Below are 57671 nucleotides of genomic sequence, written 5' to 3' on the forward strand. Positions count from 1 at the left end.
CCTGCGCGGACGGACCCAACTCGACCTGCCGATGAGCGACGAGGTTGTCGAGGACCTGGTCCGATCGTCGGCGGGGCTGCCGCAGTATCTGGAACTGGCCCGGCAGGTCGCCATCTCGATCAAGGATGCCGGGGTCGGACGCCAGGTGAAGACCCAGGACGTCACGGGTTCCCTCGGTTCGCTGGTGATGCGCATCCTCGACGACGTTCCGGCCGACGAGCAACGGGCCATCCGGGCCGCGTGCCTGTTCCGGGTCTTCGACACGCATCTGATGGCGGCCGCGGCGGACGTCGACCACGGGTGCGCCGAGCGGGCCGTTCGGCGTCCGATGATCGACCACCACCACGGCGACCGCTTCCCGTACCGGATACACGACGCCGTCCGGGAGGCGATCCGCCGGTCCGACCACCAGATCTCCGGCGGCTGGGCCGAGCGCGACTGGGAGCTGGCTGCCGTCCGGGCCGCCGCGGCAGTCCGACGTCTGCATGACGATGCCAAGGATCGTGAGGACAATCGCGAGGTCCTGGACCTGATCGGTGTCGCCGTCGTGCTGGTGTGCGAGCAGAGCACGACGCTGGAGCCAGCTCCGAGCGAGAACTACGCGGACTGGTTGTCACGTGCGATCGTGTTCAGTCCTTCGGTGCAGGGCCTGCGGTCCCGGGTGCCGGCGGCGAGCCGCACCGAGTACGGTCGCCTGGTCCTGAACTTCATCGCGGCCAAGTCCATCGAGACGCCCGTGGACGAGCGGCTCGGTCTGCTCCGCGAGATCTTCGACTCTGATCACCCGCTCTGGACCGCCGCGGGCCGGCATCTGGGCTACACCCTGCGGCTGCGCCAGCGTTGGGACGAGGCGCTCGCCGTCTTCGACGAGCTGGTCGCACGTAAGCCCGCGCCACTGCACCTGGGGCAGCGTCCACAGGTCCTGAGCCTGGCGCGGCGTTTCACAGACGCCGACCAGGCCGCGCAGGGGCTCCCGGTGCAGAGCTTCATCACGAGGCTGGCGGAGTACGCCCATGGTCGGCCGGAGCGCTACTTCGCCGAGGTCCCCGACAAGATGGCAAAGCTTCGCGGCGCCGGCCGCCAGCGGGAGTATCTGGAAGAGGTCGGCACACTGCTGATGCGGCGGGCGTTCTTCCGCGGCGATGTGAGCGTCGACGAGTTGCGCGACTTCGCCGAGCAGGCCGACCTGTCCGGCCACCTGGTAGCGACCCGCTCGGCGCTGCTGACCACGGTCCTGCTGGGGCGCTCGGCCCCGACGGACATCGTGCTGGCCATCGACCGGCTACGAACCCTGGACGAGGCGTCGATGGGCGATATCGGGTACCGCTACGGACTTGCCGAATCCTGCACGGCACTGATCGTCGGCGACCGCGACCGCCTGGAGCGACTACGAGACGAGCTCAGCCGGCTGCCGTCGCGAACCCGTTCGATGATCCCGGTCGAGTGCTTCCTGGAGTCGGTTGGCTTACCACTGCCCGCCCAGCCAACCCAGTGGCTCGAGCCCGCCGAGGTTGTCACCCGCCGCTGGGCCGATCACTTCGCGGCGTACGCCGCACGTCACAGGTGATGCATACCCATCATCACTCGTCGCTACGGGAGGTTCGCCATGTCGGACGGTCAGGGAGCGAAGGCACCGTGGCTTCCGCCGCGTGGTTCATCCGGCTGGCCTGGTCGGTGCATCGGGGCCTGTACCGGGTCACCGGCAGCCGGGTCGGGCTGTGGCGACCCCGCGAGCACCGGTGGGGCACGCTGCTGCTGACCACGACCGGTCGCCGCACCGGTGAGCAGCGCAGCGTCATCATCGCGTACTTCGAGGATGGTCCAAACCTGGTTGGCGTGGCGATGAACGGCTGGGGTGAGGGCGCCCCCGCCTGGTGGCTCAACCTCCAGGCGCACCCGGACGCGTCGGTCGATCTGGCCGACGGGCGGCGGCTGGTCCGCGGCCGGGCCGCCACCGACGACGAGCGGTCGCGGCTGTGGCCCCGCTGGCGCGAGGCCGACAAGAACTTCGACGCCCACGCCGCGCGGCGATCGTCGGAGACCACAGTGGTGGTGCTGGAGCCCAGACCGGGTGGCGGCTCCCCGACGCCATGAGGCGCTGCCAGGTCGGAAGACAACTGCGGCGGTACGACGTCCCGCGCGCGTACATCCCGGGTGGTAGGCCCATCGGCAACTCCGGCATGACGACTCACCAGCGGTTTGCTTCCTAGGCTGCCACTCGTACCCGTCACGCGACCGAGGGGATCCACAATGTCTGTCCGTCACCTGCTCGCCGCCGCCGTAGCCGCCCCGCTCGCAGGGATCGAGCTAGCCGCACCGGCAGCCGCGCACGTCTCGGCCCAGCCGACCGCTGCCACTGCTCTCTCCATGAGTTCAGGGCGTTTCGGTGCCAGTGCGGCCGTCCTGCTGGGGCTGTTCGGCACCATCATCGGAGGACTGGCCCTGGCGCGCCCCGCCAGTCGGCTCGGTACCGGCTCGGGAAGCCTCGGAGCCGTCCTGGCCCTGGCGGCGGGGCTGATCGGCATGGCGCTGGGTGGGCTGGTGGTGGCCACCTCCGACAGTGGCATCGGCACGGGCAACGGGCGAGGCGGGGCCTACGTGGCGCTGATTGTCGGACTGGCCGGCGTGGTGCTCGGCGGGCTGGCCCTGCTTCGCGCGCGCCGCACCGGCCGCCTGGCGGGCTGACAGTGACCGGTTCCGGCGTGAAATCGCCTGGCCGATCTCGTACCGCCCATGATCGTTTCGGCCGACCAGCCGATGGTGGTGCTCAGGAGCGAGCGAGCCAACCAGGCACGGTCAGACCGGACTCGTAGGCGAGGATCACCAACTGGGCTCGGTCCCGGGCATGGGCCTTGGTCATGATCCGGCTGACATGTGTCTTGGCGGTCGCCGGGCTCAGCACCAACCGCGCCGCGATCTCGTCGTTGGAGAGGCCGGCGGCGACCAGCGTCAGCACTTCACGCTCCCGCTCAGTGAGCACGCTCAGTCGCGGCCCGGGGTCGGGATGCTTGGCCCGGGCCGCGAACTCGGCGATCAACCGCCGGGTGATCGACGGCGCGATCAGCGCGTCACCCCGGGCCACCACCCGCACTCCGTGGATCAACTCCGCTGGCTCGGTGTCCTTGACCAGGAAGCCGCTGGCACCGGCCCGCAGCGCGCCGTAGACGTAATCGTCCAGGTCGAACGTGGTCAGAATGATGACGCGAGCATCGGAGTTCGCGACGATCTCACCAGTGGCGGCCAGGCCGTCGAGCCCGGGCATCCGGATGTCCATGAGGACGACATCGGGTCGCAGTTGCCGGGCCAGTCGCACCGCCTCGAATCCATCGGCAGCCTCGCCGACCACCTCGAGACCGTCCTCACCGTCGAGAATGGACCGGAAGCCGGCGCGTACGAGGGTCTGGTCGTCGACGAGAAGCAGCCGGATCACATCTGCTCCCCCACCGGCGCCGGGTCGGGTCGCATCGGCAGACGGGCGCTGACCCGGAAGCCCCCGTCCGGCTGCGCGCCAGTGGTCAACGAACCGCCGAGTGCCCGTGCCCGCTCCCGCATTCCGAGGATTCCGCTGCCCGGCGAATCCGGCTGGCCGGTGCCGTCGTCCTCGACCTCCACGAGCACGTCGTCGTGATCGGGCCGGACCCGGACCACAGCGGTGGTGGCACGCGCGTGACGCGCCACGTTGGTGAGCGCCTCCTGGACGATCCGATACACCGCCAGATCGACCTCCGGCGGTAGCGACCGTGTCTCGGCCAGCTCGGTGCGGATCTTCAACTCCGGCCCGGCGGCCGTCCTGATCAGATCACCGAGGCGGTTCAGACCGGGTGCGGGCACGACCGTCGGGGCCTGCCGCAGTGCGCCCAGGGTCGCGCGCAACTCACTCAACGTCTCCTTGCTGGTCTGTTTGATCGCGGTGAGGGCCTGCTCGGACCGGACCGGGTCGGGTCGGTGCAACGCGGCGCTGGCCTGCACGTTGATCAACGACAGGTGGTGGCCGAGCACGTCGTGCAACTCCCGGGCAATGCGCAGCCGCTCCTCGGTGGCCCGTCGCCGGGCCTCCTCCTCCATCCGCTGCTCGGCGACGACCGCTCGGGCCTGCGCCTCGGCGAGGTAGGCGCGGCGGTTGCGGGTCACGCCGACGATCACCGCGACGAGCCAACCGGCGTGCAGCAGCGTCGCCCCGTTCATGGTGTTCGGGGACCGGTTGTAGCTGTCCGCCACGGCGAAGGCGATCACCGAGGCGAGGCCGAGCCCGATGGCGACCGCGAGATATCCCTCGTCGACGACGGTGTAGAGCGCCACGACGAACACCAACATGATCGGGCCGGGCCGGTGCAGCAACGCTCCGTACGCGCCGATGGCAACCAGCGCCACGACGCCCACCGGCACCGGGTGGCGGCGGCGGACGTACAGCGCGCCGGTGGAGAGCAGCACCGTCAGCAGCGCCGCCCATTCGGCGGCGGTGTCGATGCCACGCGACTGCACCACCAGGCCCGTGACGGCGACCAGACCCACGGCGGGCACCAGGGCCACGTCCGCCGTCCGGCCCCGCCACCCTGCCATGGGCCGAAGCCTAGCCTCCCGCGATCCAGCGGCAGAAGGTCCGACTGGACGGTTCAGGTGTGCCGGTGGCCCTCGGCCAGGTTCGCGTCGTAGCCGGCGGCCTGGAGGGCGAACAGTTCGGCGTACCGGCCGCCGGTGGCGACGAGGTCGGCGTGTGTGCCGGCCTCGACGAGCCGGCCGTGGTGCAGGACGAAGATCCGGTCGGCGTGCCGGACGTTGGCGAGCCGGTGCGTGATGAGGATCGTGGTGGCACGACCTTTCCGGTCCCGGATGGTCTGGAACAGGGCGTCCTCGGCGCGGGGGTCGAGCGCGGAGGACGGCTCATCCATGATCAGCAGTTCGGCGTCGCGCAGGAACCCGCGAGCCGCCGTGATGCGCTGCCACTGCCCACCGGAGAGGTCCTGGCCTCGCGCGAAGGTCCGGTCGAGCAGCGTCTCGTACCCGTGCGGAAGTTCGTTGATCATGTCGTGGGCGACGGCGCGGCCGGCGGCGGCCTCGATGCGATCCTGCCGGGCCTCGCTGTCGACGTCGCCGATGGCGATGTTCGTGGCCGCGGTGAACGGCCACTTGTGGTATTCCTGCGTCACCACCGCGATCCGGGCGCGCAGCCCGTCGACGTTCCAGTCCGACAACGGGCGGCCGTTCCACTCGATACTGCCCTCGCTGGGGGCGCGAAGACCGGCGATCATCGCGGCGAGGGTCGTCTTGCCCGAGCCGTTCTCCCCGACGAACGCGACAGTCTGCCCGGCGGTGATCGTCAACGTCACGCCGTCGACGGCGGAGTCGTCCCGATCGGGGTAGCGCAGGCTCACCTCGTTGACGGTCAACTCCCGCAACCGCTCAGGATCGGCCGCGGCAATGGGCCCGGTGCTGGTCGGTAGGTAGGCGTCGGCGCGGGTCATGAACCCGGTGTAGTCGCCGAAGTGCTGCCCCTCGGTGTAGACGTGGTCGACCTGAAAGGTGGCGATGGCCAGGGACCGCTGCGCGGACTGCACCGCGATGACGCAGGTCGCCGCGGCGGCGAGCGGGATCTGCCCGTCGAGGAGCAGCAAGCCGAGCAGGGCGTAGACGGTGCCGGTCGCGAGACCGCCGACGACGGCTCCGACAGTGGTGGTCGTGGTGACCCGCCGGGCGAGGGCGAGCTGGATGTCGGTCTCCACCTGCATCACCCGGTCGTACTGGTCGAGCAGGAACCGGCGCAGCCCGTAGGTGCGCAACTCCGGGGCCGAGGCACGTTCGGCCATCAACTTGTGCAGCAGCCACAGTCGACGTCGACGCACCGATCCGGCGGTGTACGTCTGGTAGCGCAGATGCCCGGCCCGCAGCGACGCCCACGCGTTGGGCACCGTCGCGACCAGCAGCGCCAGCAGCAGCAGCGGATGGATGACGATGACGGCGGCCGCCACGGCGAGCAGCCCGGCCAGCCCGGCGAGCAGGTTCATCGACGCCTGCACCAGCCCGATAGTCGACTCGGTGCCTCGCGAGGCGCGTTCCATGTCATCGGCGAACGCGTCGGCGTCGAACGCCTCCAACCGGACCGCTGTGGACACCTCGAACAGGCCCCGCTCCACCTCACGACTCACCCGAGGCGTCAACCCGTTCTGCGCGTACCCGGTGGCGATGCCCATCCCGGCGCGGAGCGCGACCGTTGCCGCCAGCACTGCCAGCGCGGGCAGCGCCGCCCGCACCTTGTCCGCGGTCGGTCCGCCGGCGAACAGTTCCACCAACACCCGCTGCGTGGCCAACAGGCCGAAGGCGGCCATCACCCCCGCGCCGACCGTGGCCGCGGTCACCACACCGGTACGGAGCCGATCCGCGCGCCAGCTGATGCCGACGGCTGTCCAGACGAGCCTGGGCAGCTCCGCGAAGACGGCCAGGACGCCGGCCTCCGCGCGCGCCCGGAACCCCGTCTCCCACCACATCTCCCGCAGCTCCGGCAGCACCGACTCCGTGCGCCCAGGGTGAGGCTTGCCGGGATTGAAGCGGTGGGCCTCTGCGGTGGCGGTCTCGCTCATGGACGTACCTCCGGACGGCGCAGCCGTCGCCATTCCCTGCCGGGCTGGCGGGGTGGCGGCTTTCTGGAGGATTGGAACACCCGAACATAGCTCTCGGCAATCACCCGAGCACTCGCCGTTATGGATGCGATATTGCCGGGACGGCGTCCCGGTGCGTCACTGCGTGCGCAGATCGTCGAGGCGCGCTTTCAGCGCCGTGGCGATCTCGCCCGCCGCGACGATCTGCTCCGGCGTGAGGGCGTCGACGAAGAGCTCCCGGATGGCGCGCAGGTGGGGAAAGGTGGCTCCCCTGAACGCCTCGGCGCCAGCCGTCGTGAGCAGCACCTCCGCCCCGCGGGGAACCGTGGCGCACTCCTGGCGGCGGATCAGGCCGCGCCGCTCCATCCGCCCGAGGTGGTGGGAGAGCCGGCTCCGCTCCCACCCGATGTGCGAGGCGAGTGCGGACGAGCGCATCGCCTGGCCCTCCGCCTCGCTGAGGGCGAGGAGCACTGAGTAGTCCCCGGTCGAGAGAGAGGAGTCGCCCTGGAGTCGGGACTCGAGCCGGGAGCCGAGCGCTGCCGTCGTCTCGATGAAGTCCCGCCAGATTCGCAGCTCGTCGGCGGTCGGGAGCTGGCGTCCGCCCCGCCGGCCGGGTGTGGCCTCCGTCATCTCACTCTCCCGGAATTGACGTGTCAATCGCCAAGTTAGCATCATTGACACGTCAACCGGTAGGTCCGCTCCCGCGGGTCGCCGGCGGATTGCACCGAGGAGGAGACGATGGCAGCTGCAGACTTCGAGCTGGGGCTCAACTCGTTCGGGGAGGTGGCCACCGACGGCGACCGGGTTCTGAGCGACGCCGAGACCGTACGGCTACTCGTGGACGAGGCACGGCTTGCCGAGTCGACCGGACTCGACGTGTTCAGCGTCGGTGAGCACTACCGCGAGGGCCACAACGACTCGGCCACACCCGTGCTGCTGGCCGCGGCCGCGACGGCAACCGAGCGAATTCGCCTCGGCACCTCGGTCACCGTGCTCAGCACCAACGACCCGGTACGGCTCTACCACGAGTTCTCCACCCTCGACGCCGTCTCCAACGGCCGTGCCCAGATTGTCCTCGGCCGCGCCTCCGCTACCGAGTCGTTTCCGCTGTTCGGTTACGACCTGGCCGACTACGAGCGGTTGTTCGAGGAAAAGCTCGACCTCTTCCTGCGGCTTCAGCAGGACGAACCGGTCACCTGGTCCGGCACGGTACGAACCGCACTGACAGCGCAGCGGCTGCACCCACGGATGCAGCCGGGCGGCATCCCGACCTGGATCGGTGTCGGAGGAAGCCCAAATTCGGTCATCCGCGCCGCCCGGCACGGACTTCCGCTCATGCTCGCGATCATCGGCGGGCGCCCCCAGCGCTTCGCCGGCCACGTCGACCTCTACACCAGGGCGCTCGAACAATTCGGGCATACCCTGCAGCCAATCGGGCAGCACTCACTCGGCCTTGTCGCAGACACCGACGAGGAGGCGGTGGAGACGTGGTGGCGATACTGGCAGCCGGTCGTGGCGGCCCTGGCCGCCGAACGCGGCTTCTACAAGCCGGACCGTGCGCGCTACGAGGCCGAGATCGACCACGGGGCGCTCTTCGTCGGTTCGCCCGAGACGGTGGCGCAGAAGATCGCCACTGTCGCTCGCGACCTGCGACTGAGCCGCTTCGACCTGAAGTACGACATCATGCACCTGCCCCGCGAGGCACGCGCGCGCACCATCCAACTGCTGGGCAGTGAGGTCGCGCCGCGGGTCCGGGAGCTGCTGGCTAAGGAGCCCAACCATGTCTGATCTGCTGTTCGGCCTGGACACCTTCGGCGACGTACCGCAGGACGACGCCGGCAAGCTCGTCTCCCACGCGGCGGCGATCCGGCAGGTCGTCGACGAGGCCGTGCTCGCCGACCAACTCGGGGTCGACGTCATCGCCCTGGGCGAGCACCACCGGCCGGAGTACTCGGTCTCCACGCCGGAGACGGTGCTGGCCGGAATCGCCACCCGCACCTCGCGGATCCGGTTGGCCTCCGGCGTGACCGTGCTGAGTTCGGACGACCCGGTACGGGTGTTCCAGCGCTTCGCCACAGTGGACGCGCTGTCGAACGGCCGCGCCGAGGTCATCCTCGGTCGTGGCTCGTTCACGGAGTCGTTCCCGCTCTTCGGCTACGACCTGCGCGACTACGACACGCTGTTCGAGGAGAAGATCGAACTGTTCGTCAAGTTGCTGGACGAGAAGCCGGTCACCTGGAGCGGCACCCTGCGCGCTCCGCTGGAGAACGCCGACGTGTTCCCGAAAACCGAATCGGGTCACCTGGACACCTGGGTCGGTGTGGGCGGCTCGCCGCAGTCGGTCGTCCGCACCGCCCAGTACGGGCTGCCACTCATGCTCGCCATCATCGGCGGCGCCCCCGAGCGCTTCGCGCCCTACATCGACCTGTACCGCCGGGCGGCCGATCAGCTCGGTACGACCGCGCACCCGGTCGGCATGCACTCGCCGGGCTTCATCGCCGACACCGACGAGCAGGCCAAGGAGATCTACTGGCCGCACTACCGGATCATGCGAGACCGGATCGGCAAACTGCGGGGTTGGCCCCCGATCCGCCGTCAGGAGTTCGACTCCGAGGTGGAGAACGGCTCCCTCTACATCGGTTCACCCGAAACGGTGGCCCGCCGGATGGCCCGTGCGATCCGCAGCCTAGGCGTCGGCCGGTTCGACCTCATCTACTCGGCCGGAGCGCAACCGGCCAGCGCCCGGATGCGCGCCGTGGAACTCTACGGCTCGAAGGTGATCCCCATGGTCCGCGAACTGCTGGCCTGATCAGCACTTCCAAGCGAGAGGACGACATGAACGACAACGACCGGAGCCGGCCGGCGACCCTCGGCATCCTCGGGGCCGGCAAGGTGGGCACGGTGCTCGCCCGTCTCGCCGTCGCCGCCGGCTACCGGGTACGGGTGGCCGGCTCCGGCGACCCGGCGAAGATCGCCCTCACCGTCGAGGTCCTCGCCCCCGGGGCCGAGGCCACCACGGCGGTCGACGCGGCGGCCGACGCCGACGTCGTCATCCTCGCCCTGCCCCTGGGCAAGTACCGCAGCGTTCCCGCCGAGGCGTTGCGCGGCAAACTGGTCGTCGATGCCATGAACTACTGGTGGGAGATCGACGGCATCCGCGACGACCTCACCAACCCGCGTACCTCGTCGAGCGAGACCGTCCAGGCGTTCCTGTCCGGCTCACGCGTCGTGAAGGCGTTCAACCACATGGGCTATCACGACCTGGAGGACGAGGCCCGGCCGGCGGGGGCGACCGGCCGCAAGGCCATCGCGATCGCCGGCGACAACAACGCCGACCTCACCGAGGTCGCGGCCCTGGTGGACGCGCTCGGCTTCGATCCGGTCGTCGCCGGGCCGTTGGCCGAGGGGGTACGACTCGAACCGGGCAGCGAGTTGTTCGGCGCCAACGTGAGCGCCGACGAGGTACGCGCCATGCTTGACCGCTTCCCAGAGTCGGAGCGGGGACGGATCATCACCGCTGCCCGAGCCGCGACCTCGCCCGACGCGGCCTAGGCGTCGAACGCCGTCCGCGGTTCGAGGTGCTGGCCCACGGCGTACTGCTCGTCGAAGTCGCTCGGGCCCAGCGCCTCGGTCGCGGCGGCGCGCATCCTGGCGAGGTCCGCCGCGTCGTCCGGGTCCGGCACCTGGCCGAGTGCCGCGAACGCGGCATCGGCGACACCGATCATCCTGGCCGCGCGGGAGTGGTCCCCCTCGGCGGTCGCGAGCGCGGCGCCGGCGACGCAGACGTACGGCACGAAGTCGGCCCAACCGTTGTGGAACACCCGCTCGCGGTTCTCGGCGAACAGCGTTCGGGCCACGTCCAGGTTGCCCAGCCCCAACTCGCAGAACGCGAGGTTGTGGAATTCGGAGTTGACAGTCTTGGGTTGGCCGAGCGCCTCGTTGAGCGCGATGCTCTCCCGGTACAGGTCCCGAGCACGGAGCAGGTCACCGGACATCCTCGCCACGCCGGCCAGCACGTGCCTCGGTCGTTCCTCCAGGGCCCGGTCGCCGGAGCGCAACGCCACCGCGAGAGCCTCCCGGGCTCGTGCCTCTCCCCCCGGCAGGTCACCGCCGCGAATGGCGACCCGGGCGAGGCTGTACCGGGCCTCCACCTCGCCAGCCAGGTCACCGGCCGCCTGGGCCCGCTCGATCTCGGCCTCGCTCATCCGCACCACGGCGTCGGTCTCGCCTCGGCGAAACGCCGAGCGCACGCTCTCACTGAAGGTCATGGCCTTCTCCCCCATCACTGACACCGCCCGGTCGAAATCGTCCGTCACCGCGCGTGGAACATGGTCCAGGTCTCCACGAGCGTGAAGCCCATCGACTCGTAGAGTGGCCGACCCATCACGCTGGTGTGCAGGTAGGCGGCGTCCGCGCCGGCCGCGATGCCGTCCCGCAGAACCGTCTCGGTGATCACCCGGCCCAGGCCACGACCCCGGGCGGACGGAACGACGGCGATGTTGAACACGCCGACCACCCCCGAGGTCCGCATCCCGAGCCCGGTGCCGACGGGCCGGCCGGACTCCTCGGCCAGGTAGCCGGTGATGGGGTCGGCGTCGAGCACCGCACCACCCATCAGCGATCCGAAGAGGCCCTCGGGAACCTCGAAGCTCCGGGTGAGGGCGTCGGTGTAGAGGTCGTTCTCGGCGGCGCCGACCTGACGCACCGAGGGGCGCTCCGCCGAGCCGGCGCGGAAGGTGAGGTCGTCCGCCGCGCAGGCCAGCAGGGGCAGCTCGGCGCGTTCGAGGAGGCCGTGCCGGGCCGCGAGGTCAGCGACCTGGTCGTCCGCCTCGCCCCTCACGATGATCGACCAGTGTGCGGCCTGCCGGCCGACTTGGATCGCCATCTCGTCGAGCGACCCGAGGTCGGGCTCGGTGGACCTGTCGTACGCCGCATTGAGCGTCGCGACACCAGCCTGCGTCACCCCCGCGCGGGCGGTGCCCCGCTCGGCGTACCCGCCCTTCGGAGTCACCCCGCACAGCGCCTCGAAGGCGTCGAAGTACGCCGCCGCCATCCGATCGGCGGTGATGTTCATGACGGGACTCCCTAGACCGGTCGTTCTGCTCCGGTCGACAACCTAGCCACCGATCACGCTGACCAGCAAATCACGGGCGCGAGGACCGCCACCTGCTGTCCGGCTTCGAACCGATCAGGAATCGAGAAGCCCGAGAGAGTCCGAGCGGCCTAGCCTTTCCCCAGGTGAACGGCAGCACGCCGACCTGGACGACAAGAGGGAGCCCGAGAATGTCCGCGAAGACCACTACCGTGTCCGACGGCTTCAGCCCCGAGGAGCGGGCCGCGATGAAGGAGCGCGCCAACGAGCTGCGCGCCGAGGGCAAGAAGGGCGCCAAGAAGGCGGACGGACTGCAGGCGGTCCTCGACCGGATCGCGCAGATGGAGCCGGAGGACCGCGCGCTCGCCGAGCGGGTGCACGTGACGGTGAGCGCCGCCGCCCCGGGCCTTACGCCGAAGACCTGGTACGGGATGCCCGCCTACGCGAACGAGGACGGCAAGATCATCGTCTTCTTCCAGGACTCCGGCAAGTTCAACTACCGGTACTCGACACTGGGCTTCCAGGACCCGGCCAACCTCGACGACGGGGACCTCTGGCCGGTGGCGTACGCGTTGCAGCAGTGGAGCCCGGCCGTGGAGAAGAAGATCACCGAGCTGGTGCAGACGGCGGTCTCCTGACCGACGCCCGCCCCCTCGTTGGCTCACTCCCGGTGCGATGATCGAGGGCCGGAGCCGACGGAGACAGGTGGTGCGGACGATGCGGTATGGGCCGCCGGCGGTACGACGGGTCCACCGATGACCGGCCGGGCCGGTGAGGTGTTCGACACCGGTCGGACGGTGTCCGACATCGAGTCGTTGCTCGCCGCGGACCTGCCCACGGGCGGCGTGCCGGTCAGCGAGGGGGACCCGGTCACCGGTGAGTGGACGGGCACCCGCGGCGAGGGCTTTCGGATCGTCCCGCTCTGGGAGAGCGAAGCCCTGACGGGTGTGTACGGTCCCGAATGGAACGAGGCCGAGGATGCCGCCGAGGCGAACCTTGCCCTGGTCGTAGCGGAGTTGGACCAGAGGTGGGGCGCGCACTGCAAGGTCTCCATGCGGGTGCCGCTGTTTCGGGATCAGGCCGGTGAACCCATGCCGGCGCTGTTCCAGTCGCTCTGCGACCTGGACTGTTACGGCGACCTGGCGGTCTGGGGGCCGACGGTGGCCGAGGGTCGGTGGATCGCGGTCTCGGTCAACCAGTGCGACGGCGACGCTCCCATGATCATGACAGCGGTTGTCAGTCAACCACCGATCATCGAACTGTCGGACTGACCCGCCCGGCGCCCACGCCCCGGTACGTGCCCTCATCGACGTCGCCCACAGCTCCTATGGTTCGTGCATGTCGATCACAGACCATGCGCTGGTTGTCGAGGCGGCGGAAGCTGGAGCCGCAGTTGTCCGCTCCCGGTACGGCTCCACACTGACGCGCGTCATGAAGACCGGCGGCGACTTCGCCACCGCCGCCGATGTCGAGGCCGAGCAGGCCATCCTCGACGTCCTACGCACGGCGCGTCCGGACGACGCCGTGGTGGCCGAGGAGAGCGGGCGCACGGGTACGGGCGACAACGGACGCACCTGGCTGGTCGACCCGCTGTGCGGCACGTTGAACTTTGCCGCGCGGACCATGCTGACCTCGGTCAACGTCGCCCTGCGCACCGGGTCGGACGTCACAGTGGCGGCCTCGGCGGACCCGTTCGCTGATGAGGTGTTCTGGACCGACGGCACCGCCGCGTACGTCCGGAGTGCGGGGACGGACGAGCGACTGTTCCCGTCGGCCGAGTCGACGCTGGTCGACCTCAACCTCGACCCGCCCTTCCCCAACCGGGACGTCTTCCTGGCCGCCCGCATGCTCGCCGACGAGGGCTTCCTCGAACAGTTCCGGCCCCGGGTGGTCTCCACCAGCCTCGCCGTGGCCTGGGTCGCCGCCGGTCGCCGCGCCGCCTATGTGACGGACCGCCACGACCTGCGCAACAGCGTCCACTTCGCGGCCGGAATCGCGCTCTGCCAGGCGGCCGGCTGCGTGGTCACCGGGCTCGACGGCCAGCCGCTGCACGCTGGTGGGGACGGTCTCGTCGCGGCAGCGGACGAGCGGACGCACGCCGCCCTGCTGACGCTCATCCGGAAACAGGGCTCGCGATCGATTCGGCCTTGACATGAAGTGCGGTTGAGGTTCTAGCGTCCCTAAATGATCACGTCGGGGCCGCCGCGCCCGGACGTACGTCAGCTGAACGACCACCGTCGAAGGGATTCCGATGTTCCTGTCCCGCCTTCTCCGCCCGCGTACCGTCGCGAGCGCGCACTGCGACCTCCCCTGCGGCGTCTACGACCCCGCGCAGGCCCGCATCGAGGCCGAGTCGATCAAGGCGATCTCCGAGAAGTACCAGGCCAGCGACGACCCGGAGTTTCGCACCCGCGCGCTGCTCATCAAGGAGCAGCGGGCCGAGCTGGTGAAGCACCACCTCTGGGTCCTGTGGACCGACTACTTCAAGCAGCCGCACTTCGAGAAGTACCCCCAGCTGCACGGCCTTTTCAACGAGGCGACCAAGCTGGCAGGTGCCGGCGGCGCGAAGGGCGCCGCGGACCCGGCGGTCGCCGAGCAGCTCCTCGGCAAGATCGAGGAGATCTCGAAGATCTTCTGGGAGACCAAGCAGGGCTGATCAGCCGGCACCGGGTGGCACCCGCCACCCGGCTCGGCGTACCGCGTTCGGGAGGAACCGCATGACGTCGCGCACCGACCTCGTCGAAGAGTTGATGGGCCGTTTTCCACACGTGCCGCGGGAGGCGGTCCTCAAGGAGGATCTGCTGCGGGGCGGGCTCGCCTTCGACGACGCGGCACTGACCGACAACGAGCACGGCGACGTCAAGCCGAAGTCGTACTTCATCTTCTCCTTCGATCACCGGACGCTGCCGGAGTTGGGGACGGCGGCGCTGCGCCGGCCACCGGAGGAGATCGTGCTCACCGGGGGTCCGTACGGGCTGCGTCGTACCGTCGTTTCGGTCCGCACCAACCCCAGCTCGCCGTACCGCGTCGGCACCGACAGCGACGGTCGACTGCGCCTGTTCCTGGACGGGCGGCCGATCGCCGACGTCGGGCTGCCCCCCATGCCGGCGTATTACCGCCACACGCTCGCCAACGGCAAGTCGGTGATGGAGGTCGCCCCGACGATCCAGTGGGGTTACCTCATCTACCTCACCGCGTTCCGGGTCTGCCAGTACTTCGGCGCCAAGGAGGAGTGCCAGTACTGCGACATCAACCACAACTGGCGGCAGCACAAGCAGGCCGGCCGGCCCTACACCGGGGTCAAGCCCGTCGACGAGGTCCTCGAGGCCCTGGAGATCATCAACCGGCACGACGTCGACCGCGCGTCGCAGGCGTACACGCTGACCGGTGGCAGCATCACCTCGCAGGTCAACGGGCTGGCCGAGGCCGACTTCTACGGCCAGTACGCGCAGGCGATCGAGGAACGGTTTCCCGGACGGTGGATCGGCAAGGTCGTGGCCCAGGCGCTGCCCCGAGCCGATGTGCAGCGGTTCCACGACTACGGAATCCGCATCTACCACCCCAACTACGAGGTGTGGGACAAGCGGCTGTTCGAGTTGTACTGCCCGGGCAAGGAGCGGTACGTCGGCCGGGAGGAGTGGCACCGGCGCATCCTCGACTCCGCCGAGGTTTTCGGCCCGCGCAACGTGATCCCGAACTTCGTGGCGGGCGTCGAGATGGCCGCCCCGCACGGCTTCACGAGCGTCGACGAGGCGATCGCCTCCACCACCGAGGGGCTTGACTACTTCATGTCCCGGGGGATCACGCCCCGGTTCACCACCTGGTGCCCGGAGCCCACCACACCGCTGGGCCGGACGAACCCGCAGGGCGCGCCGCTCGAATACCACGTCCGCCTGCTGGAGGCCTATCGGGCGACCATGGACGCCCACGGCCTGTCCAGCCCGCCCGGGTACGGCCCCGCCGGGCCCGGGCGAGCGGTCTTCTCGGTCAGCTCCTTCATGGACACCCTGCCGTCCACGGAATCGTGACGGACCCGCTCGGCTGGCCCGCCCAGGTGGATCCGCCGATGAGCGGTATACCTCAGAGGTATAAATATGCCTCTGAGGTATACCGCTCAGAACCGCATCCGCCCCGACGAAGGTGCCGACGGTGATCAGCAGCGCGACACTCGTCTAGCTGGCGTACGTCTCGAACTCACCGACCCGTGGCGTACCGCTGGAGCTGTTGATCTTGAAGTTGATCTTGCTCATCGCGGCGGTCGAGAAGGTGATCGAACCGGCCCCGCTACCGGAGGCCAGGACGGCTCCGTTGTCGTTGTTGATCAGCTGCCAGGACCCGATGGAGCCCTGGGTGCCGGACGGCTCGCGGATCACCACCCGGGACACCTGGGTCGCGGAGCCCCACTTGATCGAGATCGTGCCGGTCGACCCGGCCGGCGACCAGTAGGTGCTCAGGTTGCCGTCGCGCACGTTGCCGTAGCTGGTCCCGCTGGCCTTGCTGGAGCCGTCGGCGCCGGCGCCCAGGCTGAGGTTGGTCCCGCCGGTGGGCGGAGGCGTCGTGGGCGGAGGCGTGGTCGGCGGAGGCGTCGTGGGCGGCGGGGTGGTGGGCGGCGGGGTCTGCGGCGAGCAACTGCCGTTGGACACCTTCAGACCCGTGTTGGCACCGACCGTCTGACGGACGATGTCCGGCACGCAGCTCGCCCCGTCGAGGCTGTACGGGTACGGGATGCTGACAGTGGTGTTGGAGGTCGGGTTGGGGCCGGCGGGGTAGTTCTCGCTGCCGGCGCTGGACCAGGTCACGTTGTCGAAGACGTTGCCGGCGACCTGCCAGTAGCCGCGCTCGTTGGTGTAGAAGGTGCCCAGGACGTCCTTGGAGTCACGGAAGTAGTTGTTCTCCACTTTGGCCCTGGCCCCTGCCCGGGAGTTGATCCCGGATTCATGCAGGCTCACGTAGTGGTTGTTGTAGATGTGGGCAACGCCGCCGCGTAGCAGCGGCGTGCGGGAGTCGATGTTCTCGTAGAGGTTGTGGTGGTACGTGATGAAGCCGTTCGACAGGTCGCTCTCGCTGGACCCGACGAGACCGCCGCGACCGGAGTTGCGCAGGATGCTGTAGGACAGCGTCACGTACTGGGTGTTGTCCTTCATGTCGAAGAGGCCGTCGTACCCCTCGGACTCCCCGCCCGAGGCTTCCAGGGTGACGTGATCGACCCAGACGTTGCGGACCGTGCTCTCCATGCCGATGGCGTCCCCACCGTTGGAGGTGGGCGAGCCCGACTTCTTGACGTTCCGCACTGTCACGTTCTGGATGATGATGTTGCTCGAGTCGCGGATGTGGATGCCGAGCTGGTCGAAGACGGCGCCGCCACCGACCCCGATGATGGTGACGTTGCTGATCTGCTTGAGCTCGATCACGCCCGCGGCGGTGTTGCAGCTCGACCCGGACACCTTGCTGGTGTTGCCGTGGTTGATGGTCCCGGTCACCTCGATGGTGATCGGGGTGCTGCTGCTGGTCCGTCCGCACAGTGCCGCGTGGATCGCCGTGCCCGTGCTGGCCCGCACCGTCTGCCCGCCCGCGCCGCCGGTGGTCCCGCCGTTCTGGGTGGCGTAGCCGGTGGCGTTACCGACCGCCGCCGACGCCTGCGGGGTCGGCAGCACCACCCCGGCCGCGATCACCACGCCCGCCGCAGCCGCCGCGGCCAATACCGCCTGACGTCGCAACACGACTGGTCGTCTCATGTCGCCTCACCTTCGCATTCGTCTCGTTCCAGGCTTCGCCCCGACGGACATCGCGACCGCACCTGCCGACGAACATCATTCAGAATTGGCGACAGTCAATCGCGAGGATTTCATCGAGGTCTCTCACGCCCTGGTAGAAGCGGGGATGTGTCGCGCGAACGGGGTGTGCCCGGTAACACCGCTCGCCCGACCGTTAAATGAAACATCGATGCAACGCAATCGTAGGAAAGCGGTTTCCCTGAAGGCAATAGCTGGCGCTTGCAGGTTTGTTGCAGTGCTCGCGGTAGGGGTCGGGCGCGCGGGCCAGCGTGGTCCGGCCCGCCGGCGGGGCGGGTTCCCGGCTTGTTGCGCGCTCGGTATTGACACCGTTGGGCCCGCCATCGATGCTCTGCTAAATCAGTTTAGCGACCGACTCACTCCGCCCCGTCCCACTCCTGGTCCCCGGGCGGGATCGCTGACTGAGCGCACCACCCCCGAGAAAGGACCCGCATGAGACTGCGACAAGGACTGATCCCGATCGCTGCCACCCTCGTCCTGGCCGGCGCATCCGGCACGGCGTACGGCAGCGCGAGCGGCAGCCGGGGCGCCACGGACGGAATCCGCAGCATCACCCCGATCACCACCGTCTACACGTACGGCCAGAAGGTCTCGGCGGTGGCGATCGAGTACGGGGCCGCGGTCAACCCCCGCACCCTCGACACCGCCACGTTCTCGGTGACCGACACCATCTACAACTTCCGCTTCAACCCCATCGAGGACCTGCCGAAGCTCGCCGACCGGACCGTCACCCACACCTACACCAACGGGACACCGGGCACCCGTGCCGACCACCGATCGACGCCGGGCAGGTACGTCATCGTCGAACTCGACCCCGCCGACACCGGCGGCTCGACGGTCATCGTCTCCAAGTGCCCGACCTTCCTCTGCACGGTGAAGGTCAACCCCGAGCTGCCGACCCGGGTCGTGCAGCGCAAGGACGTGCACGGCCAGCCCGGCCGCGGGGCCGGCAAGGGGCCGGTGCTCGCCCGGGCCACCCCGCGCGAGTCCCGACCGGTCACCGAGAAGCCGGTCAACCAACTGGTCGACGAGTTCACCTACGGCTCGTTCCTGAGTGGCGGAATGGTGCTGCCGTACCACTACCACCTGCCGAAGAACTACCAGCCGGGCCGCAAGTACCCGCTGATGGTCGTCCTGCCCGGTCACGGGATGGGCTGGGACGGTGACAACCTCGGCGTCCAACTCGCCGCCGACATCCCGGCGACCGCGTGGCTCCAACCGCGGTGGACCGGCACCGCCGAGGACGTCATCGTCCTGGCGCCCCAGCACCAGCGGGTCGGTGGGGCCGCCGAGGCGGACCTGCTGGTCAAGCTGCTCGACCAGTTCGTCGGCCAGTTCGCGGTGGACACCCGTCGGGTGTACGCGACCACCGTGTCGTACGGCTCCCAGCTACTCTGGGAGGCGTTCGCCAAGCGTCCGGACCTGTTCGCCGGCGGGTTGGTGACCGGTGGTTTCCCGGTCAACGCCACCCAGGCGACCGCCATCGCGGCGGCCGAGGTGCCGGTGTGGATCACCCACGGCGAGCACGACCACCTGCTCAACGTCTCGGGCGCGCGTAACTCCACTGCGGTGCTGCGGCAGGCGTACGCCGCCCGGGGCAAGACGCCGGAGCAGGCTGCCGACCTGGTGCGCTACACCGAGTACGCCGACGCCGCGTTCTCGTTGCCGGACTACCACGCGGCGTTCGGGCCGACCTACGAGGACGCCAGCATCCTGCGCTGGCTGCTGGGCCGGTCCAAGCCCTGAGGCCGCGGACCGGGCGACGCCTCGCCGCGATCCGGCAGCGCGATTCCTCGCGCAGACGGGTTACCGGCCGGCGTCGCCCGCGTCGGGCTCGGCAGCAGCGGGCGCGCCCCCGACGAGCACCGACTCCTGACCCTCCTGCCGGCCCTCCTGCCTCGCGCGGGCCAGCAGCCCGGCCAGCCGACGCCGCCGGTGCCGGGCCGCCGCCCGCAGCCCCAGGAGCAGGCCGGCGAGCAGACCCAGCAGTGCGAGCTGCGCCCACGGTACGACCCAGGTGGTGACGGTGGCCGAGGCCGGTCGGAGGTCGGCCCCGGCCTGGCCGTCGCCGAGCAGCGTCGGCGAGGTGCTGACGGTCGTGCGGAGGCGCCCCAGGGCCCAGACGCCGTCGGCCCGGGTCTCCACCGTCCGAGCGCCGCCGGGCAGCAACTCCTCGACGGCGCTGGTGGCGTCGTGGCTGGTCCGGCCCAGGAGGTCGGACAACGCCACCCGACTCGTTCCGCTGACCCAGACGTTGCCGTCGTTCTCGACGGTGTAGCGGACCCGCACCGTGCCACCGGCGAAGGGGTTCCACGACGGGGAGTACGTCACGTCGAGGCCCCCGACGGCCAGGGCGGCCTGCGCGGAGCCGTTCACCCGCAGCATCACTCGGAAGCCGACGCGGCTCTCGACGTTGACCGTGCCGCCGGTGCTGGTGACGGTCGCGGCGATGCCGGCCGGGTGGTCACCCGGCGTGGCGCCCTGGGGCACCGTGATCGTGAACGGCACCACCCGTGTCTCGTTGGGGCCGACGGTGACCTTCTCCTGCACGTCGATCCAGGTGCCGCCGTCGACCGAGGGACGGTCGGACGACAGCATGTTGAAGCGGCCCTTGTCGGTGAGGTAACCGTCGGCGGCCTTCAGGGAGAAGGCGACGGCGGTGCGGCTGAAGTTCCGTACCGCCAGGTGCTCGGTCACCACCTGCCCCGGATCCAGGCTGGCGTTGATCCATCGGCGTTGGTCCGGCCCGGTCGCGGTGGCCGGTTGGACCGTCCAGGTCAGGGCCTTCGGGTCCGGTTCCGCCGCGGCCGCGGTCGGCGCGGCCGCAACCGCGAGGGACGCGACGGCGAGGACGACGAGCGCCCGGCGCAGCGGGGTGACGGTCATGAATCGGCCCTTCGGCACGGGGCTGGGCGGGGGCCCGATCCGGGCCCCCGCCCAGGCCACTACTCGAACAGTGAGAGCGTGAGTGTGGAGCTGTACGCGCCGGCGGCGACCTCCGCGGGGGTCCGCAGGTACAGGTCGGCGTTGACCGAGTACGAGTCGCTGGCGACGGCCTCGGAGTCGAAGGCCGAGACCAACAGCTCCTGGTCGACGAGGCCGACATTGTTGCCCGGCTGAGTCGGCTCGTCCAGGCTGGTCACCACCTCCTCGCCCTCGGTGACCAGGCCGGTCTCCCCGCCGTCGAGCAGGCGCGGCTTCCAGCCGAAGTGGTCGGCGGTGATCGGCGCCTGGCCGGCTGCGCCGGCGAAGTCGGTCGCGCTGCCGAGCACCGCCCAGTTGGCGCCGTCGGGCACCTCGTCGGCGACGCGGGTGTCGGTGACAGTCACCGTCGGCAGCGTGCCGACGAACTGGCGTACCAGCAGCGTCGAGCCGTCCTCGGAGAGCGCGACGGCGTCGCCGGCGATCGACAGGGCGAGCACGCCCGGTTCCCTGATCTCGTCGATGTCGACAGTGACCCGCACGCTGGCGTCGTCACCGGGCTCGGCCAGTGCGGGCGACGGCAGCACCGCCGCTCCGGTCAGCACAGCGCCGACGACGCCGACCGCGAGTGTCCGCCGCCGTTTGTATGTGTTCATGTGATCTCCGTTCTCCGCCATGAGGGGTTATCCGCCGCAGGTGCCGGCGGGGTGTTGCACGGTGCGGACGGTCGTCACGTCGTGGCCGTCGATCGCCCCGGTCACCCGGGCCGTCGCCGAACCCGCCGGCACCGACACGGCACGGGTGTTGAAGGACTGGTAGGCGTTCGCGCCCGGCGCGACGGCCGCGAAGGACCGCTCGCCGTACGGCGTCTCGAGGGTGATGCCCACCGGCGCGTCGTGGTCGTTGCGCGCCTGCACCGCCACGTACGCCTTGCCGCCCACGCACCGCGTGGACGCGGTGAGCGTGACGGGCAGGTCGAGGCTGTCCGCCGCGAAGGCCCAGTTGTCGATCTCGAAGAGGTCGACGCCGGCCGGGCCGGTGTAGGTGAAGTAGACGTCGTGCACGCCGCTGACGCCGTCAAGTTCGGCGGTCACCTCGGCCCACTGTCCGACCGGGGTGTCGACAGCGACCGTGCCGACGACGGGACCGTTGACGTCGTCCAACCGGACCTGGATCTGCCCGCCGGCGGCGAGCGCACGCACCCGCGCCGTCAGGCTCTGCGCGCCGTTGTCCCCGAAGTTCACCGAGGACAGCGCCGTCCAGTCCCCGTTGTCGATGTCGCGCACCACGAGGTTGGGTGCCGCGCCACCGAACTGGGCGGAACTGCCGTCGACAGTCGTGGTCGCGACGCCCTTGCTCCAGCCGAAGGTCTCGGCCTCGAAGACGCGGTACGGGTCGAAGTCGCGGACCTGGTCTACGCCGGCGTAGGTGCCGACGACCTGCTGGATGGTGCCGTCCGGGTTGAAGGTCAGTTGCTGGATGTGCGGGCTGCGGTACCCCTGGGTGGTGTTGCCGTTGATGCGCTTGTTCAGCGTCGGGGCGTGGTACGTGAAGTAGTACCTGCCCCCGAACTCGAACACCGACTGGTGGTTGTTGCCACCGGTGCCGGCCCCGAAGAACTGCGACTGGTTCGGGAAGAGCACCCCGGCGTAGGTCTCCTTCGGCCACGACATCGGCCCGTCGGAGATCATGTAACCGATCTGGCCACCCCCGGGGTAACCGGGGAGCGGCTGCTGGTTGCCACCGAAGTCGTTCCCGCCGAAGTGCGAGGAGTACGAGAAGTAGTACTTGCCCTGGCGCTTGAAGACGTGGCCGGCCTCGAAGGCGACCGGGGCGTCGACCACCGCGGCCGTTCCCTCGGTGGAGACCATGTCGTCGCCGAGTTCGATCGACCGGATGTTCTTCGGGTTGTTGAAGCGTTCGGCCGGCGGCATGCTCGTCGACGCGGGACCGCCACCGAAGTAGAGGTACGGCTGGCCGTCGTCGTCGACGAACGGGGCCGGGTCGAACTTCCACGCGACGGCCTCGGCGCCGGGGGTACGGCCGTCGATCAGCGTGCTCGTGCGCTCGCTGGTCCACGGGCCGAGCGGCGACGCACCGGTGATCACATTGCTGGAGCCACCGCCGTTGGCGTAGTAGAGGAAGAACTTCTCCACTCCGTTCACCACCTTCTTGGTGATGCCCGGAGCCCACGAGTTGGCGGTGAACGGGGCCACCCCGTTGGGGCCGGCGACCTGGATCTCACCGTGGTCCGTCCAGTTCACGAGGTCCTCCGAGGAGATCACCGTGATCTGGTTGATGTCGCCGTAGTTGATCCCCGGCGAGACGCCCGTGGTGGGGTTCGGGGCGTAGCCCTGGGTGTCGTTGGTCATGTACATGTAGACCCGGCCGTCGTGCACGAGGCCGAAACCGTCAGCCCCGAACTTGTGCCCGATCAACGGGTTGTGCTCCCCGGGCAGCTTGCCGACCACCTCGATGGTCTTCGACGCGGGCGCGGGCGGCGCGGCGCCGACCACTGACACGTCGTCGAGCTTGAAGTCCATCAGGTGCAGAGCCGGGTCGGTGGACGGCGTGCTCGTCCAGGGGGTCTCGAAGAACAGGCGGGCCGTCGACACGCTCTGCGTCGTCGGGATCGTGAACGTTCCGTTGAACTGTGCCCACTGGCCCTTCGTCGCCGTCACGCTGACGAGGTTGGTGTAGGTGCCACCGCCGTAGTGCATGGTGGCGAAGAACTGCTTCGTCGCCGGTCCGCTCTCGTTCTCGTACTTGATGCGGGCCGTGAGGGTGTAGGCCTGGCCGGCCTGCACCTTGCCGCTGAGGTCCTGCATCGGGCCGGACCCGGTGGTCGTCCGGCTGGTCACGAGCGCCGCGTTCGCGCCGGAGTGGGCGTCCGACGTGGCCGACAACTGGGCGCCGTCGGAGGCGTTTCCGTTGTTGACGAACCAGTTGGCCAGGCCGTCCTCGAACCCGCCGTTGACGACGAGGTTCGTGTCGGCGGCCTGGACCGGCGCCGCCGGGGCGACGAAACCCGTGGCCAGCATCAGGCCGACCGTCGCGAGCGCTGCGACCCGTCCTCGGGTCGCCCGTCGCATTCGTTGTTCCACGAGACATCCTCCTTCATCTCTGACGTGCGGTCATCGGTGTACGGGGGATCGGTGGGTGCGCTTCCGTGGTGGTCCGGACATCAGGGGTCGACTGCCGCCACCGGTCCGACAGTGGCCGGCGGCACGGGACAGGTCCGCTGTTCCGTACCGCCGGGCCGGTCGCCGGTGGTGCTGGTCGGCGGGCCGAGGGCTCGTGGTGGGGCTATCCGCCGCAGGCGCTGGCGGGGTGCTGGGTGGCGTGGACGGTGGTCACGTCCCGGCCGGCGACCACCCCGGTGGCCCGGACCGTCGCCGAGCCGGCCGCCACCGACGACGCGCGGGTGTTGAACGACTGGTAGACGTTCGCCCCCGGCGCGACGGCGGCGAACGACCGGTTCCCGTACGGGGTCTCGACGGTGATCTCGACGGCCTCGTCCGAGTCGTTGCGCACCTGCACCGCCAGGTACGCCTTGCCGCTCAGGCAGCGCACCTGGGCGGTGGCCGTCACGGGCAGCGCCGCCAGCACTCCGAGTCGGGCCAACTGGTAGCTGAGTGCCCGCTCCGGTGCGTCGATCTGGTTCTGCGTGCCGAGCTGGCCGGCCCGTGCCGACGTCGCCGCCGCGAGCGCGGACCGCGTCGTGGCCCAGGCGTCGGCCGGGTAGTGCCGCGGGTCGAGTGTCTGCGCGTGGGCGATGGCCGCGTCGAGGGCGGTGGTGTCCAGTGGCCGGGCCTGCGCGGTCAGCACGTCGCTGAGCAGGTAGTCGTCGAAGTCCACGTGGCCGCCGGTCTCCTGGGTCGCGTAGTTGAACAGACCCACCCGGTGACCCATGAAGTGGGCGAGGCTGCCGTCGAGCGCCTGCGGGCCCACGCGGTTGCCCAGCCGGGTCCACTGGACCCCGTCCAGGCTGTAGTAGAACGTCGTCCAGAGCTGGCCGACCGGCGCGGAGAAGTCGAGGTCCGCCTTCACGTGCACCTCGGTCGCGTCGCCCAGCGACACCGTCGTGCCGGCGACGAAGTTCTCCAGCGTCGACTGGTCGAGGTCGACAGCGAACGGCTGCGACCGGTTCACCACGCCGAGGGTGTTGACGTCACCGACGCGCTTGACCGCCACGTACGAGAATCCGCGGTTGTAGGCGGCCAGGCCCGCGACGTCGCCGTTCTTCATCCCGGAGACGTCCATCCGGGTCTGGACCGACTGTCGTGGCCCGAACGTCCGCTGCGAGAGCGTGTTGCGTGCCTCCTCGAACCACGCCAGCTCGGCCCGGTTGGACAGCTTCGTGTAGACGTACTGGCCGGTGACCACAGTGCCGGCCGTCAACCGCAGCCAGCCGTCGCGGTCGGTCAGTGACCAGTACCGGTTGTCCGGGGCGTGGTTCCACTCCCACGTCAGGTCCAGCCGTGAGCCGTTGGGGGCGATCTCCGCCGGGTCGAGCGGTGCGGGGACCGTCCACTGCTCGTCCTGGTACGCCTTGTGCGGCGCGTCGTTGGCGAAGTCGTCCGAGGCGACGATGCTCTTCTGCCGCTCGAACAGCTCCTCGGCCGGGCTGAGCCGGATCGGCTTGTCGAAGAGGCCGTTGACCGGCACGACGCCGTTGGTGCCGAAGGTCGGCCACCCGTTCTGCCAGGTGGCGGGGATGAGCGCCGGGATCCGGCCGATCGGGAACGTGTCCCGGAAGAACATGCCGTGCCAGTCGGTCCCGCCGCCCGCCCGGCTGATCGGCACCAGGCTGCCCTGCGCGAAGCCGTTGGAGTTGAGCACTCCGCGCGCCTCGTAGGTGTTGACCCCGCCGGCCGAGGTGTAGCGCCCGAGCAGGTCCTTCGACCGGAACATCACCACCTGGCGTCCCTGTCCGGACGGCCAGGTGATGATGACGGCGTAGTACCAGCCGTCGATGTGATAGACCTGCGCGCCCTCGAACAGACCACCGATGAACGGCTGCCCGGCGTAGTTGTTGGCGGTGAAGATGTTCGGGTAGTCCTGCGCGATGGCGGTCAGGTCGGAGTTGAGGCGTACGGCGCTGGTGCCGCCGGAGCCGTAGAAGATGTACGGCGTGCCGTCGACGTCGAAGAAGAGCGACGGGTCGTGCAGGCCACGGCCGAGGGCGGTGCGCTGCCACGGGCCGTTCTCGATGTCGTCGGTGCGGTAGAGGTACGCCCCGCTGAGGTTGTTGGTGTTGAAGACGGCGTAGAACGTGCCGTCGTGGTAGCGCAGCGACGACGCCCACTGGCCCTGGCCGTACGAGTTCTGGCCGTTGCGCAGGGAGAAGGAGTCGCCGATGCTCGCCCGGTCGAAGACGTAGTTGACGATCTCCCAGTTGACGAGGTCGTACGACTTCATGATGGGCGCACCCGGGCTCAGGTGCATGGTCGTGCTGATCATGTAGTAGAGGTCGCGGCCCTCGTCGTTCTCGGCGGCCGGCACCCGCTCGACGCTGATGTCCGGCACGTCGGCGTTGAGCAGCGGCACCGAGTAGGTGCCGGCGCCGGTGTCGGTCGAGGTGTACGACGATCGGGGTGACCATCCGTCGGCGGCGTGCGCGGCGGCGGGGGTGGCCACCAGGCCCGCACCGACGAGAACGGCCGCCGATGCGAGCGCACACAGTGAACGGAGACGATCCGTGAGCACTGTGGACGCCAGTCTGGTCAACGTGCTGGTGGCGTGGCGAGCGGCGGCGTTCAGGCTGTTCACAGCGGATGCGCGGGCGATGTTCAGGACACGCGAGCGGACCGGCACGACCAAGGCGAGCTCCAAACGCGAGAGCGGCGTGAAGGCCATCGTGTTATCGCTAACAACGCCTGTCAAGACTATCAATGAAACGTGCCCGAACTATCCCCGTAACACCGACCACCAACCGCAGTGGACAGACGGTTCCCAGGTCGGACCCCGGCGATCATGAAGTTGTTGCGCCAACACGCCGTCATCGAAGGCAATAACTTCATGATCACCGGGGTCGCACTAGGCCCGGTCGCCTCAGTCGTTGAGGCAGGCGCGGACGGCGGCGGTGAGCAGATTGGCGCGCTCGTCGCCCATCCCGCGCATCTGGTTGACCACGTAGCCGAAGCCCACCTGATGCTCGGCGTCGGCGAAGGCCAGGTTGCCGCCCGCGCCGTCATGGCCGAAGCTGCGCTCACCCAGCAGGGGCCGGGCCGGTGGTGAGTGCAGCAGGAAGCCGGTGCCCCAGCGCTGCCCGGTGTCCGGCGGGCCGTGCCGCTGCTGACCACGTGCGCGAACCACTACCGCGTCGTCCACCGACGCCGCCGTGAGCAGCGGTCCACGGTGGAGTTCCGACACACAGGCGGCGTAGAGGCGCGCGAGGCCCTCGGCGGTGCTCACCGCGCCCGCGCCGGGAACACCAGCGGCCCGGATGGCGTCGTCGTTGAAGCTGACCAGGCCGTCGGCGTCGGCGGGAAAGGCGAAAGCGCCACCCATGGTGATGCCCCGTTCGGCTACCGGGTCCACGAACGGGTCAGGGTCCGGGGGCGGTGCCAGGCCCCAGGCGACGGTGTCGCTCTCGGCGGCCGGGAGCCCCAGCCAGGTGTGCAGGCCGAGCGGGCCCGCGACGGTGTCGGCGAAGAACGCGCCGGGCAGTTGGCCGGTGATGCGGTGGATCACCTCTCCGACCAGCCAGCCGTAGGTCATCGAGTGGTAGCCGTGCGCCGTACCCGGCTTCCACAGCGGGGCCTGCGCCTCGATCGCCTTGATGACCGGATCCCACGCCAGCACCTCGTCGAGGGTCAGGGAGCGGTCCACCGCGGGCAGACCTGCCTGGTGCGTGAGCAGCCAGCGCACCGGGATGTCCGCCTTGCCGTGTTGTCCGAACTCCGGCCAGTAGCGCGTCACGGGAGCGTCGAGGTCGAGCCGGCCCTGTTGGGCCAGCAGGTAGGCGCAGATCGCCAGGATCCCCTTGGTGCAGGAGAAGACGACGACCGGCGTGTGCGCGCTCCAGGGCCGCCCGGTACGGGTGTCGGCCACCCCGCCGTACAGGTCGACGACCTTGCGGCCCCGCACGTAGACGGTGACCGCGGCACCGACCTCTCCCCGGGAGGTGAAGTTGTCGCGGAAGACGTCGGCGACGCGCCCGAAGCGATCGTCGACGTCGCCGTGGATCTGCGGCTGTGTGACCACTGCCTACCCCTTCACTGACCCTTGGATCAGGGCCTTGATGAACTGTCGCTGGAAGATCAGGAACACGATGAGGGTCGGGGTGAGGATCAGCAGCGACCCGGCACACAGCAGCACCAGGTCGGTGCCCCACTGGCCCTGGAACGCTCCGAGCGCCCCGGCCATGGTGCGTTTGGTGGCGTCGTCCACGAGGACGATGGCGAGCAGGAACTGGTTCCACGTCCAGAGGAACATCAGGATCGTCAGCGAGGCGATCGCCGGCCGGGCGAGCGGCACCTGGACCCGCCAGAACAACTGCCACGTGCTGCTGCCGTCCACCCGGGCCGCCTCGGACAACTCGACCGGCACGTTGGTGAAGTGTGCCCGCATCCAGAACACCGCGAACGGCATGTACAGCCCGATCAGCGGCAGGATGATGGCCCAGCGGGTGTTGAGCAGGCCGAGGTCCTGCATCTGGTAGTAGAGCGGCGTGACCACGGCCTCGAACGGCAGGGTCAGACCCAGCAGGAAGAGACCGAAGACGAGTCGGCCACCGGGCACCCGCAGCTGACCGAGCCCGAAGCCGGCCATGGTCGCGATGAGCACCGACACCGGTACGACACCGGCCACGATGAGCAGGCTGGAGCGGAGCAGGGCGCCCATGTTCGCGGCGGTGAAGGCGTCGGCGAAGTTGCCCCACTGCGGGTCGGACGGCCAGTCGAGCCCGCTGGGCACTGTGCCCCGGGGCTGCAACGCCGCCGAGAGCATGCTCACGAACGGCAGCAGGGTGACGACGATCAGGGCGATCAGGAAGACCCGGCCGGTCAGCTGTTCGCGTCGGCTCAAATTCACTGCTTCTCCCCTCGGCTCAGGCGCTGGATCGGCAGCACACACGCCAGCACGAGCAGCATGAGTACGACAGCGAGCGCCGAGGCGAGCCCGACCTGCCGCTGCGAGAAGGCCAGCCGGTAGATCTCCAGGCCCGGCACTGTGGTCTGGAGGCCGGGGCCGCCGCTGGTGGAGATGTAGACGATGTCGAAGCTCGCCAACGCCGCGATGATCGTCACGGTGAGGCAGACGCCGATCTCCTGGCGCAGGCTGGGCAGGGTCACGGCGAGGAACTCGCGGACCGGACCGGCACCGTCGAGGCGGGCGGCCTCGTACAGCGCCGGATCGATCTTGCTCATGCCAGTGACCAGAAGGATCGTGCAGAGGCCGAGCAGCACCCAGGCCCCGATGACGCCGACGGCTGGCAGCGCCGTGTCGAAGTCGCCGAGCCAGGCGCGGGCGACGCCACCCAGCCCGACCGCGCGCAGCGCCTGGTTGACCAGACCGTTCGACGAGAGCAGCCAGCTCCACGCGATGCCCGCCGCCACCAGGGGGATGACCTGCGGGAGGAACAGGATGGTCCGGACGACGGTGCCGAACGCGCCGGTGGTGATCCGGCGAACCATGCTCGCCACCAACAGCCCCAGCGCGACGGGGATGAAGCTGAAGAAGACGATCAGGACCATCGCGTTGCCGATGATTTTCAGCAGGTCGCTGTCGGTGAAGACGGTGAGGTAGTTGTCCAGGCCCACCCAGCGGGCCACCCCGATGCCGTTCCAGTCGTAGAGCGAGTACTGGAGCGTCAGGACGAGCGGGCGCAGGACGAACACCGCGTACATCACCAGGGCGGGCAGGACGTACAACCAGCCGGTCCCGGCCGCGCGGGCCCACCGGAATCGGTGGGCCCGCGTGGGGGTGGGGCGGGCGCGACGATCGTCACGCCCGGTTGGTGCGCTGCCGAGGGCAGACGTCATCGGGACAGTTCCTTCTGATACTCGGCCTGGACCGCCTTCACGTACCCCTCGGGCGTCTGCTGGCCGGCGATCAGCTTCTGCATCTCCGGCGTGATCGCGGCGGCGAAGATGCCGCCGGTCGCGTTCGCGGTGAAGTCCACGGCGCCGTTCTCCGCGCCGAGCTGCTGCGACGCCTTCAGGGTCTCGGCCAGCACCGTGTTCGGGGCGGCGCTCGGCACCGGCAGGTCACTCGGGCCGCCGGGGCTGGAGCCGCCGACGGTCACCGAGATCTCGCGGGCCTTGGCGTTGGTGTGCACCCAGTTCAGGAAGTACGCGGCGGCGTCCGGGTTCTTGGCCTTGGCGGAGACGCCGAAGGTGTTGGGGGCGGACATCGCCACGTGCTTTCCACCGGGAGACTCGGTGGGGAAGAGGAAGAAGCCCACATTGCCGGGCATCGACTTGTCGAGGTTGGCCGACTCCCAGTCGCCGTTGAACATGAACAGGCCGTTGCCCTTCTGGAACTCCCCCACCATGCCCGCGTAGTCCAGGGCGTTGGCGTCCTTGGTGAAGTAGCCGGCCTGGGCCCACTTCTGAATGGTCTGGGTGGCCTTCAGGGCGGCCGGGGTGTCGAACGTGGCCCCCGGCTTCTGGAAGATCCAGTCGGCGACCTGGGTCGGGTCGCCGAACTGGTTCTGTAGCGCCTGGTGCGGGAAGTTGATGCCCGCGGTGTTCTTGTTGAACTGCATGATCGGCTGGACCCCGCCGGTCTTCGCCTTGGCCAGCAGCTCCTCGAACTCAGCGACGGTGGCCGGCGGCTGAGTCATGCCGATCTGGCTGGCCAGCTTCTTGTTGTAGAAGACGCCGGTGACGCTGTAGCCGAGCCCCATCCCGTACAGCGAGCCGGTGCCCCGGGTGTTCTCGCCGACGCGCAGCTGCATGAGCTGCGAGGCGGGGAACTTGTCCCAGCCGTACGCGGTGAAGTACGGGTCGAGGTTCTTGAGCAGGTCGTCCTTGACCAGGTCGACCATGGTCGGGAGCCGGATGATGTCGGGCGAGTTGTCCGAGGCCATCACGCGGGGCGCGTTCTCCACGATCACAGTGAACTGGTCCTCGCGGATGTTGAACTTGACGTTCGAGTGCTGCTTGGAGAACTCGTCGGCCAACGCCTTGGCCAGCGGGAAGCCGGTCTCCGCGTACATTTCGAGGGTGATCGGGTCGGTGCCCAGCTCCGTCTTGACGGCGGCATCGGACTTCTGCGTCGATGACCGGTCCTCGCCCGGCGCGCTGCAGGCCGTCGCGGTCATCCCGACCGCCAGCAGCGACGCGAGGAGCACCGTTCTCCGTCGCGGGAACTTTGTCAGCAATTCTGCCATTTCATGACTCCTTGACATCTCCACGCGTCCCGCGACCCATGGCCGCGCGACGGCTCCACCGGGACCACCGCGACCGTGCGGCCGCCACGACACGTACGCCGTGACCTGTCGCCCGGGCGCAGCACCCGTACCGTCAGCAGAAAAGAACCCGGCACGGCCACCGAAGGCGCCTCTGGATGCACCAGAAGTGGTCGCTAAACTGATTTAGCAGAGCATGCGCGCGGCACGGGGAGCTGTCAAGGACAACTTGGCAACGGTGCGGAAACGTCGGGTTCACACCACGCCGACGTGACCGGCGCTCGATCCCGGACGACGACGCATCATGATGGGCGGGAGCGGCGCCTGTGGCGCCGCGCCTGATTCGGAGGACTGATGGGCCGCAACAGAGCAACACTCGCCGACGTCGCGCGGAGAGCCGGGCTGTCCAAGACCGCCGCGTCGATGGTGCTCAACGGCAGGGAGGGCACCCGACTCTCGGCCGAGGCGCACCAGCGGGTGTTCGCCGCCGCCGAGGAGCTCGGCTACCGGCCCAACCTCGCCGCGCGCAGCCTGCGCACCCGCAAGACGGCCACCATCGCGTTCGTCTCCGACATCGTGGCCACCACCCGGTTCGCCGGCGACCTCATCCGCGGCGCCCTCGACGCGGCCCGCGAACGGGACCACGTCCTGCTCATCACCGAGACGCAGGGCGACGCCACCTTCGAGCAGTACGCCATCGAGGCCGTCCTGGACCGGCAGGTCGACGGAGTGATCTACGCGGCGATGGCGACCCGACGGCTGACTGTGCCCCCGGCCATCCTCGGGGGCCCGGTGGTGCTGCTCAACGCCACCAGCCCCGACGGCCTGCCCAGCGTGGTCCCCGACGACGAGGGAGCCGGCCGCTCCGTCGCCACCGCCCTGCTGGAGCTTGGCCACCGCGACGCGATAGCGCTCATCGGCCGCAACCGACTCAAGGAGGACGACCCGGAGGTCTCGCTCGCCGCCCGCGCCCGCCTGCACGGCATCCGGCAGACGCTGGACGAGGCAGAGGTCGGCCTCCTGGCCGAGTGTTTCTGCACCGAGTGGTTGCCCGAGCACGGGTACGCCGCCATGCGTAGCCTGCTGGGCAAGCCGAAGCGACCCAGCGCGATCATCTGCATGAACGACCGGCTGGCCTTCGGGGCCTACCAGGCACTCGGCGAGGCGGGGCTGACCGTCCCGGAGGACATCTCGGTGATCTCGTTCGACGACGACCCGATCGCGGCCTGGTTGCGTCCGAGCCTGGCCACCACGGCGCTGCCACACGAGCAGATGGGGCGACGAGCGGTCGAGCTGCTCCTGGACGGGGGCGCCGCCGAACCCTCGCTCGTTCCGATGCCGCTGCGCCGACGCCGGTCCCTCGCGCCTCCGGCCGGCTGACCACCGACCCTCCATCCGTGCCGACGGTTTGACGTTGACCGGCGCTAAAACGGTTTAGTGCTAGGTTTCCGACCATGCTTCGTCTACCCGACCACTGGGTGTGGGACAGCTGGTACGCGCGGGACGACAACGGCCTCTGGCACGTGTTCTTCCTGCGCGCGTCCCGCGCCCTGCACGACCCGCACCGCCGCCACCGCCGGGCCACCATCGGCCACGCCGTCTCGGCGGACCTGCGCTCGTGGCGCCTGGTCGCCGACGCCGTGGTCCCCGCCGACGCGCCGAGCTGGGACGACCTGGCGACCTGGACGGGCTGCACGGTCCGCGGGCCGGACGGACGGTGGTACCTGTTCTACACCGGGGTCGGTCGTGCGGAGGACGGGCTCGTCCAACGCATCGGACTGGCCGTCTCCGACGACCTCATGACCTGGCACCGGCACGGCACCGAACCGATCGTCCAGGCCGACCCCACCTGGTACGAGCTGCTGGACAAGGAGCTGTGGTACGAGCAGGCGTGGCGCGACCCGTGGGTGTTCCCCGACCCCGACGGCGAGGGTTGGCACATGCTCATCACCGCCCGCGCCAACACCGGTCCGGCGGGCACCCGTGGCGTCGTCGGCCACGCCACCTCAACCGACCTCGTCACCTGGACCGTCGCGCCGCCGCTGTCGACTCCGGCCGGCTTCGGTCACCTGGAGGTGCCCCAGGTCGCGGTCGTCGACGGCCAGCCGCTGCTGCTCTTCTCCACCGAGGCCACCGGCAGCGCTCGGCGCGACGACCACCGGATCTGGGTGGCGACCGGCGAGACCACCCTCGGGCCGTGGGACATTGCTTCCGCCCAACCGTTCGCCCACCCGCACCTGTACGCGCCCCGGCTGGTCCCCGGACCCGCCGACGACTGGTCCCTCATCGGCTTCCTCGACCACGTCGACGAGACGTTCGTCGGGGAACTCACCGATCCCATCCCGGTCCGCTACCAGGCCGCGACCGGGCTGACAGTGGTCGAAGCCCCGTAACCGGACAGGTCCGGGCCGAGGCGTCCCGCCCCGGCCCGGACCTGTCGGTGTCCAGCTACTGGATCAGCTGCGCAGCTGCCACTGCTGGTTGGTGCCGCCGCTGCAGGACCAGAGGATCAGCTTCGTGCCGTTCGCCGTCGCGGCGCCGTTGGCGTCCAGGCAGAGACCCGACTGCACTCCCGTGATCGTGCCGTTGGAGTTGATGTTCCACTGCTGGTTGACACCACCGTTGCAGTCCCAGATCACCACCTTCGTGCCGTTGACGGTGCCCTGGCCGGAGGCGTCCAGGCACTTGGTGCCGTAGACCATGAGCTGCCGGCTCGCGGTGTGGGTCCACCGCTGGTTGGCGACGTTGCTGATGCAGTCCCAGATCTGGGCCTGCGTGCCGTTGGTCGTGCTGGAGTTACCGATCTCGGCACAGCGGCCCGACTGGGCGCCCACGATCTGCACGTTCGTCGGGTTGGTGCTGCCACCGCTCTGCACGCCGGCCGTGTTGATCACGGTCTGCGCGCCCGACGGCCAGTTGCCGTTGCTGACCGTGACGTTGCCGTTGACGACGTTGCCGCGGTCGCCGTTGGTCACGTTCGTGGAGTTGTTCGTCGACCAGTTGTTGGTGACGGTGAAGTTGCCCATGTTCTCCGCGTACCAGTAGTTGGCGGTGGCCCAGGTACCGGTGGAGGAGAACACGTTGTTGCGGGCGGTGTAGTAGCGGGAGCCCTCGTCGAAGTAGAGCCCGAACCAACCGTTGGTCCGCAGACAGTAGTTCTCGGCGATCAACCCGCCCGGGTTCGCCGACAGCGAGTAGATGCACCCGCCGTCGGTCATCTGCTGCATGACGTCGTGCACGTAGTTGCCGATGACCTGGTTGTTGGCCGCGGTGGTCGCCGTGGAGTAGCGCGGCTGGTAGTTGTACAGGCCACGGTTGGCGTAGTGCTGGCTGCCGCCGGCGTCGTTGGCGCCCCAGCCGTAGCCGACCGACAGGCCGGTGTACGGCATGTTGTAGACCTCGTTGTGCGAGACCAGCGAGGTGTTCACGTAGGTGGTCAGGATCGAGACCACGCCCCGGTACTCCAGACCGAGATCGTGCACCTTGTTGTTGCTGATGGTGACGTTGCGGTTGACCATCCGCTGGTCGCTGGGATGGTGGGCGTCGGCGCGCACGCCGCCGACCACGACGCCACCGGCGGAGTTACGGGCGATCTCGGAGCGGGTGACGGTGATGTTGTTGGCCCCCAGGCCGACACCGCTGGCGTGGGCGTTGGCGTCGTTGCCGATGCCGATCGCGGTCTGCCCGAGGTTGACGAACTGGGAGTCGCTGAAGGTGATGGTGTTGGCCGCAGAGACCTGCACGGCGGCGGGCATCTGGTTCCAGTTCGGCCGGGTGGCCTCGAACTGGGGGCAGCCGGCCTGGCAGGAGGTCAGCGCGTCGGACGGACGGGACCAGGTGCCGGTGATGTGGGCGCCGGTCTGCTGGTCGGCGAAACCGTTGCTGCTGCTCGGGCCGAGCCAGCTGGTGCCGGTGAAGGTGATGCCGCTGAACGAGATGTGGTGTGCGGGCGCGTCGTAGGTGCCGCCGACGTTCACCAGGGACTGCAACTGCGGCAGCTCCACGCTGACCGAGCTCATGTTCTGTCCGCTGAGCGGGATGTAGTTGAGCTGGCCGTTGCTGGGATTGAGGTACCACTCCCCCGCCGAGTCCAGGAACTCGTACGCGTTGGTCAGGTAGAAGGGGCCGGCGCGGTGCGGGCTGGAGAGGGTGTCGAACCCGAAGGTGTTGTTGTTCCATGCGGGCTGCTGCATCGTCAGGAAGTTTCCGCTGATGCTCTGCACCGGCGAGTACCGGTCGGTGAACGAGCCGACGCTCTCCACCTCGACCCGGTTCTGGTTGCCGAGGTTGTTGAGGTAGCTGAGCGCGCCGTTGGTGAACCGCATGCCGGACGTGGTGAAGGTGAAGTCGGAGCGGTTCACGGCGGTGCGTGCCCGGGTGGCGACGGCCCCGTTGACGTAGAGCTGACGGGAGTCGAGCCCAGCGCCGACGTTGGCCCGCCAGATGTTCTTCCCGGAGTCGACGAGCGACCAGCCGGTGACCGCCCGGGCGCCGGTGATCGTCGGACGTGCGCCGGAGGCCGCCCGCCAGATCACCTGATAGCCGTTGTTGCCCGAGTCGGCCGCGGTGAACCGCAGCGGCGACGAGAGCCGGTACGCGCCGTTGGCCAACTCCACGACGATGTCACCGGACATCGCGCTGTTGATCGCCCGCACCGCGGTCTGGGCGGCGGTCAGCGAACACGGTTGGCTGGCGGAACACGCGGTGCCGGTGCCGGAGGGCGACGCGTAGAGGGTGGTGGTGGCCGCGAGGGCCGGAGAGGCCGAGGCGGTTACCGCTACCAGGGCGGTCACCGCTGTCGCGGCGGCGCCGGCCAGCAGTCGGCGCAGCGGCGAAAGGGACGAGGACACGGGATGGTGCTCCTGACGTGAGAACGGGGTGGGGGTGGCGGAGCGGCCTCGACCAGCGCGGGGGTGGCGGGTCGGGACGGTCATCCGAGGATCTCCCGGAGATAGCGCAGGCCGTCCGTGGCGAGACGGTCCTGCGAGGGGGCCAGTGGACGCCAGATCGCCGCGGCGGTGGCGATGGCCTCGTTCTCCGCCGTGAACGACTCGATGCAGATCGCGCCCTGATAGCCGGTGTCCCGCAGGACGGTGAAGAAGCGGGGCCAGTCGAAGTGGTCGGCACCGGGAGCGCCCCGGTTGGTGCCGCTGACCTGGACGTGCTTGATGTGCCGGCCGGCGACCGCGAGGGCCGCGTAGGGGTCGGCCTCCTCGATGTTCATGTGGTAGGTATCGATCATGATGCCGACGTTCGGCGGTAGCCCGTCGATCAACTCGACCGTCTGCTCGATCGTGTTGACGACGCTCGTCTCATAGCGGTTCAACGCCTCGACACCGATGCTCACGCCCACCTCGCCGGCCTGCTCGGCCACCGGCGCCAGGGCCCGCCGGAAATCCGCGTAGCAGGCCGCGCGAGCCGCTGCCGACATCCGCCAGGTGCGGCCGACCGAGGCGTACGCGGGACCGCCGACGCATCCAGCGCCGACGGCCGCCGCGCTCGCCACGCAGCCCAGAAGGTACGCCACCGTCGACTCGACGACCGCTGGCGCGGCGTCGACCAGTTCCCGCCCCGGCGGGGTGACCGCGCAGACGCCGGCGGCGACGAGGCCGTGCGCCGCCAACAGGTCCCGGGTACGGATCGGATCCCAGTCGCCGGGCTGCTCGATCGGCAACTCGACCGCGTCGAAGCCGAACGCGGCGATCCGCGGGATCAGCTCGGCCAGGGCCTTGTCGTCGACCGGCGAGGCCCAGACCCAGGGGTTGACGCCGATGGCGTACATCGGGCCCTACTTCCAGCGCTGCGGGTAACCGGGCAGGTCGGTGCAGCCGCACATCGCGTAGTGCAGCGGCGGCATGCCCGCGTCGAGGTACTGGTCCAGGTTGTCCTGGGTGACGGTCGGCTGCGGCAGCTTCCACGGGTTGGACACCTGCTGGCCGTCGAGGATCCGCAGCGCCGCGATGATGGGCGTACGCCACTGGTAGGTCGGATAGGTCGGCGCGATCGCGGTGAGCTTCTTGTCCTTCCAGATCTTCAGGAAGTCGAGCTGGTCCTCACCGTTCATCGGCGGAACGGGCTTGCCCGCGTCCTGGAACGCCTCGACCGCCGCGACGGCCACCGCTCCGGCGTCCATCCAGACCCCGTCGATCGTGCCGTACCGCTGGATGTAGTCGTCGACGATCTTCTTGGTCTTGGCCGGATCGCCATCGGTGAATTCGACACCGACGACGTCGACCTTCGCCTTGTCGAACGCCACCTTCGCCGCCGACCAGCGGGTCTCCAGGACGTCGACGCCGGGCAGGATCCGCAGGGCGAGGACCTTGCCGCCGGGCTTCATCTTCTGGCTGACGAACTCGGCCCCGACGTGGCCGAACCCGTAACCGCCGATGGGGTTGATGAACGTCACCGGGCACTTCGTGTTGACGCCACGGTCGAAGACGACGACCGGCAGCCCGGCCTTGCAGGCCGCCTCGACGGCCGGGGTGAGCGTGGCGGTGGTGTTCGGCGAGACGATGAGCGCGTCGCAGCCCTTGCCGAGCAGATCGTTGATGTCAGCGATCTGCTTCTGGTCCTTACCCTCGGCGTCGACGTGCACGAACTCCTTGATGCGGCTCTTCTGCGCCTCGACCTCGGCCTGCATGGTCTTGAAACCGACCTGCCGCCAGGGGTTGTTCAGGGCCGCGTTCGAGAAGCAGATCTTGTGTGGGCCGTTCTTCTTGAACTTGGCGGTGTCGACCATCGTCGGGTTGAGCACCTGCTCCCACGGCTTGTCGGCCGGGCCTGTCGGTGCCGCGTCGAGCAACGCCAACTCGGCGTCGTAGTCGGCCTGCACGAAGAACTTCGACTGGTCCCCGGTGCCGGAGCCAGTGGCGGCGGATGCACTTCCCGACGGGCTCGCGGCCGGCTCGTCGGTGGCACAGGCGGCGAGGGACAGCAGGGTTACGGCGGCAATCGCCGCCATGGAACGTCGCACTATGGTTCCCCTTTATCTCGACGAAGAACGCGTTGCCGAGACCGCCACGGCGAGCAGGATGATCCCGCCCTGGACGGTCGACCTGAGGGCGCCGGAGACGCCGTAGAAATTCATGAGGGCGAACAGCAGTTCGAGGGTCAGCGCGCCGAGCATGGCCCCGACGACCGCGCCGCGCCCTCCGCCGAGCGCCACCCCACCGAGGACGACAGCGGTGATGGCACCGAACTCCAGGCCGGCGCCGGCCTGGAACGACACGCCGCTGTAGCCGCCCAGGAGGATCGCCGCCACCGCCGCCGCGAGCCCGCTGAGGATGAAGGCGAAGGTCCGGGTACGCCACACGCGTACACCACTCAGCTCGGCGGTGCGCGGGTTGTCGCCGACGGCGACCAGCGTCCGGCCGAAGTCGGAGCGCATCAGCAGCACGGCCGCCACCGCCAGGACGACCAGGACCAGCAGCGCGTACGGCACGCGGCCCAGCACCGGCACGTCCTCGAAGGCTCGCCGGCCGAACCGCCGGAACTCCTCGGAGAGCCCACCCTTCGGGGCGCCGTCGGACCAGAGGTAGACCGCGCCGACGAGGATCAGGAACATGCCGAGGGTGGTGATGAACGACGGCACCCGCAGGCGTGTCGTGATCAGGCCGTTGACCAGCCCGACCAGTGCGCCGAAGGCGAGCAGGAGCAGCACCACCGGCCAGGTACGCGCCGGGTCGCTGTCGATCAGCCGGGCGGCGACCACCACCTGAGCGGTGACCAGGGAACCGACCGAGAGGTCGAACTCGCCGGACACGATCACGAAGTACTGGCCGGCGGCGAGCAGGATGATCGGCGCCGAACGACCGAGGAAGGACATCAGCGACTGCGGGGCCAGGAAGTCGGGCTGCCGGATGCCGACGAGTACCAACAGCACTGCGAGGATCGCGAGGATCGGCAGGACACCACCGGGACGCACCCGCGGCAGACGCAGCGGCAGGGAACGGGGCTGGACGGTCTGCATGGCTAGGCCGCCTTTCGCATGGCCCGGCGGGCGTAGACGGCGACCGCGGCGATGATGATGACGCCCCGGATCACCTGCTTGAAGAAGGCATCGACCTCGAGCTGGTTGAAGATGGCGTCGATGCTGGCCAGCAGCAGCACCCCGCCGACCGTGCCGATGACGCCGCCGCGCCCACCGGCGAGGGCGGTACCGCCGATCACCACAGCGGCGATCGACTCCAGGTCATAGAGGCCCTCGGTGCCGACGCGCGGAGCGCCCGAGCCGAGCCGACTGGCGAGGTAGATGCCGGCGAGCCCCGCGCACATCGAGCACAGCACGTGGGCGGTGACGAGGACCCGGTCGTTGCGGACGCCGGAGAGCCGGGCCACCTCCGGATCCCCGCCGACGGCGACCAGGTGGTGGCCGAAGCGGGTCCGCGAGAGCGCGAACCAGGCCGCCGCGGTGACAGCTATCAGCAGCAGGAACGACACCGGCACCGGACCGACGCGCTGGTAGCCGAGCGCCTGCACCAGCGAGGGTGCGGTGGTGCCGGCCGGGCCGTCGTAGCCGTTGTCAAGGTAACCCTTGAGCAGCAGCCCGACGCCGAGGGTCGCGATGAACGCGTTGACCCGGAACCTGGTGACGATGAGCCCGTTGAGCAGCCCGACGCCGGCGCTGACGACGAGCACCAGGCCGATCGCCGGCAGCACCGCGCCGTCGCTGCCGTTCATCGTCTCGGCCGCGACGAGGGTGCTCAGGCTGATCACGTACGCCACCGAGAGGTCGAGCGACCCTCCCAGGATGACCAGGGTCTGGCCCACCGCGACCAGCCCGAGGCCGGCGGCGACATGCAGCAGACTCACAGTCGTGGACTGGTTGAAGAGCTGACCACCGTCGAGCAGGACGACCAGCCAGCCGATCGTCAGGGTCAGGGTCAGGGCCACGAACACGCCCGGTACGGAACGCCGGGCTGGCAGCAACGACAGAGCGCTCACTGGGTCACCTCGGTTCGCGACTGCGGGGCTCGCAAACCCGGCTCACTCCTCGCGCTCACTGGGTCACCTCGGTTCGCGACTGCGGGGCTCGCAAACCCGGCTCACTCCTCGCGCTCACTGGGTCACCTCGGTTCGCGACTGCGGGGCTCGCAAACCCGGCTCACTCCTCGCGCTCACTGGACCGGCTCCCGCACGGCGCCGACCGCCAACGCGACGACCTCCTCCTCGGTCGCGCCGGCGGGCAGCTCGCCCGCGACGTGGCCGTCCCGCATGACGACGATCCGGTCACTCATCCCCAGCAGCTCCGGTAGATCGGACGAGATCATCAGCACGGCCGCGCCATCACGGGCGAGTCGGCGGACGAGGTCGTGAATGGCTGACTTCGCACCCACGTCGATGCCCCGGGTCGGCTCGTCGAAGAGCAGGATCCGCGGATTGAGCGCGAGCCATCGGGCCAGCACGACCTTCTGCTGGTTGCCGCCGGACAGAAAGCGGATCTCCTGGTCGTCGCCGGCGCCGCGGATCTCCACGGCGGCCAGCAACTCGCGTACGCGGGCGGTCCTCGCGGCCCGGCCGGACCGGGCGGCGAAGACGGCCCGGCTGGCGAGCAGCGCGTTGTCCAGCACCGACTGCCGAGGGACGATCCCCTCGCCCTTGCGGTCCTCGGTGACGTAGGCGATGCCGGCCCGCATGGCGGTGCGGGGTGAGCGCAGTCGGACCGGCCGGTCGTCGAGCGTGACGTCGCCGGTCGTGAACGGCGACACCCCGAAGATCGCGCGGGCCAGCGCCGAGCGCCCGGAGCCCTGGAGGCCGCCGATGCCGAGCACCTCGCCGGCGCGCAACTGGAGGTTGACGTCCCGCAGCTTCCGGTTTCCCGCGTCGCGAAGGTTGAGCCGCACCGGGCCCCGGTCCTCGGGGGCGGCCCGGTCCGGGTAGTAGCTGGACAGTTCCCGGCCGACCATGTGCCGCACCAGCTGGTCGGCGGTGGTGTCCGGGGTGTCCACTGTGGTGACCCGCCGGCCGTCCTTGAGCACTGTGATCCGACCGGACAGGTCGAAGACCTCGGCGAGCCGGTGCGAGACGTACAGCAGCCCGATGCCCCGCTCCTGGAGTCGGCGCACCAGCCCGTAGAGCAACTCGACCTCGTGGTCGGCCAGGGCGGCGGTCGGCTCGTCCATGATGAGCAGCCGCGCGTCCAGGGCGAGCGCCTTGGCGATCTCGACGACCTGCTGCTGCGCGACGCCCAGCTGCCCCACCCGGGCGTCGGCCGGCAACGTGGTCTCACCGATCGAGGCGAGCAGCCGCGTGGTGCGGTCGAGCATTCCCCGCCGATCGACGAGCCCGCGTCGGACCGGCTCGTGCCCCAGGTAGACGTTCTCCGCGACGGTGCGCTCCGGGAGCAGGTTGAACTCCTGGTGGATGATGCCGATGCCGGCCCGCTGCGCGTCGCGCGGACCACGGAACGTGCGCGTCGCACCGGCGAACTCGACAGTGCCCCCGTCCGGGGCGTACCCGCCCGAGACGATCTTCATGAGGGTCGACTTCCCGGCACCGTTCTCACCGACCACGGCGTGCACCTCGCCCGGCGCGACATCGAGGTCGACACCGTCGAGGACGCGGACTCCGAGGAAGGACTTGCCGATGCCCCGAAGGGTGAGAAGCGGCGTCGGCGGCGGATCTGACATCCCGAAAGCCCTCACAGACAGTAGTCATCGACATGATTAAATGCCACACTACGGCGGCTTCTAGGCGCTGAACAACAAGCTTTCGTGCCAACAACGAGGACTTACGTTCTTGCGGTGCAAACATTTCCTTGACACCGGCGAAACATCACACGTATGAAGATAGATGTTTGGATGCGGGTCCGCAATCCTCGATCAAGCCCGACTGCCAGGCTGGGCTGCGATCGGCAGGCGGTGCCGCATCAAGGGGGCCGAGCGCGACCGCCGTCCACCGGGCAGGACGTCGGACGTTACTTCGTGCATTGACAGTCTTCGATCTCTAGCTCATCCTGACCTCGTGGACCACGGGACGAGAACCACTGCCACCACCACGCTGTGTGACGTCCCGCAGGTCTGACTGCCGTTGCGGCGAACGGCATGAGGACAGACCAGCGCGCCCGTGTCCCTCACGTGTCCAGGTCAACCTGACACGTCGTGGGACCCGTGGTCGCAATCCCTACGCCCGCCCAACTAGGAGACGGCATGCGTCGTAACACATTGCTCATCTCAGTGATCGCCGGCCTGTTGCTGGCGCTCGGACTCGCTCCACCCGCGTCGGCCGCCCCGGCCTTCCGCGCCCTGGTGTTCAGCAAGACCACCGGCTACCGGCACGACTCGATCCCCGCCGGGATCTCCATGCTCCAGCAGCAGGCCGCGGCGAACAACTTCGAGATGGTGGCGACCGAGGACTCGAGCGTCTTCACCGCCGCCAACCTGGCGACCTTCGACGTGATCGTCATGCTCCAGACCTCCGGCATGGTCTGGACCTCGGCGGCGCAGCGCCAAGCGGTGGAGGGCTACCTCGCCAGCGGCAAGGGCATCGTCGCCATCCACAACGCCACCGACATGGGCATCGAGTCCGAGTACCCGTGGTGGGACCAGACCATCAACGGCGGCGCCCACATGCCCGAGCACTCCCCCGGCGTGCTGCCCGGCACCGCGATCGTCGCCGACAAGAAGCACCCGTCGACGGCCTCTCTGCCGGATCGGTGGAACCGCAGCGAGGAGTGGTACAACTTCGACACCAACCCGCGCGGCAAGGTGCACGTCCTGGTGACCGCCGACGAGCGCACCTACAACCCGGGATCCCGGGCGATGGGCCCGGACCACCCGATCTCCTGGTGTCGCGACACCGGCGGCGGGCGGGTGTGGGCCACCGCGATGGGCCACGCGATCGCCTCCTACAGCGAGACGAACTTCCAGAACCACATCCTCGGTGGCATCAAGTGGGCCGCCGGGAACGCTGCCGGCGACTGCGGCGGCACAGTCTGGGGCAACTTTGAGAAGCGCACCCTGGACGACAACACCGTCGACCCGATGGCGATGGCGGTGGCCCCGGACGGGCGCGTGTTCTACGCCCAACGCGGCGGGCAGCTGAAGATCTTCAAGCCCTCCACGAACAGCACCGTCACCGCCGGCACGCTGAGCGTCTACACCGGCGGTGAGGACGGCCTCACCGGCATGGCGCTGGACCCCAACTTCGCCACCAACGGGTACGTGTACCTGTACCACTCGCCGGCGAGCAGCTCGACCGATGTCAACCGGGTCTCCCGCTTCACGATGAGCGGCGACACGCTGAACACGTCCAGCGGCGTGACGATCATCGACATCCCGGCGTACCGGGACCGGACCTTCCCGGAGCCCGGCCACACCGGCGGTTACATCGAGTTCGGTCCGGACGGCAACCTCTACATCGGCACCGGCGACGACACGCCGCCGAACCTCGACCCCAACTGGCAGGGCTACGCCCCGCTGGACTGGCGCTCGGGCAAGTCCAACCTGGACGCCGCCCGGACCGCGGGCAACACCAACGACCTGCGCGGCAAGCTGCTGCGCATCCGTCCCGGAGCCAGCGGCAGCTACACCATTCCGAGCGGCAACCTCTACCCCCAGGGCACGGCGCAGACCAAGCCGGAAATCTACGCCATGGGCTTCCGCAACCCGTTCCGTTTCTCGATCGACGCGGCCACCGGCTGGGTCTACCTGGCCGACTACGGGCCGGACCGCAACCCGCCCACCACCAACCGGGGCCCGGAGGGCCTGGTCGAGCTCAACGTGATCAAGACGCCCGGCAACTACGGCTGGCCGTTCTGCCACGGCAACAACCAGCCCTACGCGCCGTACAACCCCGACACCGGCGTCGTCGGCGCGAAGTTCAACTGCTCCGCGCCGGTCAACAACTCACCGAACAACACCGGCCTGACCAGCCTGAAGCCGGTCGTCATGCCGAACATCTGGTATGGCTACCCCGCCTCGACGACCTTCCCGGAGCTGGGCTCCGGCGGCTCCGCGCCGATGGGCGGCCCGGTCTACCGGTACGACGCGTCGAACCCGTCCGCGACGAAGTTCCCGCCCTACTACGACGGGGTGCACTTCTTCTACGAGTGGTCGCGCAACTACATCAAGGAGGTGCACTTCGACTCCTCCACGGCGGTGACCCGCACCAACCCGTTCCTGCCCGGCGGTGGGTTCAACAAGCCGATGGACATGGAGTTCGGCAAGGACGGCTCGCTCTACCTGCTGGAGTGGGGCACCAACTTCGGTGGCGGCAACAGCGACTCCGGGCTCTACCGGATCGACTACATCCAGGGCGGCCGGTCACCGATCGTCAAGGCCACCGGCACACCCACCAGCGGCTCCTCGCCGCTGACCGTCCAGTTCAGCAGCGCGGGCACGTCCGACCCGGACGGCAACACGCTGAGCTACCTGTGGACGTTCGGCGACGGCACCACCTCGACGGCGGCCAACCCGTCGAAGACGTACACCTCCAACGGCAACTACACGGCCCAGTTGAAGGTCACCGACAGCACCGGTAAGACGGGCTTCGCCAACGTCCCGATCACCGTCGGCAACAGCGCCCCGGTGGTCACCATCACCACACCGGGCAACGGAGGCATGCTGACCTTCGGCGACAAGGTGTCGTACCAGATCACCGTGACCGATCCGGACGGCGGCACCGTCGACTGTTCGAAGGTCATCCTCAACCCGGCGCTGGGCCACGACGACCACGCGCACGAGACCACGGAGTACCCGGGCTGCTCGGGCACCATCTCCACCGACCTGCTCGGTGGGCACCCCGATGGCGCCAACCTGTTCTACGTGCTGAACGCGCGGTACACCGACAACGGCGGCTCGGGGGGCGGGTCCCCGCTCACCGGCACCGCGCAGGCGATCCTGCAACCGAAGCACAAGCAGTCCGAGTACTTCAGCAGCCAGTCCGGCATCCGGGTCGTCGACCAGGCGGCGGCGGAGAGCACCAAGCGCGTCGGTGACATCTCCACCAACGACTGGATCGCGTTCAACCCGATGAGCCTGTCGGGCATCTCGACGGTCAGCTACCGGGTGTCGTCGCCCTCCGGTGGCGGTTCGATCGAGCTGCGCGCCGGCTCGCCGACCGGCACCCTGCTGGCCACCACCACGGTGCCCAGTACGGGCGGCTGGGACAACTACCAGTCCACGACTCCGGTGAACGTCGCCGCCTCCAGCGGGACACAGACGCTCTACATGGTGTTCAAGAACAGCAACAACTCGTTCGATCTGGACTCGCACACCTTCGGCGGCAACGGCGTCGGGACACCCGGCAGTGGTAACGGCGGTGGCCTGGCGGGGAAGACCTACACGGTCACGGCGCAGCACAGCAACAAGCTGATGGACGTCAGCGGTGTCTCCACCGCCGACGGCGCCCAGATCACCCAGTGGGCGAACACCGGTGCCAACAACCAGAGGTGGCAGGCAGTCGACGCCGGTAACGGCGCGCTCTACCTCAAGGCGGTGCACAGCGGCAAGTGCGTCGAGGTGGTCGGCAGTTCGACCGCGGCGGGTGCCTTCCTCCAGCAGGCCACCTGCAACAACGGCAACCAGCAGAAGTTCACCGCCACCGCGACGGGAACCTCCGGCGTGTACACGGTGAAGAGTGTGCTGAGCGGCCTCTGCGTGGACGTCAACGGTGCCGCCACCACCGACGGCGCCCGACTGTTGCAGTGGACCTGCCACAGCGCCGCCAACCAGCAGTGGCGGTTCACCGCGGTGTGACCCCGCGGCTGTCCCGGTAACAGGTGACGTCCCGGTCGGGACCGGTGTCCGAGTAACGGAGCCGGTCCCGGCCGGGACGTCGTCGTCGGTCAGGCAGGCCGGCCGGGCGGCGCGGCGAGCAGCCCGGCCGCCGCCAGGTCGTCCCACAACTCCTCCGGCACGACGATCCCGGACCGTCGCACCGTCTCGACCGCCTGCGCCTCGTTGCGGACGCCGACCACCGTCGACACCACGGCCGGGTGCCGGCGGACGAAGGCGAGGGCCGCCTGCGGCAGGGTCACCCCGTACGTCTCGCAGACAGTGGCGATCCGCCGCGCCCGCTCGATCAGCGCCGCCGGGGCCTGCTGGTAGTTGTAGACGGCATCGGCCGGCGGCCGGTCCCGCGAAAGCAGCCCCGAGTTGTAGACGCCCGCGATGACCACGCCCACCCCCCGGTTCTCGGCGGCCGGCAGCAGGTCGGCGGCCGCACCCTGTTCGAGCAGGGTGTACCGCCCTGCGCACATCATCACGTCGACATCGGTCTCCCGGACGAACCGTGCCAGCATCGCCGACTGGTTCATGCCGGCGCCGATGGCACCCACGACGCCCTGGTCCCGCAGGTCGATCAGGGCGGGTACGGCCTCGTGCGCGGCCTGCTCCCAGTGGTCGTCCGGGTCGTGCAGGTAGACGATGTCGATCCGGTCCAGCCCGGTCCGGTCCAGGCTGGCCTCGATGGAGCGGAGCACGCCGTCGCGGCTGAAGTCCCACACCCGCCGGTGGGTCGCCGGCACATCGAACCCGTCGGAGTCCCGCAGGTGCGCGTCCTGGGGCGACGGCACCAGGAGTCGCCCGACCTTCGTCGACACCACGTACTCGTCGCGCGGGCGTTGGCGCAGCGCGGCGCCGAGGCGGCGCTCGGACAACCCCAGACCGTAGTGCGGCGCGGTGTCGAAGTACCGGACGCCCGCCTCCCACGCGGCGTCGACAGCCGAGGCGAACTCCTCGTCCGTCGTCGTCCGGTAGAGGTTGCCCCCCTGGGCCGCGCCGAAGCCCAGCTCGGTGAGCCGTAGCTGCGGGCGGCGCGGTAGTGCGCGCGACATCATGAGGTCTCCAGCCCGTAGATCCGGCGTGCCGTCCCGCCCCAGACCGACGCCCGGCCGGTCCCGTCCTGGCCCTCCAGCAGTTCCGCCAGGGTGTCGACCCACCGCTGGTACGAACTGGCGAGCAGACAGACGGGCCAGTCCGAGCCGAACATCAGCCGGTCCGGCCCGAACGCGTCGAGGGCGTCGTCGACGGCCTGTCGAAGGTCAGCCGGCGTCCAGTGCGGGAGCGGCACCTCCGTCACCAGCCCGGAGAGCTTCGCCGTCGTGTTGGGCGAGGCCGCCAACGACCGCAGGTCCCGGCTCCACTCGGCCATCTCCGGACTACCGAGCGCGGGCTTGCCCAGGTGGTCGAGGACGAAGCTCACCTCGGGCAGGTCGCGCGTGAGACGCGCGGCCATGGGGAGCTGGTGTTGGCGTACCAGCAGGTCGAAGACGAGGCCGGCGGCGCCCACCGCCGCGATCCCGCGACGGACGTCGGGACGGTCCAGGTACGCCGGGTCGCTCTCGGACTGCACGAGGTGGCGGATGCCGACGAGGCGTTCCCCGCCTCGGGCGGCCCGCAGACCGTCGAGGCGCTCCGCAACGTCGTCGGCGGTCAGGTCCACCCAGCCGACGACCCCACGGACCACTGTGTCCTCGGCCGCCACGCCCAGCAGGTCGACGGTCTCCGTGTCGGAGGCGATGGACTGCACCACCACTGTCGTGGTGACCCCGGCCGCCCGGGCCAGCGGCGCGAGATCGGCGGGTTCGAAGTCGGCGTCGATGGCCGCCATGGTCACCGGGTCGATCCACGGCTGCGGGTGCCGGGCGCGGGCCCAGAGGTGGTGGTGCGCGTCGACGATCCCGGTGCGCCCCGGCTCCTGTGCGCCAGTCATCGGCCCAGCCAGCCGCCGTCGACGGGCAGCACGACGCCGTTGACGTAGTCCGACGCGGTCGACGCCAGGAACACCGTGGCGCCGCCGAGATCGTCGGCCCGGCCCCACCGCCCGGCCGGGATCCGGCCGAGGATCGCCTGGTTGCGATCGGGGTCCTCGCGGAGCGCCTGGGTGTTGTCGGTGGCGATGTAGCCGGGCGCGATGGCGTTGACGTTGACCCCGCGGGCCGCCCACTCGTTCGCCAACGCCTTGGTGAGACCGGCCACGCCCGACTTCGACGCCGCGTAACCGGGGACGGTGATGCCGCCCTGGAAACTCAACAGCGACGCTGTGAAAATGATCTTCCCTCGGCCGCGCTCGACCATCGTCCGGCCGATCTCCCGGCTGAGGATGAACTGGCTGCTGAGGTTCACCTCGATCACGTGGTCCCACATCTCGTCCGGGTGCTCCGCGGCCGGGGTCCGGGCGATCGTGCCGCCGTTGTTCACCAGGATGTCGACCGGCCCGAGAGCGATTATGTCGCTGGCCAACCGGTGCACGGCCGCCCGGTCGCCGAGGTCCGCCCGCAGCGCGGTGAACCGGCGGCCGGTGGCGCGCACCCGGCGTTCGACCTCGCTGCCCTCCGCTTCGAGCTGGGCGGAGACCCCCACGATGTCGGCGCCGGCGAGGGCCAGGGCCTCGGCCATGGCGAGGCCGATACCGCGCCGCGCACCGGTCACGACGGCGGTCTGGCCGGACAGGTCGAACAACGCCGTCACTGGTTACCCTCCCGCACATCGAGCAGCACCTTCATGACGCCGCCACCCTCCAGTGCCTCGAAGGCCGCGCCGGCCGCCTCGACCGGCTCGACCCGGGAAATCAGCTGCCGTGCCGGGATAGCACCCGAGGCGACCAACCGGATCGCCTCCACCATGTCGTCGCGCTGATACAGCCGCGCACCCAGGAGTTCCAGCTCACGCCAGAAGAACCGGTGCAGGTTGACCTCGCGGGGCTGAGGATGGATCGCCACCATGACCAGCCGCCCGCGGGTGGTGAGGACGTCGACCGCCGTGGTGACGCCGGCCGGGGAGCCGGACACCTCGAAGGCGATGTCGGCGCCAGCGCCATCGGTACGGTCGTTGACCAGCGCCACGACGTCGGTCGCTCGCGGGTCGACGGCCTCGATCCCGATCCCCTCCGCCACCTCGCGTCGGAACGGGTCCGGCTCGACGAGGAGCACCCGCGCGCCACGGCCCCGCGCGACGGTGGCGATGAGGACGCCGACCGGCCCACCACCGACCACTACCACCTGGTCGTCGGCGGTCACGTTCCCCCGGCGTACGTCGTGCACGGCGACCGCCACCGGCTCGACGAGCGCCGCGTGGTCGAGCGGCAACTCCTCCGGAAGCGGCAGCACCAGTTCCACCGGCACCGTCCAGGAGGACTGCATGGCACCCGGTGAGTCGATGCCGAGGAAGTTCATCGCGTGGCAGACGTGGGAGTTGCCCCGCCGGCAGGCGGCGCAGCGTCCGCAGGGCCGGGTCGGCATCACGGTGACGGCCTGACCGATGTTCCAGCCGGTCACACCCTCGCCGACGGCCGCGATCCGGCCGGACATCTCGTGCCCGATGATCGCGGAATCGCCAACCCGGGCATCCATGTCCCCGTGGTAGATGTGCAGATCCGTACCGCAGATGCCGGTGTACGCCACCTCGATCCGTACCTGGCCGGGACCCGGTGGCTCCGGGTCGCGGTTCTCGATTCCGAGGTCTCGCTCTCCCCGGTAGACGACTGCCTTCATCGTTCCTCCGTCTCGACGGTCGGTACGTCGGTCGTGCCGACCGGGCATGGTCGTGGGTGCATCGCCGTCGCGATGCACCCACGCCTTTCCTTGTTGGTGGTCAGCTCAGTGCCGTACGGTCGGCGCCACCTCGTTGCGGGAGTTCAGCGACACGACAGGCACCTGGCCGGTGGGGATCACCCCGTCGACCCCGGCCAGCAGCCGTCGTCCGGCCCGCTCCGGCCGGACGTTGGGGCTGTCGGCCGTCTGCGCCTGCGGGCGGCGGTTGACCGCCCGGATCCGCTCCTCGTCCACCCGGACCCCGAGCCCTGGTGCATCGCCGAGGATGAAGGCGCCATCCTCGACGTGCAGATCGATGGAGACACCGACGGGTGTGTGCAGGTCCTGCAACTCGCTCGTCAGGTGGTTCGGCACCGAGGTCGCAGCGTGCAGCAGCCCGACCGGGCTGTTGCCGATCGGGCTGACCGGCAGGTCGTGGGCGTGGGCCAGGGCGGACGCCCGCAGGAAGTGGGTGACCCCCCAGACGGCCGCCATCTGGACGATGTCGACAGCGCCAGCGGCGATCAGCGGACGGTACTGTTCGAGCCCGGTGAGGTTCTCACCGGTGGCGACCGACGCGGACACGCCTCGGCTGACCGCGGCGAGACCCTCGGCGTCCCAGCGCCGGACCGGCTCCTCGATCCAGATGAGGTCCAGGGTGCGTTCCAGTTCGCAGACATGCCGGACCGCCTGCTTGCGGGTCCACGCCTCGTTGACGTCGAGCATCAGACCCGGCCGTCGACCGTGCCCGGCCTCGGTCAGGACATCCTTGACCAGGCTCAGGCGGTGCCGATCGCGCTCGATGTCGAGGCCGCCCTTGAGCTTGGCCGCTCGCAGGCCGTGGCTCGCGTAGACCTCGTACTCCGCGACGAGTTCGTCGTCGGTGAGCCCGATGTCCAACCCGGACGCGTAGGCGGTCACCCGCCGGTCCCGTCCGCCCAGCAGTCGCCACAGCGGTTCGCCGGCGGCCTGCGCCTTGATGTCCCAGAGCGCGGTGTCCAGAGCGCCGATGGTGCCGAACACCGGCCCGGCGTGGCCCGCCTTGAAGGTGTGCCGCAACATGCGGTCGTACAGGGACGTCACGGCCCGGGGGTCTTCACCGTCGATGGCTGGGAAGATCCGCTCGATCTCGACGTGCGGCCCGAGGCCGACTCCCGAGATGCCCTCGTCGGTGTCGACGATGACGATCGAGACCGGGACCACCCCGTCGGCGAACACACCGTTGGCGTCGCCGACTGGTCGGCCCCATTCCTGGACCGTGGAGAGCGTCCGATATCCCGTGATCCGCATGTCAACCCTTCGTGGAACCGGCGGCTACGCCGTCGGCAATTTGGCGCTGGAGGAACAGGTAGACCAACAGGACGGGTATGGCGGCGATCAGCACCCCGGAGGCGAAGGTGGGGATGTTGTCGGAGTACTGCCCGCGCAGCGAGGTCACCCCGATCATGAGCGTCCGGTGCTCGGCCGAGGGCATCATCACCAGCGCCATGAGGACGTCGTTCCAGCAGAACAGGGCGTTGAGGATGCCGACCGACAGCAGCGCCGGGGTGCCCAGCGGCAGCATGATCCGGCGGTACACGCCGTACACGGTGCTGCCGTCGATCCGCGCGGCGTCGACGATCTCCGGCGGAATGCCCTTGTAGTAGCTCGTCATGAGAAAGACCGTGAAGGGCAGGAACTGGGCCACGTAGACCAGGATCAGACCCGGGTACGTGTCGATGAGCGCGGTGTCCGCCATGATCCGTGCGAGCGGCACCATGATCACCTGGAACGGGATGAAGAGCCCCGCGAGGCAACCCAGGAACAACGCCGACGAGCCGCGGAACCGCAGTTGGCTCAGGGCGAAGCCGGCCATCGACCCGAACAGCAGCAGCAGGAGCACCGACACCGTCACCACGAACAGCGAGTTGATGAAGTAGCGGCCCATGCCGACGCTGTTCCACGCCGTGCTGATGTTCTCGAAGCGCAGGGCGTCGGTCAGACCGAACCGGTCGAGGATGTAGTCACGCCGGGTCTTCATCGCGACGTTGGCGGTGAACAGCAGGGGGTAGATCGTCGCCAGTGCGAGCAGCGACATGGGGATGGCGACCAACCACCGTCCCAGGCGGAGGCGAGACATCAATCCTCCTTTCCGGATCGTTCGAGCAGCTTGATCTGCAACAGCCCCACGACGAGCATGATCATGAAGAGGATCGTCGAGGCCGCCGACGCGAGAGCCGGACGGTTCATTTGACCCTGCTGCTTCCAGATGTAGAACTCCGGCAGGTACGTCGACCCCTCCGGTCCGCCGCTGGTCATCACGAAGAGCAGCCCGAACATCGAGGTCAGCATCCCGATCATCGTGGTCACGAAGACGAACTGGATGGTGCGCGAGAGGGCCGGGATGATCACGTGCCAGACGACCTGGCGCAGCGACGCACCGTCCACCCGGGCGGCGTCCAGGAGCGCGGCGTCCAGCGTGGCGAAGCCGGCGAGGAACACCACCAGCGCCATTCCGAAGGTGGCCCAGATGTGCACGCCCGCCACCATGAACATCGCGATGTCCGGGTCCCCGAGCCAGTCCACCGGACCGACACCGAACGACCCGAGCACGGCGTTGAGGGGGCCGTCGAAGGCGAGCAACAGGTTGAAGATCGCACCGACGATGACCGGCGAGAGCACCGCCGGAAAGAAGTAGACGCTGCGGTAGAAGCGGTGGCCCGGCACCCGGAGGTAGATGAACGTCGCGAGCAGACCGGGGATCGCCACCGCCACCGGTAGCAGCAGCACCAGCAGCCCGACGTTGCTCAGCGCGGTCCGGAACAGCGGATCTCCGAACAGCTCGCGGTAGTTGCCGAATCCGACAGCGGTCCCGTTCTGCGCGCCGTCACCGGTGAAGGAGAAGTTGACGCCCAGCAGCAGCGGGTAGAGCCGCAGCAGCACGATGATCAGGACGGCCGGGAGGACCAGGATGTAGGGGGCGTAGCGCTCGGCCCCCAGGCCGCCACGGGTGCGACGGGGTCGCGTGCCATGCCGATGCGCGGCGGGGGTGACCGCCGCCCCGCCGGCCCGTCCGGCCGAAGCCGGACGGACCGACGGTTGCGTGTTTCCCATCGGCACGAGGTCAGCCCGCCTGGTCGGAAGCGGCCAACTGCTTCACCACCTCGTCGACGGTGATCGACCCGCTGAGCAGCTGCTGGGAGAGGCGCCCCATCAGGTCCAGCGTCTTCGAGGAGAGCGCCACGTGCAGAGCGGGCTTGCCACTCTTCAGCTCGCCGACGATCGTGGCGACGGCCGGCCCGGCCTGCGACACGTCGATGGTGGTGTCGGCGGCGATCGCGCCGGCGTCGGCGTAGAAGGCCTTCAACGCGTCGGCCGAGCTCAGGGAGCGCACCAGGTCGGCGGCCACCTTCGGGTCCTTCGTCCACTTGGCGACCGCGTACCCGATGCCACCGTCGTACGGGAGGCTCGGGGTGGTGCCGGCGGTGACGACCGGGGCCTTCATGACGCCGAGCTTCTCCGGGGTGAGGAACTCGTTGAAGTCCTGCCAGTGCCCCACGTCCGACATCAGACCCATGACGTGGGCGGCCTTGCCGGACTGGAAGAGCGCGAAGGAGTCGTTGAACATGGCGGTCGAGTTGGCCCCGTCGCTGTTCATCTTCCTGTCGCCGGCCTCCTTCCAGGTCTGGAAGATCCGCTTGACGTTGGGCGAGTTCCAGTCGCGCTTGCCGGCGATCCAGGCGTCGTACTCCGCGGCGGTGAGGGTGGTCGAGCCCAGGCTGGAGAGCCAGAACTGGATGCCGACGCCCTCCTTGTTACCGAGGGCGAAGCACTTGGAGCCGGCCTTGGCGATGGCGGCGCAGTCGGCGACGAACTTGTCCCACGTGGTGGCCGGGCTCGCCGGGTCGAGGTTCGCCTTCCGGTAGATTTCCTTGTTGTAGTAGATGGGGTAGCCCTGGAGCGTCACCGGGGCGGCGTAGGTCTTGCCGTCCTTGGCGAACGCCTCCCAGCCGGCCAACCGCTGCCTGTCCTCGGCCACGTAGTCGTCGATCGGCACCAGCGCGTCCACCCGGTCGCGGATCTGGCCGCCACCGTTGAACAGCATGACGTCCGGGCCCTTGCCGGACTGGATCGCCGCACCGAGCAGGGTGTAGTACTGGTCGAAGGGCTGCGCGACGAACTCGACCTCGACGTCGGCGTGCTTCTTCTTGAAGTCGGCCTTGGCCTTGTCCAGATAGGATTTGGCGAACGGCTCGCCGGACTTCCAGTCCCACACGACCAACTTGCCGTCCGAGCTGGTTGACTTGCCCGAATCGCTAGCACTTCCACAACCGGCCAGGGCCAGGCCCACAACGAGGACGGCCGACCATATTGCGCGCTGTCTCATCGATTGTCACCTCTATATGGGGGGTGGCCGGCGGGTGTCCCGCGAGCCAAATGTTGACCGGAAGGTAACTCGTATGACGTGTGACGTCAACAGTCGGCCGTACACTGACCCAGACGTCGTGCCACGGCGAGCCATTCGGAGGGGGACATGACGCCACCGCAGGAGACAGCCCTGAACAGTCCGGCGACCCCGGCGTGGGTGCGTCGGCCGACCAACCTCGCCAGGGCGGTCACCGCCGAACTGGTGGAGCGCATCGTCCGCGGCGTACACCCGTCCGGGACGTCCCTGCCTCCCGAGCCGATCCTCTGCGAGACCTTCGGCGTGAGCCGGACCGTCGTCCGGGAAGCAGTGAAGATCCTTCAGGAGAAGGGGCTGGTGCAGGTCCGTCAGGGCGCCGGCACCATGGTCACCCCACCCTCACACTGGGACATGCTCGACGAACTCGTCCTCGCGGCCACCATCGCGGTGGACGACAGCCTCGCCATCCTCGACGACCTGGTCGTCACCCGGCGGGTGCTGGAGTCCGACATGGCGAACGTCGCCGCCCGCCTCGCCGACAGCGAGACCGTCGATCGCCTGCGGGCCATGGTCGACCGGATGGACGAGCTCGTCGACGACCACGTCACCTACCACGACCACGACCGGGCCTTCCACGACACGATCATGCAGGCATCCGGGAACCGGATCGCCCGTGGCGTCGTACGCGCACTGGAGAGCCAGGTCATCAACACCGCCCGGTACATGGGCCGGACCGAACGGGCGCTGTGCGTGGCGTCCAACCAGGGGCACCGACGCATCTACGAACGCATCGCGGCCCACGACCCCAACGGCGCCGCCGAGGCGATGTTCACCCACATCACCGAGGCCTGGCTGGTCCGTCGCAGTGGCTCGGGGAGCCCGGTCCGCCTCGAACGCTGAGGGTCACGGCAACGGACGGCGCCCGCCCCCGAGGTACGGGAGCAGGCGCCGCCAACTGAGGCCGACAGGAGTCACGAGAACTGGGCGAAGAACCTCCAGATCTCACCCTTGGTCCAGGTGGTGATGCCGCTCTCGGCGTAGGTGCCGTCCACCGGGCCGGGCATGTGGCCGTTGTCGTACGCGGCCCACTGAACCGGGTAACCGGACCGGCAACCCGAGTACGTGGTCGTGACGTGCGTGCGGCTGCCGGCCGCCGGCTCGCGCGGGCTCTGCGCGGTGCAGCCGTTGTTCCGGACGAACGTGTCGCGCAACGCCCGGCCACCCGAAATGCCCAGGACATTGTCCGAGATGCCGTGCAGCCCGAAGTACGCGATGGGCTGCGTACCGCCACTGCAGCCGCTGATCTGCCCACCGGAGATGACGGCGACGGCGCGGAAGACGTTGGCCCGCGCGCAGGCGACGGCGTAGCTCATGCCGCCACCCCAGCTGAAGCCGAGCGCGAACCGCTGCCTCGGGTTGACGCAGAGGCTGCTCTCGATCCGGCTGATCATGTCGTCGACGAAGACGATGTCCTCACCGCCGGAGTTGCCCCAGCCGTTGCCGAACCCCTGCGGCGCGACCAGGATCGCGCTGTTGTTCGACTGCTCCTGCTGGCCGTAGTAGGACCACGGGGTCCCGCTGGTGCCGCCGGAGGAGATCTCCTGCATGGTGCCGCCCCGCCAGTGGAAGGCGAAGATCAGCCGGTAGGGGTTGCTGTTGTTGTAGTTGGCGGGCACCCGCAGGATGAAGGTCCGGCTCTTGCCGTTGCTCTGGATGGTGTGCGTGCCGCTGGCCAGCGTCGGCGCCTTGCCGCACCCGCTGCCACCCGTAGGGGGTGGGGTCGTGGGATCGGTCCCGCCGTCGACGCGGACGAGCTGCCACTGCTGGTTGGTGCCACCCCAGTCGGCGTACTGCACGACGTTCCCGCCGTCGGCGGTGGACGCGCCCTGCACCTCGACGGCCTTGTTGCTGTTGCGGTTGATCAGCCGAACATAGCCACCGTCCGAGTCGGCCAGCCGGAACTGCTGGTTCGTCCCGTTGAGATCGGCCCACTGCACGATCGCGCCGCCGTCAGCGGTGGAGAAGCCACTGACGTCGAGCACCTTGCCCGAGTGCCGCGACTTGATCCGGTAGTAGCCACCACCGGAATCCACGAACTGCCACTGCTGGTTGACGCCGTTGTTGCGCGTCCACTGGCTTATCCGTGCGCCGTCGTTGGTGGCCGAGGCGTACAGGTCCAACGCCTTACCGCTGTTGCGGTTCACCAGCACGTAGGAGGCGTTGGTGTCCACTGTCGCTGCCGCCGCGGGCGCCGCGTTGACCGCGACGACTGCGCTGGCTGCCATGACCGCGGCCGCCGCCGCGGCCAACCCTGACCGCCAGCGAGATCTTTGTCGAGAGGCGGGACGAGCCTCACCGAGGGCTTTCATGGTCCACTCCTTCGATCGGGGTCACCCACGAGCGGGAGCGCCCGCGCGTGCCCTGGCGTGCGTGCCGGCGTCCTGGTGGTGGGGTCAGCACGTCTGGGGTGTTGTGTGCGGGCAACCCCGCGGCCAACGGCGTACGTCGATGGCGTTGCCACGATCCGGGCTTCGTGGCAGGCCGCGCCGAACCGCGCGGTACGACGTCCTGACTCCCGGTGGCCGGGTGGCCCGCGGGGTGAAAATTAGCGGGTGAGACGTCATACGTCAAACGATTGGTATCGATTCGCGCGATCGCAGCCAGCCGTGACGTGGCGGCCCGGCGGCCCACCCCTGGATGGGGCGGGCCGCCACTGGTCACACCTCGCCTGGGCGGGCGCCGGCCGGATCCCGAGCGGCCGGCAGCTCCCGCTCCCGCACTCGATGGCGGCGGTCGTCAGCCGATTCGGACCAGTTGCCACTGCTGGTTGTTGCCGCCCCAGTCGGCGTACTGGACGACGTTTCCACCGTCGGCGGTGGACGCGCCCTGCACCTCGACGGCCTTGTTGCTGTTGCGGTTGATCAGGCGTACGTAGCCGTCGGCCGAATTCGCGAGTCGGAACTGCTGGTTCGTGCCGTTGAGGTCTGACCACTGCACGATCGCGCCGCCGTCGGCCGTGGAGAATCCGCTGACGTCGAGCACCTTGCTGGAGTTGCGGGACTTCACCCGGTAGTAGCCACCCCCGGAGTCGACGAACTGCCACTGCTGGTTGACGCCGTTGTTGCGCGACCACTGGCTGATTCGCGCCCCGTCGCTGGTGGCCGAGGCGTACACGTCCAGCGCCTTGCCGCTGTTGCGGTTCAGCAAGACGTACCAGGCGCTGGTGTCCACCCCGGAGCCCGGCGGGGGCGTGGTGGGCGGGGTCGAGCCGCCGTTGAGGGCGTCCAGGACGGCGGTGTACGCGGCCTTCTTGTTGCCGTTGCAGTCGAACAGCAGGGCGTTGTCGGACCCGCGCCACGAGTCGCAGTCCCGTACACCCCAGGTGGTGATGCCGGTGCAGCGCGAGACGGCCAGGCAGGCGCGGGTGACGGCGCCGTAGATGTTGGCCTGGTTGCCGCCGGTCATCACGTCCAGCTCGGTGATCTGCACATCCACACCGAGATCGGCGAACCGCTGCAGGTTGGCCTGGTAGTCACCGGCCAGCGAGGTGCCCAGGTGCGACTGGAAGCCCACGCAGTCGATCGGCACGCCACGGGACTTGAAGTCCCGCACCATGTTGTAGATCCCCGTCGACTTCGCGTTGATCCCGTCGGTGTTGTAGTCGTTGTAACACAACTTCGCACCCGGATCCGCAGCCCGCGCCGCCCGGAACGCCGCCTCGATCCAGTCGTTACCGGTGCGCTGGAGGTTCGAGTCCCGACGCCCACCACCGCCGCCATCGGCGAACGCCTCGTTCACCACGTCCCAGGCATAGATCTTGCCCCGGTAGTGCGTCGCGACCTGCGTGACGTGGTTGATCGCCGCGTTCCGCAACGCGGTGCCGGACATGCCCTGCGCCCAACCCGGCTGCTGTGCGTGCCACAGCAGGGTATGACCCCGCACGCTCATCCCGTTGGCCTGCGCATGGCTGACCAGACGATCACCACCGGAGTGGTTGAACTGGCCCTGCGACGGCTCGTTGGATGCCCACTTCATCTCGTTCTCGGCCACGACACTGTT

The 57671-nt window shown here is 69.3% G+C and carries 46 protein-coding genes and 1 pseudogene (2 of these 47 only partly in view); 16 read left to right on the forward strand and 31 right to left on the reverse strand.

Translation table 11 applies throughout. From position 1 onward, the window contains the following. The 3 genes from MED15_RS26120 to MED15_RS26130 form a co-directional block, all read left to right on the forward strand. Positions 1 to 1567, forward strand: partial view of a hypothetical protein gene (locus MED15_RS26120; RefSeq protein ID WP_146758837.1) — the 3' portion only. The gene continues 1037 nt to the left of window position 1, outside the view; the window shows 1567 of its 2604 coding nt (coding positions 1038-2604); its start codon lies off the left edge, out of view; the stop codon is at positions 1565 to 1567. A 68-nt stretch (positions 1568 to 1635) separates the two neighbouring features. Continuing rightward, a complete protein-coding gene (locus MED15_RS26125; RefSeq protein WP_244220589.1) occupies positions 1636 to 2094 on the forward strand; it encodes a nitroreductase/quinone reductase family protein in 459 nt (152 codons plus the stop codon). 156 nt (positions 2095 to 2250) lie between these two features. Further along, positions 2251 to 2685, forward strand: coding sequence for a DUF6223 family protein (locus MED15_RS26130; RefSeq protein ID WP_112585308.1), 435 nt, complete (start codon positions 2251 to 2253; stop codon positions 2683 to 2685). An 82-nt stretch (positions 2686 to 2767) separates the two neighbouring features. Here MED15_RS26130 and MED15_RS26135 read toward each other — a convergent pair whose 3' ends face one another. From MED15_RS26135 to MED15_RS26150, 4 genes are all read right to left on the reverse strand, one after another. Next, positions 2768 to 3430, reverse strand: coding sequence for a response regulator (locus tag MED15_RS26135; protein ID WP_112585306.1), 663 nt, complete (start codon positions 3428 to 3430; stop codon positions 2768 to 2770). Further along, complete coding sequence (locus MED15_RS26140) at positions 3427 to 4560, reverse strand: sensor histidine kinase (protein ID WP_112585304.1); 1134 nt, start codon at positions 4558 to 4560, stop codon at positions 3427 to 3429. Before MED15_RS26140 ends, MED15_RS26135 begins: the two co-directional genes overlap by 4 nt. A gap of 53 nt (positions 4561 to 4613) precedes the next feature. After that, the gene (locus MED15_RS26145; RefSeq protein ID WP_112737225.1) at positions 4614 to 6482 is read right to left on the reverse strand and encodes an ABC transporter ATP-binding protein; all 1869 of its coding nucleotides are present in this window, start codon (positions 6480 to 6482) and stop codon (positions 4614 to 4616) included. A 249-nt stretch (positions 6483 to 6731) separates the two neighbouring features. Continuing rightward, positions 6732 to 7223 carry a MarR family winged helix-turn-helix transcriptional regulator gene (locus tag MED15_RS26150; RefSeq protein WP_112585302.1) on the reverse strand — a complete coding sequence of 164 codons (492 nt, stop codon included), beginning with the start codon at positions 7221 to 7223 and terminating at the stop codon, positions 6732 to 6734. 108 nt (positions 7224 to 7331) lie between these two features. Here MED15_RS26150 and MED15_RS26155 point away from each other — a divergent pair, with 108 nt between their 5' ends. From MED15_RS26155 to MED15_RS26165, 3 genes are read left to right on the forward strand one after another with little or no spacing between them, the layout of a single operon-like run. Continuing rightward, entirely contained in the window at positions 7332 to 8381 is a 1050-nt protein-coding gene (locus MED15_RS26155) for an LLM class flavin-dependent oxidoreductase (protein ID WP_112585300.1), read from the forward strand. Then, positions 8374 to 9402 carry an LLM class flavin-dependent oxidoreductase gene (locus MED15_RS26160; RefSeq protein WP_091401095.1) on the forward strand — a complete coding sequence of 343 codons (1029 nt, stop codon included), beginning with the start codon at positions 8374 to 8376 and terminating at the stop codon, positions 9400 to 9402. The genes MED15_RS26155 and MED15_RS26160 overlap by 8 nt, the downstream gene beginning before the upstream one ends. A gap of 26 nt (positions 9403 to 9428) precedes the next feature. After that, positions 9429 to 10145 carry an NADPH-dependent F420 reductase gene (locus tag MED15_RS26165; protein WP_112585298.1) on the forward strand — a complete coding sequence of 239 codons (717 nt, stop codon included), beginning with the start codon at positions 9429 to 9431 and terminating at the stop codon, positions 10143 to 10145. Here MED15_RS26165 and MED15_RS26170 read toward each other — a convergent pair. Together MED15_RS26170 and MED15_RS26175 are read right to left on the reverse strand one after the other, a co-directional pair. Beyond that, on the reverse strand, positions 10142 to 10861 hold the full coding sequence (locus MED15_RS26170) for a tetratricopeptide repeat protein (RefSeq protein WP_112601721.1): 720 nt from the start codon (positions 10859 to 10861) through the stop codon (positions 10142 to 10144). The two genes, MED15_RS26165 and MED15_RS26170, sit on opposite strands and share 4 nt — an antisense overlap. 44 nt (positions 10862 to 10905) lie before the next feature. Then, positions 10906 to 11667 (reverse strand): GNAT family N-acetyltransferase, encoded by a 762-nt coding sequence (locus MED15_RS26175; RefSeq protein WP_112585296.1) that lies wholly within the window; start codon positions 11665 to 11667, stop codon positions 10906 to 10908. Positions 11668 to 11876: 209 nt separating this feature from the next. Between MED15_RS26175 and MED15_RS26180 the strand changes: the two genes are divergently transcribed. The 5 genes from MED15_RS26180 to MED15_RS26200 all read left to right on the forward strand — a co-directional run bounded on the left by MED15_RS26180 (position 11877) and on the right by MED15_RS26200 (position 15713). After that, positions 11877 to 12323: an iron chaperone gene (locus MED15_RS26180; RefSeq protein WP_112725880.1), complete on the forward strand. Its 447-nt coding sequence runs from the start codon at positions 11877 to 11879 to the stop codon at positions 12321 to 12323. A gap of 117 nt (positions 12324 to 12440) precedes the next feature. Further along, on the forward strand, positions 12441 to 12956 hold the full coding sequence (locus tag MED15_RS26185; protein ID WP_112737185.1) for a hypothetical protein: 516 nt from the start codon (positions 12441 to 12443) through the stop codon (positions 12954 to 12956). Positions 12957 to 13023: 67 nt separating this feature from the next. After that, the gene (locus MED15_RS26190) at positions 13024 to 13836 is read left to right on the forward strand and encodes an inositol monophosphatase family protein (protein WP_112737187.1); all 813 of its coding nucleotides are present in this window, start codon (positions 13024 to 13026) and stop codon (positions 13834 to 13836) included. 100 nt (positions 13837 to 13936) lie between these two features. Continuing rightward, positions 13937 to 14341 (forward strand): superoxide dismutase, Ni, encoded by a 405-nt coding sequence (gene sodN, locus MED15_RS26195; RefSeq protein WP_091401080.1) that lies wholly within the window; start codon positions 13937 to 13939, stop codon positions 14339 to 14341. Between the two features lie 61 nt (positions 14342 to 14402). Next, positions 14403 to 15713, forward strand: a complete 1311-nt coding sequence (locus tag MED15_RS26200; RefSeq protein ID WP_112698250.1) for a radical SAM protein — start codon at positions 14403 to 14405, stop codon at positions 15711 to 15713. A 144-nt stretch (positions 15714 to 15857) separates the two neighbouring features. Here MED15_RS26200 and MED15_RS26205 read toward each other — a convergent pair whose 3' ends face one another. Next, the gene (locus tag MED15_RS26205) at positions 15858 to 17420 is read right to left on the reverse strand and encodes a pectate lyase family protein (protein ID WP_112698251.1); all 1563 of its coding nucleotides are present in this window, start codon (positions 17418 to 17420) and stop codon (positions 15858 to 15860) included. A 489-nt stretch (positions 17421 to 17909) separates the two neighbouring features. Here MED15_RS26205 and MED15_RS26210 point away from each other — a divergent pair, with 489 nt between their 5' ends. Next, positions 17910 to 19223 (forward strand): hypothetical protein, encoded by a 1314-nt coding sequence (locus tag MED15_RS26210; RefSeq protein WP_112585284.1) that lies wholly within the window; start codon positions 17910 to 17912, stop codon positions 19221 to 19223. A 60-nt stretch (positions 19224 to 19283) separates the two neighbouring features. Here MED15_RS26210 and MED15_RS26215 read toward each other — a convergent pair whose 3' ends face one another. From MED15_RS26215 to MED15_RS26250, 8 genes are all read right to left on the reverse strand, one after another. Further along, entirely contained in the window at positions 19284 to 20363 is a 1080-nt protein-coding gene (locus MED15_RS26215) for a hypothetical protein (RefSeq protein WP_112737189.1), read from the reverse strand. A 59-nt stretch (positions 20364 to 20422) separates the two neighbouring features. Beyond that, positions 20423 to 21055 (reverse strand): hypothetical protein, encoded by a 633-nt coding sequence (locus MED15_RS26220; protein WP_112601720.1) that lies wholly within the window; start codon positions 21053 to 21055, stop codon positions 20423 to 20425. 27 nt (positions 21056 to 21082) lie between these two features. Then, entirely contained in the window at positions 21083 to 23503 is a 2421-nt protein-coding gene (locus MED15_RS26225) for a family 43 glycosylhydrolase (protein WP_112737191.1), read from the reverse strand. A gap of 202 nt (positions 23504 to 23705) precedes the next feature. Then, complete coding sequence (locus tag MED15_RS26230) at positions 23706 to 26171, reverse strand: glycoside hydrolase family 43 protein (RefSeq protein ID WP_244220590.1); 2466 nt, start codon at positions 26169 to 26171, stop codon at positions 23706 to 23708. A gap of 282 nt (positions 26172 to 26453) precedes the next feature. Next, on the reverse strand, positions 26454 to 27608 hold the full coding sequence (locus tag MED15_RS26235; protein ID WP_112737193.1) for a serine hydrolase domain-containing protein: 1155 nt from the start codon (positions 27606 to 27608) through the stop codon (positions 26454 to 26456). Between the two features lie 3 nt (positions 27609 to 27611). Continuing rightward, positions 27612 to 28436: a carbohydrate ABC transporter permease gene (locus MED15_RS26240; RefSeq protein ID WP_112585274.1), complete on the reverse strand. Its 825-nt coding sequence runs from the start codon at positions 28434 to 28436 to the stop codon at positions 27612 to 27614. Further along, complete coding sequence (locus MED15_RS26245; protein WP_181518455.1) at positions 28433 to 29386, reverse strand: carbohydrate ABC transporter permease; 954 nt, start codon at positions 29384 to 29386, stop codon at positions 28433 to 28435. Before MED15_RS26245 ends, MED15_RS26240 begins: the two co-directional genes overlap by 4 nt. Next, complete coding sequence (locus MED15_RS26250) at positions 29383 to 30738, reverse strand: ABC transporter substrate-binding protein (RefSeq protein WP_112585272.1); 1356 nt, start codon at positions 30736 to 30738, stop codon at positions 29383 to 29385. Before MED15_RS26250 ends, MED15_RS26245 begins: the two co-directional genes overlap by 4 nt. Positions 30739 to 31110: 372 nt before the next feature. Between MED15_RS26250 and MED15_RS26255 the strand changes: the two genes are divergently transcribed. After that, positions 31111 to 32136, forward strand: a complete 1026-nt coding sequence (locus tag MED15_RS26255) for a LacI family DNA-binding transcriptional regulator (protein ID WP_112698255.1) — start codon at positions 31111 to 31113, stop codon at positions 32134 to 32136. Between the two features lie 56 nt (positions 32137 to 32192). Further along, positions 32193 to 33149, forward strand: a pseudogene (locus tag MED15_RS26260) (family 43 glycosylhydrolase); the annotation flags it as partial. A 63-nt stretch (positions 33150 to 33212) separates the two neighbouring features. On the opposite strand, the gene MED15_RS26265 reads toward MED15_RS26260, so the two are convergent. The 6 genes from MED15_RS26265 to MED15_RS26290 all read right to left on the reverse strand — a co-directional run bounded on the left by MED15_RS26265 (position 33213) and on the right by MED15_RS26290 (position 41384). Next, entirely contained in the window at positions 33213 to 35606 is a 2394-nt protein-coding gene (locus MED15_RS26265; protein ID WP_208646728.1) for an RICIN domain-containing protein, read from the reverse strand. Between the two features lie 80 nt (positions 35607 to 35686). Then, the gene (locus MED15_RS26270; protein ID WP_112585266.1) at positions 35687 to 36538 is read right to left on the reverse strand and encodes a sugar phosphate isomerase/epimerase family protein; all 852 of its coding nucleotides are present in this window, start codon (positions 36536 to 36538) and stop codon (positions 35687 to 35689) included. A 6-nt stretch (positions 36539 to 36544) separates the two neighbouring features. Further along, entirely contained in the window at positions 36545 to 37729 is a 1185-nt protein-coding gene (locus MED15_RS26275) for a substrate-binding domain-containing protein (RefSeq protein WP_238689555.1), read from the reverse strand. Positions 37730 to 37741: 12 nt separating this feature from the next. Continuing rightward, on the reverse strand, positions 37742 to 38725 hold the full coding sequence (locus MED15_RS26280; RefSeq protein ID WP_091401048.1) for an ABC transporter permease: 984 nt from the start codon (positions 38723 to 38725) through the stop codon (positions 37742 to 37744). A gap of 2 nt (positions 38726 to 38727) precedes the next feature. Next, positions 38728 to 39699: an ABC transporter permease gene (locus MED15_RS26285; RefSeq protein WP_112737195.1), complete on the reverse strand. Its 972-nt coding sequence runs from the start codon at positions 39697 to 39699 to the stop codon at positions 38728 to 38730. 173 nt (positions 39700 to 39872) lie between these two features. Beyond that, on the reverse strand, positions 39873 to 41384 hold the full coding sequence (locus tag MED15_RS26290) for a sugar ABC transporter ATP-binding protein (protein ID WP_112737197.1): 1512 nt from the start codon (positions 41382 to 41384) through the stop codon (positions 39873 to 39875). A gap of 519 nt (positions 41385 to 41903) precedes the next feature. Between MED15_RS26290 and MED15_RS26295 the strand changes: the two genes are divergently transcribed. Continuing rightward, positions 41904 to 45452, forward strand: a complete 3549-nt coding sequence (locus MED15_RS26295; RefSeq protein ID WP_112737199.1) for a ThuA domain-containing protein — start codon at positions 41904 to 41906, stop codon at positions 45450 to 45452. Between the two features lie 89 nt (positions 45453 to 45541). Here MED15_RS26295 and MED15_RS26300 read toward each other — a convergent pair whose 3' ends face one another. The 8 genes from MED15_RS26300 to MED15_RS26335 form a co-directional block, all read right to left on the reverse strand. Continuing rightward, the gene (locus MED15_RS26300) at positions 45542 to 46534 is read right to left on the reverse strand and encodes an aldo/keto reductase (RefSeq protein ID WP_112698259.1); all 993 of its coding nucleotides are present in this window, start codon (positions 46532 to 46534) and stop codon (positions 45542 to 45544) included. Next, the gene (locus MED15_RS26305; RefSeq protein ID WP_112737201.1) at positions 46531 to 47409 is read right to left on the reverse strand and encodes an amidohydrolase family protein; all 879 of its coding nucleotides are present in this window, start codon (positions 47407 to 47409) and stop codon (positions 46531 to 46533) included. The genes MED15_RS26300 and MED15_RS26305 overlap by 4 nt, the downstream gene beginning before the upstream one ends. Further along, positions 47406 to 48167, reverse strand: coding sequence for an SDR family NAD(P)-dependent oxidoreductase (locus tag MED15_RS26310; protein ID WP_112585250.1), 762 nt, complete (start codon positions 48165 to 48167; stop codon positions 47406 to 47408). The genes MED15_RS26305 and MED15_RS26310 overlap by 4 nt, the downstream gene beginning before the upstream one ends. Then, positions 48164 to 49189: a zinc-dependent alcohol dehydrogenase gene (locus MED15_RS26315; protein ID WP_112733282.1), complete on the reverse strand. Its 1026-nt coding sequence runs from the start codon at positions 49187 to 49189 to the stop codon at positions 48164 to 48166. Before MED15_RS26315 ends, MED15_RS26310 begins: the two co-directional genes overlap by 4 nt. A gap of 105 nt (positions 49190 to 49294) precedes the next feature. After that, positions 49295 to 50518 (reverse strand): mandelate racemase/muconate lactonizing enzyme family protein, encoded by a 1224-nt coding sequence (locus MED15_RS26320; RefSeq protein ID WP_112585247.1) that lies wholly within the window; start codon positions 50516 to 50518, stop codon positions 49295 to 49297. Between the two features lies 1 nt (position 50519). Beyond that, a complete protein-coding gene (locus MED15_RS26325) occupies positions 50520 to 51347 on the reverse strand; it encodes a carbohydrate ABC transporter permease (RefSeq protein WP_112733280.1) in 828 nt (275 codons plus the stop codon). Then, positions 51347 to 52321: a carbohydrate ABC transporter permease gene (locus tag MED15_RS26330; RefSeq protein WP_112585245.1), complete on the reverse strand. Its 975-nt coding sequence runs from the start codon at positions 52319 to 52321 to the stop codon at positions 51347 to 51349. The genes MED15_RS26325 and MED15_RS26330 overlap by 1 nt, the downstream gene beginning before the upstream one ends. A 10-nt stretch (positions 52322 to 52331) precedes the next feature. Beyond that, positions 52332 to 53594, reverse strand: a complete 1263-nt coding sequence (locus tag MED15_RS26335) for an ABC transporter substrate-binding protein (protein WP_112585243.1) — start codon at positions 53592 to 53594, stop codon at positions 52332 to 52334. A gap of 147 nt (positions 53595 to 53741) precedes the next feature. On the opposite strand from MED15_RS26335, the gene MED15_RS26340 reads away from it, so the two are divergent. Beyond that, the gene (locus MED15_RS26340; RefSeq protein WP_091401025.1) at positions 53742 to 54512 is read left to right on the forward strand and encodes a FadR/GntR family transcriptional regulator; all 771 of its coding nucleotides are present in this window, start codon (positions 53742 to 53744) and stop codon (positions 54510 to 54512) included. A gap of 71 nt (positions 54513 to 54583) precedes the next feature. On the opposite strand, the gene MED15_RS26345 is transcribed toward MED15_RS26340, so the two are convergent. Further along, the gene (locus tag MED15_RS26345; protein WP_112733278.1) at positions 54584 to 55981 is read right to left on the reverse strand and encodes an RICIN domain-containing protein; all 1398 of its coding nucleotides are present in this window, start codon (positions 55979 to 55981) and stop codon (positions 54584 to 54586) included. Positions 55982 to 56408: 427 nt separating this feature from the next. Further along, on the reverse strand, positions 56409 to 57671 hold the 3' portion of the coding sequence (locus MED15_RS26350; RefSeq protein WP_112585239.1) for an endo-1,4-beta-xylanase. 204 nt of this gene lie beyond the right edge of the window; only the last 1263 of its 1467 coding nucleotides appear in the window; its start codon lies beyond the right edge, outside the window — the gene reads right to left on this strand; it ends in the stop codon at positions 56409 to 56411.

This window comes from Micromonospora noduli (assembly GCF_003264475.1).
Lineage (GTDB): Bacteria > Actinomycetota > Actinomycetes > Mycobacteriales > Micromonosporaceae > Micromonospora > Micromonospora noduli.

Coding starts and splice junctions, on each gene's coding strand:
- MED15_RS26130 (WP_112585308.1), top strand. CDS start 2,251: ATGTCTGTCCGTCACCTGCTCGCCGCCGCCGTAGCCGCCCCGCTCGCA.
- MED15_RS26140 (WP_112585304.1), bottom strand. CDS start 4,560: ATGGCAGGGTGGCGGGGCCGGACGGCGGACGTGGCCCTGGTGCCCGCC.
- MED15_RS26145 (WP_112737225.1), bottom strand. CDS start 6,482: ATGTGGTGGGAGACGGGGTTCCGGGCGCGCGCGGAGGCCGGCGTCCTG.
- MED15_RS26150 (WP_112585302.1), bottom strand. CDS start 7,223: ATGACGGAGGCCACACCCGGCCGGCGGGGCGGACGCCAGCTCCCGACC.
- MED15_RS26155 (WP_112585300.1), top strand. CDS start 7,332: ATGGCAGCTGCAGACTTCGAGCTGGGGCTCAACTCGTTCGGGGAGGTG.
- MED15_RS26160 (WP_091401095.1), top strand. CDS start 8,374: ATGTCTGATCTGCTGTTCGGCCTGGACACCTTCGGCGACGTACCGCAG.
- MED15_RS26165 (WP_112585298.1), top strand. CDS start 9,429: ATGAACGACAACGACCGGAGCCGGCCGGCGACCCTCGGCATCCTCGGG.
- MED15_RS26170 (WP_112601721.1), bottom strand. CDS start 10,861: ATGACCTTCAGTGAGAGCGTGCGCTCGGCGTTTCGCCGAGGCGAGACC.
- MED15_RS26175 (WP_112585296.1), bottom strand. CDS start 11,667: ATGAACATCACCGCCGATCGGATGGCGGCGGCGTACTTCGACGCCTTC.
- MED15_RS26180 (WP_112725880.1), top strand. CDS start 11,877: ATGTCCGCGAAGACCACTACCGTGTCCGACGGCTTCAGCCCCGAGGAG.
- MED15_RS26185 (WP_112737185.1), top strand. CDS start 12,441: ATGACCGGCCGGGCCGGTGAGGTGTTCGACACCGGTCGGACGGTGTCC.
- MED15_RS26190 (WP_112737187.1), top strand. CDS start 13,024: ATGTCGATCACAGACCATGCGCTGGTTGTCGAGGCGGCGGAAGCTGGA.
- sodN (WP_091401080.1), top strand. CDS start 13,937: ATGTTCCTGTCCCGCCTTCTCCGCCCGCGTACCGTCGCGAGCGCGCAC.
- MED15_RS26200 (WP_112698250.1), top strand. CDS start 14,403: ATGACGTCGCGCACCGACCTCGTCGAAGAGTTGATGGGCCGTTTTCCA.
- MED15_RS26205 (WP_112698251.1), bottom strand. CDS start 17,420: ATGAGACGACCAGTCGTGTTGCGACGTCAGGCGGTATTGGCCGCGGCG.
- MED15_RS26210 (WP_112585284.1), top strand. CDS start 17,910: ATGAGACTGCGACAAGGACTGATCCCGATCGCTGCCACCCTCGTCCTG.
- MED15_RS26215 (WP_112737189.1), bottom strand. CDS start 20,363: ATGACCGTCACCCCGCTGCGCCGGGCGCTCGTCGTCCTCGCCGTCGCG.
- MED15_RS26220 (WP_112601720.1), bottom strand. CDS start 21,055: ATGAACACATACAAACGGCGGCGGACACTCGCGGTCGGCGTCGTCGGC.
- MED15_RS26245 (WP_181518455.1), bottom strand. CDS start 29,386: ATGACGTCTGCCCTCGGCAGCGCACCAACCGGGCGTGACGATCGTCGC.
- MED15_RS26250 (WP_112585272.1), bottom strand. CDS start 30,738: ATGGCAGAATTGCTGACAAAGTTCCCGCGACGGAGAACGGTGCTCCTC.
- MED15_RS26255 (WP_112698255.1), top strand. CDS start 31,111: ATGGGCCGCAACAGAGCAACACTCGCCGACGTCGCGCGGAGAGCCGGG.
- MED15_RS26270 (WP_112585266.1), bottom strand. CDS start 36,538: ATGTACGCCATCGGCGTCAACCCCTGGGTCTGGGCCTCGCCGGTCGAC.
- MED15_RS26280 (WP_091401048.1), bottom strand. CDS start 38,725: ATGCAGACCGTCCAGCCCCGTTCCCTGCCGCTGCGTCTGCCGCGGGTG.
- MED15_RS26290 (WP_112737197.1), bottom strand. CDS start 41,384: ATGTCAGATCCGCCGCCGACGCCGCTTCTCACCCTTCGGGGCATCGGC.
- MED15_RS26295 (WP_112737199.1), top strand. CDS start 41,904: ATGCGTCGTAACACATTGCTCATCTCAGTGATCGCCGGCCTGTTGCTG.
- MED15_RS26300 (WP_112698259.1), bottom strand. CDS start 46,534: ATGATGTCGCGCGCACTACCGCGCCGCCCGCAGCTACGGCTCACCGAG.
- MED15_RS26305 (WP_112737201.1), bottom strand. CDS start 47,409: ATGACTGGCGCACAGGAGCCGGGGCGCACCGGGATCGTCGACGCGCAC.
- MED15_RS26315 (WP_112733282.1), bottom strand. CDS start 49,189: ATGAAGGCAGTCGTCTACCGGGGAGAGCGAGACCTCGGAATCGAGAAC.
- MED15_RS26320 (WP_112585247.1), bottom strand. CDS start 50,518: ATGCGGATCACGGGATATCGGACGCTCTCCACGGTCCAGGAATGGGGC.
- MED15_RS26325 (WP_112733280.1), bottom strand. CDS start 51,347: ATGTCTCGCCTCCGCCTGGGACGGTGGTTGGTCGCCATCCCCATGTCG.
- MED15_RS26330 (WP_112585245.1), bottom strand. CDS start 52,321: ATGGGAAACACGCAACCGTCGGTCCGTCCGGCTTCGGCCGGACGGGCC.
- MED15_RS26335 (WP_112585243.1), bottom strand. CDS start 53,594: ATGAGACAGCGCGCAATATGGTCGGCCGTCCTCGTTGTGGGCCTGGCC.
- MED15_RS26340 (WP_091401025.1), top strand. CDS start 53,742: ATGACGCCACCGCAGGAGACAGCCCTGAACAGTCCGGCGACCCCGGCG.
- MED15_RS26345 (WP_112733278.1), bottom strand. CDS start 55,981: ATGAAAGCCCTCGGTGAGGCTCGTCCCGCCTCTCGACAAAGATCTCGC.